37 protein-coding genes and 3 pseudogenes are annotated in these 45,075 nt (G+C 64.8%); 19 read left to right on the forward strand and 21 right to left on the reverse strand.

The window, feature by feature from the left end:
• Positions 1-218 precede the first annotated feature (218 nt).
• Positions 219-440, forward strand: coding sequence for a hypothetical protein (locus AKN84_RS35885; protein ID WP_244485685.1), 222 nt, complete (start codon positions 219-221; stop codon positions 438-440).
• On the opposite strand, the gene AKN84_RS35890 is transcribed toward AKN84_RS35885, so the two are convergent.
• Entirely contained in the window at positions 388-1,359 is a 972-nt protein-coding gene (locus AKN84_RS35890; RefSeq protein WP_050425162.1) for a LysR family transcriptional regulator, read from the reverse strand. The genes AKN84_RS35885 and AKN84_RS35890 overlap by 53 nt on opposite strands.
• A gap of 86 nt (positions 1,360-1,445) precedes the next feature.
• Between AKN84_RS35890 and AKN84_RS35895 the strand changes: the two genes are divergently transcribed.
• Positions 1,446-2,528 (forward strand): YeiH family protein, encoded by a 1,083-nt coding sequence (locus tag AKN84_RS35895; protein WP_050425163.1) that lies wholly within the window; start codon positions 1,446-1,448, stop codon positions 2,526-2,528.
• 12 nt (positions 2,529-2,540) lie between these two features.
• On the opposite strand, the gene AKN84_RS35900 is transcribed toward AKN84_RS35895, so the two are convergent.
• Complete coding sequence (locus AKN84_RS35900; RefSeq protein WP_050425164.1) at positions 2,541-3,554, reverse strand: formamidase; 1,014 nt, start codon at positions 3,552-3,554, stop codon at positions 2,541-2,543.
• Positions 3,555-3,745: 191 nt separating this feature from the next.
• Between AKN84_RS35900 and AKN84_RS35905 the strand changes: the two genes are divergently transcribed.
• Positions 3,746-4,420 carry a cysteine hydrolase family protein gene (locus AKN84_RS35905; RefSeq protein WP_050425165.1) on the forward strand — a complete coding sequence of 225 codons (675 nt, stop codon included), beginning with the start codon at positions 3,746-3,748 and terminating at the stop codon, positions 4,418-4,420.
• 147 nt (positions 4,421-4,567) lie between these two features.
• Here the strand turns inward: AKN84_RS35905 and AKN84_RS35910 are convergent, their stop codons facing one another.
• Together AKN84_RS35910 and AKN84_RS47860 are read right to left on the reverse strand one after the other, a co-directional pair.
• Positions 4,568-5,557, reverse strand: a complete 990-nt coding sequence (locus AKN84_RS35910) for an AraC family transcriptional regulator (protein WP_050425166.1) — start codon at positions 5,555-5,557, stop codon at positions 4,568-4,570.
• A 595-nt stretch (positions 5,558-6,152) separates the two neighbouring features.
• The gene (locus AKN84_RS47860; RefSeq protein ID WP_162240926.1) at positions 6,153-6,704 is read right to left on the reverse strand and encodes a hypothetical protein; all 552 of its coding nucleotides are present in this window, start codon (positions 6,702-6,704) and stop codon (positions 6,153-6,155) included.
• Between the two features lie 88 nt (positions 6,705-6,792).
• On the opposite strand from AKN84_RS47860, the gene AKN84_RS35915 reads away from it, so the two are divergent.
• Positions 6,793-8,655 carry an autotransporter family protein gene (locus tag AKN84_RS35915; RefSeq protein ID WP_162240927.1) on the forward strand — a complete coding sequence of 621 codons (1,863 nt, stop codon included), beginning with the start codon at positions 6,793-6,795 and terminating at the stop codon, positions 8,653-8,655.
• A 224-nt stretch (positions 8,656-8,879) separates the two neighbouring features.
• Here the strand turns inward: AKN84_RS35915 and AKN84_RS35920 are convergent, their stop codons facing one another.
• The 3 genes from AKN84_RS35920 to AKN84_RS35930 all read right to left on the reverse strand — a co-directional run bounded on the left by AKN84_RS35920 (position 8,880) and on the right by AKN84_RS35930 (position 11,707).
• Complete coding sequence (locus tag AKN84_RS35920) at positions 8,880-10,049, reverse strand: tetratricopeptide repeat protein (RefSeq protein ID WP_050425168.1); 1,170 nt, start codon at positions 10,047-10,049, stop codon at positions 8,880-8,882.
• A 286-nt stretch (positions 10,050-10,335) separates the two neighbouring features.
• Entirely contained in the window at positions 10,336-10,863 is a 528-nt protein-coding gene (locus tag AKN84_RS35925) for a hypothetical protein (protein WP_050425169.1), read from the reverse strand.
• 73 nt (positions 10,864-10,936) lie between these two features.
• Positions 10,937-11,707, reverse strand: a complete 771-nt coding sequence (locus AKN84_RS35930) for an alpha/beta fold hydrolase (protein WP_050425170.1) — start codon at positions 11,705-11,707, stop codon at positions 10,937-10,939.
• Positions 11,708-11,922: 215 nt separating this feature from the next.
• On the opposite strand from AKN84_RS35930, the gene AKN84_RS35935 reads away from it, so the two are divergent.
• Positions 11,923-12,885, forward strand: coding sequence for an AraC family transcriptional regulator (locus AKN84_RS35935; RefSeq protein ID WP_050425171.1), 963 nt, complete (start codon positions 11,923-11,925; stop codon positions 12,883-12,885).
• A 189-nt stretch (positions 12,886-13,074) separates the two neighbouring features.
• Here AKN84_RS35935 and AKN84_RS35940 read toward each other — a convergent pair whose 3' ends face one another.
• From AKN84_RS35940 to AKN84_RS35955, 4 genes are all read right to left on the reverse strand, one after another.
• Entirely contained in the window at positions 13,075-13,899 is an 825-nt protein-coding gene (locus tag AKN84_RS35940) for a carbohydrate ABC transporter permease (protein ID WP_050425172.1), read from the reverse strand.
• On the reverse strand, positions 13,896-14,747 hold the full coding sequence (locus AKN84_RS35945; RefSeq protein ID WP_244485686.1) for a carbohydrate ABC transporter permease: 852 nt from the start codon (positions 14,745-14,747) through the stop codon (positions 13,896-13,898). Before AKN84_RS35945 ends, AKN84_RS35940 begins: the two co-directional genes overlap by 4 nt.
• 164 nt (positions 14,748-14,911) lie before the next feature.
• The gene (locus AKN84_RS35950; protein WP_050425174.1) at positions 14,912-16,234 is read right to left on the reverse strand and encodes an ABC transporter substrate-binding protein; all 1,323 of its coding nucleotides are present in this window, start codon (positions 16,232-16,234) and stop codon (positions 14,912-14,914) included.
• A gap of 231 nt (positions 16,235-16,465) precedes the next feature.
• Positions 16,466-17,320, reverse strand: coding sequence for a VOC family protein (locus tag AKN84_RS35955; RefSeq protein WP_050425175.1), 855 nt, complete (start codon positions 17,318-17,320; stop codon positions 16,466-16,468).
• Between the two features lie 130 nt (positions 17,321-17,450).
• Here AKN84_RS35955 and AKN84_RS35960 point away from each other — a divergent pair, with 130 nt between their 5' ends.
• Together AKN84_RS35960 and AKN84_RS35965 are read left to right on the forward strand one after the other, a co-directional pair.
• The gene (locus tag AKN84_RS35960; protein WP_050425176.1) at positions 17,451-18,818 is read left to right on the forward strand and encodes an NAD(P)/FAD-dependent oxidoreductase; all 1,368 of its coding nucleotides are present in this window, start codon (positions 17,451-17,453) and stop codon (positions 18,816-18,818) included.
• Between the two features lie 154 nt (positions 18,819-18,972).
• The gene (locus AKN84_RS35965; protein ID WP_050425177.1) at positions 18,973-20,160 is read left to right on the forward strand and encodes a 6-phosphofructokinase; all 1,188 of its coding nucleotides are present in this window, start codon (positions 18,973-18,975) and stop codon (positions 20,158-20,160) included.
• Positions 20,161-20,218: 58 nt separating this feature from the next.
• Here AKN84_RS35965 and AKN84_RS35970 read toward each other — a convergent pair whose 3' ends face one another.
• The 4 genes from AKN84_RS35970 to AKN84_RS35985 form a co-directional block, all read right to left on the reverse strand.
• Positions 20,219-21,844 (reverse strand): ABC transporter ATP-binding protein, encoded by a 1,626-nt coding sequence (locus AKN84_RS35970; protein WP_050425178.1) that lies wholly within the window; start codon positions 21,842-21,844, stop codon positions 20,219-20,221.
• On the reverse strand, positions 21,841-22,671 hold the full coding sequence (locus AKN84_RS35975; protein WP_050425179.1) for an ABC transporter permease: 831 nt from the start codon (positions 22,669-22,671) through the stop codon (positions 21,841-21,843). The genes AKN84_RS35970 and AKN84_RS35975 overlap by 4 nt, the downstream gene beginning before the upstream one ends.
• Positions 22,672-22,673: 2 nt before the next feature.
• Positions 22,674-23,651 carry an ABC transporter permease gene (locus AKN84_RS35980; protein ID WP_050425180.1) on the reverse strand — a complete coding sequence of 326 codons (978 nt, stop codon included), beginning with the start codon at positions 23,649-23,651 and terminating at the stop codon, positions 22,674-22,676.
• A gap of 223 nt (positions 23,652-23,874) precedes the next feature.
• A complete protein-coding gene (locus tag AKN84_RS35985; protein WP_050425181.1) occupies positions 23,875-25,488 on the reverse strand; it encodes an ABC transporter substrate-binding protein in 1,614 nt (537 codons plus the stop codon).
• A 432-nt stretch (positions 25,489-25,920) separates the two neighbouring features.
• On the opposite strand from AKN84_RS35985, the gene AKN84_RS35990 reads away from it, so the two are divergent.
• Complete coding sequence (locus AKN84_RS35990) at positions 25,921-26,220, forward strand: HU family DNA-binding protein (RefSeq protein ID WP_021077434.1); 300 nt, start codon at positions 25,921-25,923, stop codon at positions 26,218-26,220.
• Positions 26,221-26,405: 185 nt separating this feature from the next.
• On the opposite strand, the gene AKN84_RS35995 is transcribed toward AKN84_RS35990, so the two are convergent.
• Together AKN84_RS35995 and AKN84_RS36000 are read right to left on the reverse strand one after the other, a co-directional pair.
• Positions 26,406-27,185 carry an SDR family oxidoreductase gene (locus tag AKN84_RS35995; RefSeq protein WP_050425182.1) on the reverse strand — a complete coding sequence of 260 codons (780 nt, stop codon included), beginning with the start codon at positions 27,183-27,185 and terminating at the stop codon, positions 26,406-26,408.
• A gap of 371 nt (positions 27,186-27,556) precedes the next feature.
• Entirely contained in the window at positions 27,557-28,543 is a 987-nt protein-coding gene (locus AKN84_RS36000) for an ABC transporter substrate-binding protein (protein WP_050425183.1), read from the reverse strand.
• 475 nt (positions 28,544-29,018) lie between these two features.
• Between AKN84_RS36000 and AKN84_RS36005 the strand changes: the two genes are divergently transcribed.
• The 8 genes and pseudogenes from AKN84_RS36005 to AKN84_RS36040 all read left to right on the forward strand — a co-directional run bounded on the left by AKN84_RS36005 (position 29,019) and on the right by AKN84_RS36040 (position 37,726).
• Positions 29,019-30,110, forward strand: a complete 1,092-nt coding sequence (locus AKN84_RS36005; RefSeq protein ID WP_050425184.1) for an ABC transporter substrate-binding protein — start codon at positions 29,019-29,021, stop codon at positions 30,108-30,110.
• Entirely contained in the window at positions 30,088-31,104 is a 1,017-nt protein-coding gene (locus AKN84_RS36010) for an ABC transporter permease (RefSeq protein WP_050425185.1), read from the forward strand. The genes AKN84_RS36005 and AKN84_RS36010 overlap by 23 nt, the downstream gene beginning before the upstream one ends.
• Positions 31,098-31,895: an ABC transporter ATP-binding protein gene (locus tag AKN84_RS36015; protein ID WP_050425186.1), complete on the forward strand. Its 798-nt coding sequence runs from the start codon at positions 31,098-31,100 to the stop codon at positions 31,893-31,895. The genes AKN84_RS36010 and AKN84_RS36015 overlap by 7 nt, the downstream gene beginning before the upstream one ends.
• Complete coding sequence (locus AKN84_RS36020) at positions 31,889-33,061, forward strand: acyl-CoA dehydrogenase family protein (RefSeq protein ID WP_050425187.1); 1,173 nt, start codon at positions 31,889-31,891, stop codon at positions 33,059-33,061. Before AKN84_RS36015 ends, AKN84_RS36020 begins: the two co-directional genes overlap by 7 nt.
• A 33-nt stretch (positions 33,062-33,094) precedes the next feature.
• Positions 33,095-34,189 carry an LLM class flavin-dependent oxidoreductase gene (locus AKN84_RS36025; protein ID WP_050425188.1) on the forward strand — a complete coding sequence of 365 codons (1,095 nt, stop codon included), beginning with the start codon at positions 33,095-33,097 and terminating at the stop codon, positions 34,187-34,189.
• Positions 34,186-35,126, forward strand: a pseudogene (locus AKN84_RS36030) (ABC transporter substrate-binding protein). Before AKN84_RS36025 ends, AKN84_RS36030 begins: the two are co-directional and overlap by 4 nt.
• 378 nt (positions 35,127-35,504) lie before the next feature.
• Positions 35,505-36,350, forward strand: coding sequence for a CmcJ/NvfI family oxidoreductase (locus AKN84_RS36035; protein WP_050425189.1), 846 nt, complete (start codon positions 35,505-35,507; stop codon positions 36,348-36,350).
• A 131-nt stretch (positions 36,351-36,481) separates the two neighbouring features.
• Positions 36,482-37,726: an MFS transporter gene (locus AKN84_RS36040; protein WP_050425190.1), complete on the forward strand. Its 1,245-nt coding sequence runs from the start codon at positions 36,482-36,484 to the stop codon at positions 37,724-37,726.
• Positions 37,727-37,739: 13 nt separating this feature from the next.
• On the opposite strand, the gene AKN84_RS36045 is transcribed toward AKN84_RS36040, so the two are convergent.
• The 4 genes and pseudogenes from AKN84_RS36045 to AKN84_RS36060 all read right to left on the reverse strand — a co-directional run bounded on the left by AKN84_RS36045 (position 37,740) and on the right by AKN84_RS36060 (position 40,979).
• Positions 37,740-38,510 carry an anti-sigma factor family protein gene (locus tag AKN84_RS36045; RefSeq protein ID WP_050425191.1) on the reverse strand — a complete coding sequence of 257 codons (771 nt, stop codon included), beginning with the start codon at positions 38,508-38,510 and terminating at the stop codon, positions 37,740-37,742.
• Entirely contained in the window at positions 38,507-39,037 is a 531-nt protein-coding gene (locus AKN84_RS36050; RefSeq protein WP_050425192.1) for an RNA polymerase sigma factor, read from the reverse strand. Before AKN84_RS36050 ends, AKN84_RS36045 begins: the two co-directional genes overlap by 4 nt.
• A pseudogene (locus tag AKN84_RS36055) lies at positions 39,034-40,490 on the reverse strand (YncE family protein). Before AKN84_RS36055 ends, AKN84_RS36050 begins: the two are co-directional and overlap by 4 nt.
• Positions 40,491-40,502: 12 nt before the next feature.
• Positions 40,503-40,979 carry a DUF305 domain-containing protein gene (locus AKN84_RS36060; RefSeq protein ID WP_050425193.1) on the reverse strand — a complete coding sequence of 159 codons (477 nt, stop codon included), beginning with the start codon at positions 40,977-40,979 and terminating at the stop codon, positions 40,503-40,505.
• A gap of 385 nt (positions 40,980-41,364) precedes the next feature.
• Here AKN84_RS36060 and AKN84_RS36065 point away from each other — a divergent pair.
• The 3 genes and pseudogenes from AKN84_RS36065 to AKN84_RS36070 all read left to right on the forward strand — a co-directional run.
• Positions 41,365-42,471, forward strand: a pseudogene (locus AKN84_RS36065) (hydantoinase B/oxoprolinase family protein); the annotation flags it as partial.
• Between the two features lie 41 nt (positions 42,472-42,512).
• Positions 42,513-42,947 (forward strand): hydantoinase B/oxoprolinase family protein, encoded by a 435-nt coding sequence (locus AKN84_RS50125; RefSeq protein ID WP_283805564.1) that lies wholly within the window; start codon positions 42,513-42,515, stop codon positions 42,945-42,947.
• A gap of 6 nt (positions 42,948-42,953) precedes the next feature.
• Complete coding sequence (locus AKN84_RS36070; protein ID WP_050425194.1) at positions 42,954-44,993, forward strand: hydantoinase/oxoprolinase family protein; 2,040 nt, start codon at positions 42,954-42,956, stop codon at positions 44,991-44,993.
• Positions 44,994-45,075 lie beyond the last annotated feature (82 nt).

A 45,075-nucleotide genomic window follows, 5' to 3' on the forward strand; every position in this document is an offset into this window, starting at 1 on the left:
AATCCGACCTCTCCCCGGACGGGGAGAGGTGAACCAAGACCGCGCCAAACCGATTCAACCCAAACTCATCCCGCCTTAGGCGCCGAGAAGGAAATACTCCCCGGCCGGGGGGGCCGGAAAACGTCCTTCCAAGGTGCGGGTGCAAAAGGCATTCCACGACCCTTGCATCCACCCCCGTCGTCGCGACATTGTTACGGTATTCCCTGATGGTTACGACAATGAGCCAATCCGCATTCGACCCCTTCGGTGAGCCGGTTCCCGCGGTCGATCCTTCGGCTGCGAGCGAGGGCGTATCGAAATGGCTGAAGACCGCGGGCACCAGCGTGTTCTGGGTGCTGGTGGTCGGCATCGTACTGGCACGCGCGGTCTATTTCGAGCCCGGCGTATTCAGCTTCGAGCGTGCCGTTGCCTGGGCGCAGGGTCTGTTCGCCGCGCTTTAGCTGACGGCATCCGCGGCGCCGTTTTCGCGGCCCGCGTCTCCCGAATGATCCCCTCGAACGCCACCGCCGCCGGCACGTCCAGCCGGCCGGGCGATTTCAGCTGCCACAGCGTGCGTTCGATATGGACGCCCTTGATCGGGATCACCTTGAGCTTTCCGAGCTTCACCTGATCGTCGATCGTCGCGATCGACACGATGGCGACGCCGACACCTGACGCCACCGCCTGCTTGATCGCCTCGGTGCTGCCGATCTCGAGCGTGCGTTGCGGCTCGACGCGATGGGCGGCCAGCGCCTGCGCGACCACCTCGCGCGTGCCGGAGCCGGGCTCGCGCACGATCAGGATCTCGTCGTTGAGCAGGCGGACGTCGATCGGGCCCGCGGCAGCCGCGAAGCGGTGATCGGGGCCTGCGATCAGGACCATCACGTCGGTGCGCCAGGCATCGCTGCTCAGGTTCTCGTCCTCGACCGGCCCCTCGACCAGCGCGATCTCGATCTCGTGTCCCAGCATCAGCGCCGCGATATCGCTGGTGTTGGCGCTCACCACATGCAGGTCGATGCCGGGGAAGGCGCGGTGGAACACGCCGAGATATTCCGGGATCATGTAGGTTGCGATCGTCGTGCTGGCGCCGATCCGCAGCGAGCCGCTGTCGAGGTTGCGCAGCGCCTGCAACTTGTCCTCGGCGGCGCGCTCGGCCGCGAACAGCGTCTCGGCATGGCGGGCCAGCGCCGCGCCCTCCCGGGTCGGCCGCACCCCCTTTGGCGTACGGTCGAGCAGCCGGCAGCCGACCTGCAGCTCGAAATCCCGCACCCCCTTGGAGATCGCCGGCTGGCTGATGTGCAGGAGGTCGGCGGCGCGGGAGAAACTTCCAGTCCTCGCCACGGCCGCGAACAGGCGGAGCAGATGCAGGTTAAGGGACATAACTTCTCTCTATCGGGGCAGTCCGAAAAGATATTAGCCAAGAGGCCCGCCCTGGCGCATAAAATCTTCTCCGAAAAGAGGATTTCGTGCCGGAACAACAACAAGATCAGGGGCAGAAGAAGGGGGTGCTGAAGGGCATCATCCTGCTCATTCCGGGCATTCTGCTGTGTGGCGTGGTCACGGTCATCTCGCTCGGCGTCCAGGCCGCCGAGGAGCGGGTTTTCGACCACCCCTATATCGAGGCTCTGGTCGTCGCGATCCTGCTCGGGATGGCGGTGCGCACCGCCTGGAAACCAGCGGAGCGCTGGCGCTCGGGCATTGCCTTCAGCGCCAAGCAGCTGCTCGAGGTCGCGGTGATGCTGCTCGGCGCGTCCATCAGCTTCGCCGCGATCCTGGCGTCGGGCTGGCTCCTGATCGGCGCCATCGCGGCGACCGTCGTGATCATGCTGGCGGTGAGCTATGGCCTCGCCCGCCTGCTCGGGCTCAAGACCAAGCTCGCGATCCTGATCGCCTGCGGCAATTCGATCTGCGGCAATTCCGCGATCGCGGCGGTGGCGCCCGTGATCGAGGCCGATGGCGACGACATCGCCTCCTCGATCTCGTTCACCGCCATTCTCGGCGTACTGATGGTGCTCGGCCTGCCGCTGCTGATTCCGCTCTTGAAGCTGACGGCGACGCAATACGGCATCCTCGCCGGGCTCACGGTCTACGCCGTGCCGCAGGTGCTGGCGGCGACCGTGCCGGCCGGCATTGTCTCGACCCAGATCGGCACGCTGGTGAAGCTGGTGCGCGTCCTGATGCTGGGCCCGATCGTGGTCGGCCTCTCGCTGTTCGTGGCGCGGCGGCGCAAGGCAAGCACCAAGGCCGGGCCGGCCAAGGAAGGCGCTGCAAAGGCCGCCTCGATCAGCCCGTTCAAGCTGGTGCCCTGGTTCATCATCGGCTTCCTGGTGCTGGCCGCGCTGCGCTCGTTCCAACTGGTGCCCGACGTCGCGATCGCGCCGGTGACCAAGACGGCGGCGATCCTCACCGTCGTGTCGATGGCGGCGCTCGGGCTCGGCGTCGACGTGCGCGTGCTCTCGACCGTCGGCGGCCGGGTGACGGCCGCGGTCACGCTGTCGCTGATGCTGCTGCTCGGCTTGAGCATCGGTCTGGTGCATTTCTTCAAGTAGCCGCCGGGGCGGCTACTCGGCGGCCTTCGCGGTGTTGCCGAACATCCGCGTCGGTGCGGCAAAGCCGCAGGACGTGCCGTCGGTGATCTTGACCTGATCTTCCCAGGGCAGGCGGAAGCGGCCGGACACCATGTCCTGCATGAAGGTGTAGGGGCAATCCATCGCGCCGCCTTTCACCGCGACATAGCCGCGGTGCCACAGCTGATAGATGTTGTTCTCGACGCCCCAGTTGATCCGCGCCTCGCGCACGAGATCGGGCCGCACCTCGGCGGTGATGATCTCGTCGGCCCGTCCGGTGGTCCCGTGCGCGATGATGCTGCCGTCGAAATTGACGATCATGCCTTCGCCCATCGAGTCGAACGACCCGTCCGAGCCGCACATGCAGACATTGGCCGTCACCATCAGGTTCTGGAACGCGTTGGCCTGGTTGGTGAAGCGCCAGCTGTCGCGGATCGGCGCGGTGTAGCCCGCGGTGCGGATCATGATCTCGGCGCCCTTGTAGGCGCATTCGCGCGCCATCTCCGGGAACATGCCGTCATGACAGATGATCAGTGCGATCCTGGCGCCCTTCGGTCCATCGATCACGGGAATGCCGATGTCGCCCGGCTCCCACGGCTCGACCGGGATCCAGGGATGGAATTTGCGGTAATACAGCTTGATCTCGCCGTGATCGTCGATGATCAGGCCTGAATTGTAGGGATTGCCGTGCGGGTTGAACTCCATGATGGAGAAGCAGCCCCAGATATTGTTGTCGATGCAGGCCTGCCTGAAGGCCGCGACTTCGGGCCCGTCGAGCCGGCACATGATCTCCGGATTGGTATCCATCGAGAGGCCGTGCAGCGAATATTCGGGAAACACGACCAGGTCCATGGTGGCGAGATTGCGCCGCGCCTTGCCGACCATCCAGACGATGCGCTCGGTCTGTCGTGCCAGATCGGCCTTGGTCGCAACCACCGGCAGCTGCAGCTGCACCAGTCCGATCACGACGCCATTGGGTGACTTGTTGAGGCCGCCAAGTCCATTCATGCCTGTCCTCCCGCCTATCTTGAAATGGGCTGTCATTTCGCGAACGACGATCGTCGTTCGGTCGGGCTCCCAGCTAGCAACGATCATGCCAGCAGTATCGGACGATCGGCAAATCAGCTGCCGGTGATTGCGCAATGGCACGCGGTTTGCTTAATCAAGCGCGGATCTTCTCGCATTCGGGGGCGTGCGCCATGGCGAATTCAGGCGGGACAATCGCGGCGGAGCCGGCGCCGATCACGCTCGACTGGAGCAAGACCGCGCTCGTCATCATCGACATGCAGCGCGATTTCATGGAGCCTGGCGGCTTCGGCGAGACGCTCGGCAATGACGTCAGCCAGCTCGCCCGCGCGGTGCAGCCGATCGCCGCGGTGCTCGCGGCGGTGCGCGACGCAGGCCTGCTCGTGGTCCATACCCGCGAGGGCCATCTGCCCGATCTCTCCGACGCGCCGCCGGCGAAAGTCGAGCGCGGCGCGCCGAGCTTGCGGATCGGCGATCCCGGGCCGATGGGGCGGATCCTGATCCGTGGCGAGGCGGGGCACGACATCATCCCCGAGCTCTATCCGCTCGAGAGCGAGATCGTGATCGACAAGCCCGGCAAGGGCGCGTTCTACGCCACCGAGCTCAGTGACATCCTCAGCAAATACGGCATCGAGAATCTGCTGGTCTGCGGCGTCACCACCGAAGTCTGCGTCAACACCACTGTGCGCGAGGCCAACGACCGCGGCTATCGCTGCGTCGTGATCTCGGACGGCTGCGCGTCCTATTTCCCTGAATTCCACGAGATGGGCATGAAGATGATCAAGGCCCAGGGCGGCATCTTCGGCTGGGTCACCGATTCAACCGCGGTGCTTGAGGCGCTCGCGTAGTTAGTGCTCCTCGATTCCGAAGTTCGTATAAGAGTGAGCCGCATGTGCTTGCGAACTTCGGAATCGGTGCGCCATCCACTACGCAACGAAAACGAAGAGCCTAGGCGCGATAACGATTCGATCCGTATCCATCGCGACCTAACGCGCTCAACGCCGCATCGTGGCGCGGACGTCGGAGGGCGTCGCGCCGTAGCGGCGGCGGAACGCGCGGTTGAAATAGGACAGATCGCCGAAGCCGGCTTCGAACGCGATGTTGCTGATGTTGCTATCGCCCCGGCGCGGGTCGGTCAGCAGCCGATGGCTCTGCGTCAGGCGGGCGTCGAGGACGAATTCGGTGAAGCTCGTTCCCTCGTCGGCGAACAGGCGCTGAAGACTGCGCGGCGAGAGACTTCGACGCGCCGCGACGGTGTCCAGCGTGAGGTCGGGATCAGAGCAATGCGCATGGATGTCGGCTTTGGCGGCGGCAAGCCGCGCGGCGCGTAGGCCCCGGTCCCTCGCCAAAGCCGTCCCGTCGCGGGTGGCGCCGATCACCAACGCCGCGAGGTCGTAGATGTGGGTGACGACGACTTGCCGTAGTTCGGGTGTCGACATCGGACTCATGCGGATCAGTTTTTGGAGATAGAAGGTAAGCAGTTTAACGGCTTCGGTATCGCGCGGCACCGGGCGCATGAGCGCATCTTCTGGATACGACACGAGCTGCGTAAGCGCGTTGCGCCGCAGCCGCAGACTGAGGAAGCGCGCGAATGACGGACAGATGCTCACCCACGGCTCCGCGGTCGACATCAGGATGGCATCGCCGGCAACGCCGGTGACCTCGCGGCCCCGGTGCGATAAGACGAGCGCGCCGCTCAGCGAGATGCGGAGCACGAGGTGGTCGGTGCCGTCGAGCAGTTCGTGCGTCACGGCAGTGCGTAGATTGCCGAGGGTCCAGGATCCAAAGCACAGCTCGGGCAGGGCCTGCGCCGTCGTCTCGGCGTGGAACGGCCCGTCATGCAACGGCATTGTGTCGAATTGAAAGACGCGGCGTCCGATCGCTTCGCGCCATATCGCGAGCCGGTTCTGCGCCGGCCATTCGGCGGTCGAGAATCGGAGCGTGGTGGGCTCTGGGGACTCTGACATCATGGGCTCGTGGCGCATCTATTCTGATCTGTGTTGCCGCATTGTGGCGCGAGTGTCCCGCTCCCGACGCTTGTATCACCTTGCAGCGAATACTTTTACAGCCATCGGGACACTTGTGTGACTTTGGATTTGACGTTCTTGCGAATGACCCGCTGCGATCCTGTCCAATCCGCCACACCGGGGTTCAAAAAGTCGGGGCTGTCGTCTCCGTCCAAGTCCGTGTCGCTCCAACCCAAGCAGGCTCAATCGGCCATCCCTACACGTCGTATCCCTAGGAGTCGACGAGGGAGTTTGGGGTGCAGGTCTCAGAACAGGACAGGACGCCGGCCGGCGCGATTGTTCCATGCCGGATCGGCGTGCGCGCGGGTTCGATGGCCCGCGTCATGCTCTGGCCGTTGCTGCTCGGCGCAATCCTGATGCCGCGGCTGGGCGAGGCGCAGGACGCGACATGGAGCGCCCATCCTGTCTCGAACGACTGGACCGATTCCGCCAACTGGAGTTCCAACTTCCCGCCGACGGGGACGGCGACTTTCGGCGCCTCCAGCCAAACCGCGATCACGCATCCGGGAATAGTCTCGGTCGGGACGATTGTGTTGAACAGCGATGCGCCGGCCTACAGGTTCAGTGTGGGCCTGACGTTTACCGGCCGGGGAATCGTCAACAAATCAGGCTCTGCTCCGGTTTTCGACAATGGAGTTGGCTTTAGTAACGCCAGTTCGGCCGGTAACGCCATCATCAACACGACTTCTGGCGGGGCCTTTTTCAACAACACCAGCACCGCGGCCAATGCCACGATCAACAACGCCGGCACCGTTCTCTTTGCGGACAGCAGCTCGGCCGGCAACGCCACTATCAACAGTCTCAATTCTATTATTGCCGAGATACATTTTTCCAACACCAGCTCGGCTGGCAACGCCCATATCAGTAACGGCTTCTCTCTGACCTTTGACGACCACAGCACGGCGGCCAACGCCATCATTGCCAACCCTCGCGGCGGTGACGTGATTTTCGCCGCCAGCAGCACGGCTGCTAACGCAAGCATCACCAACAACGAAATTGTGAATTTTGAATTTTCCAGTACCGCCGCCAATGCCAGCATCACGAACTTCGGCAACGGCAGGCTCTTTTTTGGTGATGCCAGCAGCGCCGGCAATGCGACGATCATCAACAACGCCGGTGGGCTGACATTCTTTAGTGCTCAAGCCACTGGCGGTAATGCGCGTTTCATCAACAACGCGGGCGGCGTGTTCGACATGTCGAACTTGGCAAGCGCCGGCATGACGGCGGGCTCGATCGAGGGGGCGGGATCGTTTGTCCTTGGCGGCAAGACGCTCACTGTCGGCTCCAACAATCTCTCCACGGAGGTGTCCGGCGTCATCAGCGGCACCGGCGGCGGCCTTACCAAGGTCGGCACCGGCGCGCTGACGCTGTCAGGTATCAACACCTACACGGGCGCAACGGTGGTCAGTGCCGGAACGCTCGCGGTCAATGGCTCGATCGCGCAATCCGCGGTAAGCGTCAACGGCGGCGGCACGCTCGCCGGCGCCGGCACCGTCGGCGCGACCACGATCGCCGGCGGTGGTACGGTCTCGCCTGGCGGTGGCGCGGGTGGCGCGATCGGCACGCTCCATATTGCCGGCAACATGGCTATGCTGCCGGGTGCCATCTACGCCCTCGACCTCAACGCGGCCGGACGGAGCGGCAGGATCGTTGCGAGTGGAGCAGCCAATCTTTCCGGCGGAACCGTGCGGCTGGCGTCGGTGAACGGTTTCCTCCTCAACGCGCCCTACACGATTCTGACCGCAGCGGGAGGAAGGACCGGCACGTTCTCGGGCTTAATGTCCGGCACCAGCAGCTTCGCCTTCATCTCGCCCAGCCTGACCTACGATGCAAACGACGTGTTCCTGACGTTTGCGCGCAACAATGTGCGCTTTGCGAGCGCAGCGCAAACGCGCAACCAGATCGCGACGGGGGCCGGGTTAGACGGCCTCGGCCGCGGGCCGGCGTTCAACGCGCTCGCCTTCAGCACGACGCCGGCGCAGGCGCGCTTTGCGTTCGACCAGCTCTCCGGCGAGCTGCACGCGAGCGCGGCGGGCGCAATGCTCGATGAGTCGCGAGACGTCCGTGACGCCGTGATCGGCCGGCTGCGGCACCTTTCGGCAGCGCGGACGGACCGTCTGCGGCGCTCGCCGGCATCGGTCCTCAGCGTCGCGATCGACGGCAGCGGCGCCTTGGCCTACGCGGCCGAACCGGCCTTCAAGGCCGCGCCGAAATTTTTGCCGCAGGAGAGCGTGATGACCGCCTGGGCGCAAGCCGTCGGCGATTGGGGGCACACGGGCAGCGACGGCAATGCCGCCGCGCTCAGGCGTGAGACCGGCGGCGTCATCTCCGGTGTCGACGCCACTTTCGACGCGCGCTGGCGGGCCGGCTTTGCCGGCGGCTACACCCAGTCCTTGCTGCATGTCGATGACCGCCGCTCCGCCGCCACCATCAACAATTATCACCTCGCGCTCTATGGCGGTGGCCAGCTCGACGCCTGGGCTCTGCGTGGCGGCGCCGCCTTCACCGCGCACAGCATCGATACCGATCGCGCGATCATGTTTCCCGGCTTCTTCGACGCCGCCAAGGCGAGCTACGACGCCCACACCGCCCAGGTGTTCGGCGAGATCGGCCGCGGCTTCGCACTTGGCCGTGTCGCGCTCGAGCCGTTCGCGGGGCTGGCTTATGTGCATCTCGACACCGGCCATTTTACCGAGACCGGCAGCGCGGCGCTGAGCGGCGGCGGCGGCGCCTTGGCCACCGCCTTCACCACGCTCGGGCTGCGCGGCGAGGGCGCGGTAGCGCTGGCTGACGGCAAGCCGCTGACGGTGCGCGGCACGTTCGGCTGGCGGCACGCGTTCGGCGATGTGAGGCCGGAAACGCTGCTGGCGTTTTCCGGCGGCGGCACACCGTTCACGGTTGCCGGCGTGCCGATCGCGCGCGATGCGTTGCTGGTCGAAGCGGGTCTCGGCTTCAACCTAGCGCACAATGCCAGCGTTGGCCTCATCTATTCGGGACAGCTTGCGCGTGATTCGCACGATCACACCGCCAAGGGCGAGATCAACTGGAAATTCTAATGCTCACACGAACGGGCGAGAGGACGTTTGTACAATTTCTGAATATTAGAACAATATCCTAGAGCTGACCCACGTGCCCGGCCAGCACGATGCCGAACACGAAGTTATTGCCGCTCAACCGTAGCGATCATATACGCGATCTCCTTGTCAGCAATTCGGAAACGCTGCGCTCAAAGGCTCAGCATACCGTTGCACGTCAAGTGGACCACCGTCTTTCAAGCAATTTAGGGGCTGTTCCCCGACCCATTTGACGCACGAAACGTGGCTTGGGAGCCAAGCTGCGGCTTCAAGACCAGGTCGAAGCTGGAGCGCGTTTTTCCGTCCTGGAACACCACGCCGTTCGGGCTGAAGGCGACCTTGTCCGGGTGCTTGTTCAACGTCTGCCATTTGCACGATATGGCGACGATACCATAAGCTGAAACCGGCTTGACCTCTCCGGGGTCCGCCACGCCATTGCCATTGGCATCGCGCCAAAGCGCGAGGCCGGCCAGTTCTTTGCCCGTCAAAATGCCGTCGCGGTCGTCATCGAGTGCGGCCAGCGGCGCGTATCCGTTGTTCCAAAACATCCAGAACGTGACGTTGCCGAACAACTGCCGGCCGCTGGTGATTTTGCCATCGAGCTTCGGGTCGCTCACCAGCCAGGCAGCTTTGGGCGTAATCCAGCTCCATTCGCGATCCAACCCGCTGCCGTCGACGTCGAATGTCACCCGCGCGTCGGGTGCTTCGAGGTCGGTGGTAGTGAGCCCATCGGCCAGCGGCACTGCGATGGGAGTGACCGGGTATGGCAGCTTTCCCATGGTGGCGGCGTGGTCCTTCAGCGTCTCGATCTCGCGCTTGTCCTTCTCGGCGTCGAGAAGCGGGACGAGGTAAGAGACGACTTCGCCGGTCAGAGTCCACCCGCCCATTTTACTGTCCGTCAGGCTCTTTTCCTCCTCCCAGGCGGCGCTTGCGATCGTTCGATATTGCTTCACCGCATCGTCTTTCCTGCCGGCCTGCTCGGTCAGCCAGGCGAGGCCGAGCCGGATGACAAGGTTATCCTTGTCCAGTTCCAATGCCTGCTTGTACGCTTTCAAAGCGGCTTCCAGATGCGCCTGCGAGGCGGCATTCAAAGTGGGGTCAGAGGCAGTCGTTACCGTACCGAAAGGAACGGCCGGCGGCTGAATGCCATGGTAGGCCTTCGGTACAGTCAGCGGGTCGGACTTCTGAGCGTAAGCCATGCCATGCGCACGACCAAGGTTCAGCAACGCCTCGACGCTGGTAGGATCGTCCTTGGCGATCTTCTCTAGGTTCTCGATAAGCCTTGCGACCGGGATCCGCTCCTCTTCCACGCCCATCCACCTGCCGAGCGCCGGCGACGTCGCGGCAAAGAAAACCACCAGCAAGAGCAAGCGCACGGCGACTCCGACTTGTAAGGGAGATTGTGGTCAATTTATCCGGTGCACACTGACGTTGCTAGGGTCTGGATGGAGCTTGTGGCGCATACACGGACTAGTCGCTGCTAGGAAAAGTGTTTGTCGCCTGCCATTGTCGGTTCATGGGCCCTTAGCCGACATGACCAAACGCGCCTCTCTTGTCGGCTTCTGACGATAATGCAGACGCCGTTCGGCAGGCGGACTTATGGGTACGGCCTAGTTGCGGACCCGGCCTCATTGGCGCGCAGCCATCGCCGGATCAAAATGCCTACCCCTTCGCGGCGGGGACGGGCGGCACCGGCAGAATGATTTCGGAAGCGACCTTCCAGTCCTTTCCGACGCGAAGCCAATCGATGATCATTAGAAACGGCCTGGCTGTTCCATCCTGCCCCGCATAAGACACCGTGATGTTCATCGGCACGTAGGATTCGGCGACGTCGCGCGTCAGGCCGACAATTTTGAGCTTCGAATAATCTGGCTCGAGTACGACCAGGCCGGAGCTGCCGATATCATGCAGCTTTTGATCAATCGCCTCGTTGCCCCAAAAGCCGGCCCAGTTGCCCTCGGACTGGACCGCGCTCTTGGCCACCAACAGGGTCGAGGGTGATTGCCAGAACATCCCGTGCAGAGCCTTGAAATCGTGCTTGTTGGCTAATTCCAGCAGCTTGCCGAACTTGGATTTTATCGCGCTGAGGCTAGCAGCATCCAGCGGCTCTTTCCCGACGGCGGAAGCAGACGCGACAGGGCCGGTGGCAAGAGCTGAGGCAGCGATAGCGACAAGCAATGTCTTGTGCATGCAGGAAATTCCCTTCGAACGTCTGGCTCGCGTCGAGACCGCTCCCGGCATGAACGTGTCGGGAGCGGCGCTGTCACTTCGCGAGTGCGGCCTTTTCAATCACCTCGGCGACTTCCTTGGCATGAACGACGAGCGAGGCATGGCTGCCGGCGACTTCCGTCGTCTGAGCCTTCATCCTGGCTGCGAACGACTTCTGGGCCTCCGGCGCGATGACTTTGTCCTTGGTGCTGATGGCGTAGAACGTCGGCTTGTCATGCCAGGCCGCAGTGTCGACGGGGGCTTCGAACGCAACGTGGTTCAACGGAAGCTGCGAATTGGCCAGGTGCGCAGCGATTTCCGGCGGTAGGTCGGCCGCGACAGCCGACGGAAACACCTTGGGATCGATGTACAGATTGCCCTTCGCGTCGGGATGGATCGCATTGCCGCCTTCCGTCGGCGGGCCGGCCTTTGCCAGTGACGCCAGGGATTCGCCGACCTCCGGCGCGAAGGCGGAAACATAGACCAGCGCCGAGACCTTGGGATCGTTGCCGGCTTGCGTGATCACCACGCCACCCCAGGAGTGGCCGACCAGAACGGTCTTGCCGTTCTGCTTCGCGAGCGCTTGTTTGGTGGCATCGACGTCGGCGGCAAGCGAAGTGAGCGGATTTTCCACGAGCGTGACGTTGTAGCCTTTCCTCGTGAGAATATCGGCAACGGGTTGCCAACTGGTCTGGTCCACGAAAGCGCCGTGCACCAGCACGATGTTGTGGGCTGCGCCCTTGGGCAGTTCGGCGGAATTGGCCGAGCCGACCAACGTCGATCCGGCCAGGAGTATGGTGGCGGCTGAGAGCAGGAGATTTCGCATCGAGTGTTCCTGTTGACGTATCGGACGAACATAGTCCGAGGGAATGGGCAGGCGTTTCCAGCGAGGTCGCGGTTCTTCCATCTGCCGTCGGCGAAATAGTTGCCGCACGTCACGTCGGCCCGCGGCGGTATGACGTATTCCACGGCCCCTACGGACGATAGAGATCAATCGTCCGGATGTTGTGTCGGATCGTCCGCAGGCCTAATCTCGGCGGCATGGATATACTCGCCCAGGTGCTCGATCGCGTTCGTCTCAGCGGGACGCTGCTCTTTCACTTCGAGCTGGGCCATCCCTGGCGTCTTGAGTTGCCGGCACGTCCCTACGCTCTGTTTCACTATCTCAGCCAGGGCTCCGCGACCCTTGCGGTCGGACAGGGGAAGAAAATCCAGATGACTGGGGGCGACTTTGTCGTCATCACGCGCGGAGAGCCCCACGTGTTTTATTCGGATCGCCGGGCCGAGCCTCTGCGGATTATGGATATCGATCGATCGTCGCCGCGTCTTGGCTTCATTCGTCACGGCGGCCGTGCAAAGCCGCTCTCGGCCATGCTCTGCGGCAATTTCACGGTGTCGCGGCCGCTGTTTGGCAACGTGCTGGAGTTACTTCCACGCGTGCTCTTGCTGAAGCCAACGGCGGACAGTGGTTGGCTTGAAGCAATCCTGCGCCGCTTGATGAGCGAGTCTGCGACCGAGCGTCCCGGTCAACGCGTCGCGCTTTCGCGATTGACGGAAGTGCTCTTTGTCGAGGTGCTCCGAAGCTGGATCGCGTCTCTCGGTCCCGGAGAAGGCGGGTGGCTCGGAGCGATATCGGACCCGCACATCGGGCCCGCACTGAAGCTGATCCACGAAAACCCGGAGCGGCCCTGGGCCCTGAGCGACCTCGGCCGCCGCGTGGGGCTCGGCCGTTCGGCATTTTCGGCCCGTTTCACCAGACTCGTCGGCCAGTCCATGCATCGTTACGTCATCGAGCGACGGATGGCAGAAGCCGCGTTCCTGCTCGAAACCAGCGACGAGCCGATCGCACGAATTGCGAGCCGGGTCGGTTACGAGACAGCGGCGGCGTTTTCGAAGCTGTTCCACCGGCATCACGGCCTGTCGCCCGGCCGGTATCGAGCGGCTCGACGATCCGACGGCGGAAGAAGGCAAGGGGACGCTCAGGAAGCAGAAGTTGCCGAATGAGCTTGGTTCAGCTGCCTTGGTGCGGGCGGATGTTTGCACAATTTCTGAATATTAGAAATATATCCCTGAGTTGCCCGACGCGTCAAGTTGCCTCGCTGAACGCGGGGGTGCCGCCGGCCCCTTTGCATGGGGTTGTTTTTCGATATTTTGGCCGAGCCTCCCGCGACGGCCCGATAACTTCATCTTGCCCTAGCCGCCCTTCACCGCACCGGCCGTCAGCCCGGCAACAATCTGCCGCTGCGCCAGCACCGTGAGCAGCAGCACCGGCGCGGTCACGATCAGCGCGGCGGCGGCGAGCGGGCCCCAGCTCAGCTGGTCGAACGAGATCATGTTGTAGACCGCGACCGGCAGCGTGCGGGTCTCGCGTCCGGCCAGCACGATGCCGAAGACGAAGTTGTTCCAGGAGAAGATCACCGCGAGGATGAAGGCGACCGCAAGCCCGGGCCTCGCGATCGGCAGCGCGACATGGCGGAACACCTGCCAGCGCGTGGCGCCGTCGATCAGCGCGGCTTCCTCCAGCTCCAGCGGCGTGGTCTCGAAATAGCCGATCATGATCCAGATCACGATCGGCACCGTGACCACGAGGTGGATGATGATCTGCGGCACCAGCGTGCCGAGCAGGCCGAGCCACTGGAACAGCAGGAACAGCGGGATCAGATATGACAGGCCCGGCGTGATGCGCGCGATCAGGATCACGATCGCCGATTTATGCGCCGCCATGCGCGCAATGCCGTAGCCGGCGGGCACGCCGACCAGCATCGCTAGGGCCGTGGCGCAACCGGTGACGACGAGGCTGTTGGTGAAGTAGGTCAGGAAGCGGTTGGAGGCGAACACGTCGGCATAGTTCTTCCAGGCGATATGCTCGGGGAAGAACACCGGCGGATAGGAGGCGTTGTCGATCTCGAATTTGAGCGACAGCGAGGCCATCCAGAGGAAGAACAGGATCGCCGGCGAGACGATGACGAACACCGACAGCCACAGCCCGATCCGTCCGAGGATATAGCGCGGGTTCATGCCTCGCTCCCGAGCTGGGACGTCCACAGCAGGTGCTTGCGCAAGTAGAGCAGCAGCGCCGCCAGAGCCACGATCAAGAGGAAGAACACCACCGCGATCGCCGAGCCGTAGCCGAGGTCGTAATAGACGAAGGCGACGCTGTAGAGATAGACGTTGATGGTCTCCGACGCCGAGCCCGGTCCGCCCTGGGTGATTGCGAAGATGATGTCGAAGCTTTTCACCGCGTCGATCATGCGGATCATGCCGGCGATGAACAGGAACGGCATGATCAAGGGGAGCGTGATGAAGCGGAATACCTGCCAGAAATTGGCGCCGTCGATCTGCGCGCTCTCATAGGGCTCGGTCGGGATCGCGGCGAGGCCGCCGAGCACGATCAGCATCACCAGCGGCGTCCACTGCCAGGTTTCGACCAGCACCAGCGAGGGGATCACCGTCGTCGGGTTGAACACCCAGAGCTGCGGCGGCAGGCCGACCAGCGACAGCAGATAGTTCAAGACGCCGAGCTGCGGGTGGAACATCATGGTCCACACCAGCGCGATCGCCACCGGCGTTGCCATCATCGGCATGATGAAGATGCCGCGGAGGAAACCGCGCGCAGCGAATTTCTGGTGAAAGACGACAGCCGCCAAGGTGCCGAACACCAGCGGCAGCAGCACCGACAGCGCGGTGTAGGACAGCGTGTGCCCGACCGCCTCGACGAAGCGCGGATCGGTCGGCAGCCGCAAATAGTTGGCGAGCCCGACGAAGACCGTGGGCGAGCCGACCTTCCATTCCTGCAGGCTCATCCAGATCGTGAACACCCAGGGAAAGATGATCACCGCGAGCACCACGACGAGCGCCGGGATCACGAACGGCCAGTAGGACGGCGGACGCCATTCACGCGCCGGGGCGGCCTCTCCAGAGCCTACGGCTCTGGACTCTTGCTTTGACGCGTTTTCTTCACGCGAACCGGTACCCACTTCGCTTGAAAACGCTTTGCTGGCCGCCGCCGGCTCAGTCTGTGTCACCACGCTCACGCTTTTTCGCTACGCTCCAGGATGGGGCGGAATTGCTCGTGCGCCTTCTTCAGCTCGGTGGCGGGATCGGCGCCCGACAGCGTTGCGGTCAGCGCCGCACCGACGATGTCGCGGAATTCGGCGACGGGGATGATGACGGGCAGGCCGAGCTTGGAGATCTTGGCGGAATCGACCACCGACTGCAGCCATTCCTTGGTCTTGACGCCCTTGGCGACCTCGGCATCGTCGACGATGGAGTTGCGGAACGGCACGCCGCCGCCGGCCTGCAGCAGGCGCGCACCCTGTCCGCGCGAGACCACCCATTGGCAGAGCAGATAGGCGGCTTCCTTGTTCTTGCTCGCGGCGGCGATGCCGACGCCGTCGCCATAGGTCGACGAGAATTTCCCCTTCGGGCCGGCGGGCACCAGCGTGTAGCCGACCTTGCCGACGACGCGCGAGGCGGCCGGGTCCTCCAGCGGCGGCGCCCAGCCGTCGGCGTCGATCCACATCGCCGATCGGCCTTGCGTGAAGGAGGCCATCGACTCCATCCAGTTGAAGCCGGCGACGCCGGGCGGCGCGCATTTGGTCAGCAGCCGCTGATAGAGTTTTGTGGCCTCGATCGCCTCGGGGCCGTCGGTCAGGATATTGCCCTTCGCATCGAGGAATTCGCCGCCATAGTTCAGATAGAAGTTGCTCCACATCGCCATGTTGGCGTTGCGCAGGCCGCGGCCGACGAAGCCGTAGATGCCTTCCTTCGGATCGGTGAGCTTCTCGGCGGCGACCGCCATCTCGTCCAGCGTCTTGGGGACTTCGACGCCCTTCTTCTGGAACAGCTCCTTGTTGTAGTAGAGGATGAAATAGTCGACCGACCACGGCAGCGACAGCATCTGGCCCTTGTCGTTGCGCGCATATTGCAGGCCGGCCGCCGAGAAATCGCTCTCGACGAGATCCGGCAGCGTCATGCTCGGATCCTTGAGGAAGCCGGACATGTCGGCGAGCCAGCCGGCCTTCTCGAACTGCCGCTTCTGCACGTGATAGCTGAGGTGAACGACGTCGAAGCTCGGCTTGCCCGAGGACAGCTCGATCACGCATTTCTGACGCTGCTGCTGCTCGGGGACCTGCTCCGACTCGACCTTGATGCCGGTGAGCTCGGTGAATTCCTTGATGTATTTTTGCAGATTGTCGCCGCGCGGTCCCTTGGCGAGGCTGACCTCGAGCGTGGTGCCGGAATATTTCTTCCAGTTGACCTCGGCGCGGGCAGGAAATCCGGTCAATCCAACCGCGCCGGCGGCAGCGGTGCCGGCCAGCATCTGCCGGCGCGAGATCAGGTGATGCGACATGTTTCTCTCCCTGGACGGTTCTTGTTTGGGAGAGATACTAGCGTCTCAACGTTCCCTGCCTAGCCCCCACTTGCGCGGCGCCGCTGCATAAAGCCGCGCCGCGCATCCTCCTAAACCCGTCACCCTGAGGAGCGCGAAGCGCGTCTCGAAGGGTCGACGGCCACCAGCTGGGCCGTGCATCCTTCGAGACGCGCGCAAGGGCGCGCTCCTCAGGATGACGGGAAATGGTAGCTATGCCTTGACGAAGGCGAGCAGAGTGCCGTTCGCGGCAGCCGGCGGCACGGTGATGCCGCCACCGCTCTTCACGCCGGTTGCGCCAAGCGCCTTCTCGGCGGCGGCAAGGTCGGCCGCGATCACGAGGCCGGCGCCGCCGCGATCGGACAGGCCATCCAGCGACACGCCGGGATAGCGCTTGCCGAGCTGGCCGATGGTCAGGAACACGAAGTCGGCGCGATCGCCGCCGGACGGCACCGCAACCGCACCGTCGGGATCGTTCCTGACCGCGATATCGATCATCTTCGACAGATGCGCGGCATCGGTCGCGGGATCGGGCGAGACGATCAGCACCTGCTTGAGGCGTTTTGCCCCATTGGCATGCGTCATCAATTCGGGAATCCACACCGTCTCGCGGGTCTTGTGCTGGCAGGCGAAGATGCGAACGCCGCCGGGCGCCTCAGCGGTCGGCCACTGGAAGGTGCGGAATTTCGCCGCCGAGACCGTGCCGTCAGGCAACGTCACCGGGCGTTCGAAATCGGTCGGCCCGATCGGAGGATAGCCGCGTGCGCGGATCTCCTCGGCGCCGGCGGCGGAATCCACCGCGGTGAACGCGATCCGTTCGATGCCTTCGCCGCGCTTCTCCAGGAAGGCGCGCGCCGGAGCGTTATGTTCCGTCGGCGTCAGCACACCGAGCAATTCCATGTAGTCGGGGTCGAACATGATGGTGTAGTTGCCCGATCCCATATGCGCGCTGTGGGTGCCGCGCGGCGACACGGTGAAGCCGAGCCGCTTGTAATTTTCGGCGGCCTTGTCGAGGTCCTTGACCATGACCACGGCGTGATCGATTCCGATGACGTTCTTGAGTGCCACTTGTTGTCTTCCCGGCTGGAATAAGAGACCTTGCTTGATCATGATCTTTTTCGGAAAACCGCTCCGCACTTTTCCGGATCATGCTTTAAAGCTAACCAGAATGCCCGGGCACCCGCAAGAAAGGATCACGATGAGCAGCAATGCCGTGCGCTGGCCCAACTCGCTCTGGGCCGCAGTGACGCCGTCAGGCCCCGAATGCCCCGAGCTGACCGGCGCGCAGCAGGCCGATGTCGTCATCATCGGCGGCGGCTTCACGGGTCTGTCGACCGCGCTGCATCTGCGCGAGGCCAATATCGACGTCGCGATCGTCGAGGCCGCCGAGCCGGGCTGGGGCGCTTCGGGCCGCAACAATGGTCAGGTGATCCCGACGCTGTCGCGTCCCGATCCGGATGACATCATCAAGCGGCACGGCGCAGCCGGCGAGCGCTTCGTCGCGATGCTGCGCGACAGCGCGGCCATGCTGTTCGACGTCGTCAAGCGCTACGACATCGCGGCCGAGCACGAGCAGGCCGGCTGGGTGCAGCCGGTGCATTCGCCGGGCCGCATCAAGATCGCGGAGCGACGGGTGCAGCAATGGTCCAAATTCGGCGCGCCGGTGGAATTGCTGTCGCGCGAGCAGACGAGGGACATGCTCGGCTCGGACGCCTGGTACGGCGGCTTCTGGAACAGGACCGGCGGTCACGTCAATCCGCTGGCGCTGGCGCGCGGCCTTGCGCGCACCGTGCTCGGCCTCGGCGGACGGATCTATGCCCGTTCGCCTGCGCTCGCCTTCGAGCGCCGCGGCGATCGCTGGGTGGTGAAGACCGAGAAGGGTGAAATTTCCGGCCGTGCGCTGGTCGTCGCGACCAATGCCTATAGCGGCGAGTTCGCGAAATCGCTGGTGCCTGAAATCGCGACCGAGGTGATGCCGGTGCTGTCGTGGCAGATGGCGACGCAGCCGCTGTCCGACAACGTTCGCAAGACCATCATTCCCGGCCGGCAGGCGATGTCGGATACCCATGGCGAGCTGTATTTTGCGCGCTACGACGCGCGCAATCGCCTGGTCACCGGCGGCGCCGTGCTCGGGCCCGGTGACAAGACCGGGCGGTTGAAAGCGCGGGTGACCGAGCGGTTGCAACGGCTGTGGCCGCAGATCGGCGACGTCTCCTTCGACTATGTCTGGAATGGCTATGTCGGGATGACCGCCGATTTCCTGCCGCGCATGCACAAGCTGGGACCGAACGCCTATGGTTGGACCGGCTGCAACGGCCGCGCCGTCGCGCTGACGATCCCACTCGGCCGCGAATTGGCGAAGGCTGTCCAGGGCGTGCCGGAGAGCGAGCTGGCGCTGCCGTTCACCGAGCCGGTGCAGTACGTGGCGCACGGATTGCTGCGCAAGCTCGCGCCCTGGATGCTGGTGCTGTACCGGCAGCGCGATGCACAGGAGCTGGTCAGGGGCGATCGCTTCGAGCTGCTGCGCTGGGCCGAGTATTTCCTCGCCTCCCGCCGGTCAAGGTGAAGCGCGGACCAACGTTGCGCTTCGAAGAATGGGAGCCCAAACTGGTCCGGTGGAGCGCCGCGATCACGAGGATTCCGCCGTTGGCGGATCGTGTAGTGGAAACCCCGACGCGACGCAGGCGTTATTGCCACATACCGAGTCCTGGGAGGTGGGCATGGCGAGGAAGCGCATTGGTATTCTCACGGGCGGCGGTGATGTCCCCGGCCTCAACGCGGTGATCAAGAGCGTGACATATCGCGGCAGCGAGGACGACATCGAAGTTGTCGGTCTCCGCCGCGGCTGGGAGGCCCTCACACACCTGAACCTCGACGACCCGGCGAGCAAGTCCCATTACATCATCCCGCTGAACCGCGAAAATACGCGCGTCATCGACCGGCGTGGCGGCACCGTGCTGCACTCGAGCCGCACCAATCCATCCAAGATGAAAAAGCTACCCGATCATCTCGCGGGCCAGGACCTGCCATTCTCGGCAAGTAGCAAGGACGGTACCGCAACCGGGACATGGGACCTCACCAAGCAGGTGCTGACGAACCTCTCGGGGCTTGGTATCGAGCACCTGATCGCGATCGGCGGCGATGATACGCTGAGCTACGCGGACAAGCTGAACGGACTCGGCGTCAAGATCATCGCCATTCCGAAGACGATGGACAACGACGTCCGCAACACCGAGTATTGCATCGGATTTTCGACCGCGATCACCCGCGCCAGCGATGCCATCCAGCGACAACGCACCACGGTCGGGTCGCACGAACGGATCGGCATTTTCCGGATCTTCGGCCGCGATGCCGGATTTACCGCGCTCTACACCGCGTACGCGACCTCGATCCGATGCGCCATACCCGAATTCAAGGTCAATCTCGATAGACTGATCCAGTTGCTGATTGAGGACAAGCGCGGCAACCCGAGCAATTATGCGCTGATCGTCCTCAGCGAGGGTGCCGAGTGGGAAGGTTACAAGGTGCAGGAATACGGCGAGCCTGACGCCTACGGTCACCGCAAGAAGGCCAGCGTGGCCGAAGCGCTTGCCGACGAGATCAAGCGTCGCGCGGGCGAGGAGACCATCGTTTCCGACCTCACCTACGATCTGCGATCGGGTGACCCCGACTTCATCGACAAGCTTGTCGCTCTGACGTTCGGCAACATGGCCTACGATGCCATCCTGGAAGGCAAGTCCGGCCTCATGTCGGCGCTGGTCGATGGCCGCTACGACCTCGTGCCCATCCCCGACGCCAGGCTTGGGCCGCGCAAACTGGACGTCGCCAGCACATACAACACGACGCGCTACCGGCCGAGCTACGGCAACAAGCGGGGATTGCCGATTTTTCTCACCCGCGCGTCCTAGCACGGGACCCGGGAAAAGGACCGTGGCATGACCCGCTGCTGGGACCGCGCGTGGCCAACTAGTCGGCGGCTGTGGAGTGCTCGCGCGCGAACTTGCCGCCGGGAATCGCGGACAGCAGCGCCTGCGTGTAGGGATGTTGCGGCTTGCCGAACACGTCGGCGGTCAGCCCTTGCTCGACCACGGCGCCATCCTTCATCACGGCGACGAGATCGCAGATCTGCGCGGCGACGCGCAGATCGTGGGTGATGAAGATGATGGAGAGGCCGAGCTGCTGGCGCAGCCCGGCGAGCAACTTCAGCACCTGCGCCTGCACCGAGACGTCGAGCGCCGAGACCGGCTCGTCGGCGACCAGCACGTCCGGCTTCAGCGCCAGCGCCCGCGCCAGCCCGATGCGCTGGCGCTGGCCGCCGGAAAATTCGTGCGGGTAGCGGTCGCCGGCGGACGGGTCGAGGCCGACCAGCTCGAACAGCTTTCGCGCTTCGGCGATCGCGGTGGTGCGGTCGGTGCCGTGCACGATCGGTCCCTGCGCCACCAGCTCGGCCGCCTTGCGGCGCGGGTTGAGCGAGGCAAAGGGATCCTGGAACACCATCTGGATGTGGCGGGTCTCGCGCCTGACATCGTCGCGGCCGAGCTTCGCCCAATCCTTGCCGTCGAGCACGATCGAGCCGGTGTCGGGATCGATCAGCCGGACGATGCATCGCGCGAGCGTCGATTTGCCCGATCCGGACTCGCCGACGATGCCGAGCGTCGCGCCACGCGGCAGGCGCAGCGAGACGTTCTTGACGGCTTCCGTGATCCGCGCGCCGCGGCCGAGAAAGCCGTCGGTGCGGTAAGTTTTTGAGACCCCGTCGATCGTCAGGATGTCCTTGCCGGAGAGGATGCGCGGTGGCGGCGCCGTCAGCGGCGGGACCGCTGCGATCAGCTGTTTGGTGTAGGCATGCTGCGGGTCGTTCAGCACCTCGTCGGCGGTGCCTTGCTCGATGATCGCGCCGTGCTGCATCACGACGACGCGGTCGGCGATCTCGGCGACCACGCCGAAATCATGGGTGATGAACAGCACCGCCGTCTTCTTGCGCTGCTGCAAATCACGGATCAGCTTCAGGATCTGCGCCTGCGTCGTGACGTCGAGCGCGGTGGTCGGCTCGTCCGCGATCAACAGCTTCGGGTCGAGCGCGAGCGCCATCGCGATCATGGCGCGCTGGCGCTGGCCGCCGGACAGCTCGTGCGGATAGGCCTTTGCGGCCGCCCTGGGATCGGGGATGCGCACGTCCTCGAGCAGTGACTGCACCCGCGCATTGATCTCGGCCTTGGACAGGCCGGTGTGGATCGCGAACATCTCGCCGATCTGGTCGCCGATGGTGCGCAGTGGATTGAGCGCCGTCATCGGCTCCTGGAAGATCATCGCGATGCCGGCGCCGCGCACCTGGCGCATCTCGGCCGGGTCGGCGGCGCAGAGGTCGCGGCCGTCGAACATCATCCGGCCGCGTTCGATCGTCACCTCGTTCGGCAGCAGCCGCATGATGGCGTTCGCCATCATCGACTTGCCGGAGCCGGATTCGCCGACCACGCAGAGGATTTCGTTCGACGCAACTGAAAGCGAAACGTCGGACAGCGCATGCGGCCGGTCGGCGCCCTTGGGCAGGCGCACCGTCAAGCCGTCGAGCGAAAGGACCCTCTCGCTCATCGGCTCTTCAGCCTCGGATTGAGCGCATCGTTGAGGCCCTGGCCGACCAGCGACACCGCGAGCACCGTGACGAGGATCGCAATGCCGGGGATCGCCGAGACGTACCACTGCACCCGCAGCACATCGCGGCCGAGCCCGATCAGATTGCCCCAGGAGGCGACGTTGGGATCGGACAGCCTTAAGAAAGCGAGCGCGCTCTCCAGCAGGATCGCGACCGCCATCACCACGCTCGCGTAGACGATCACGGGCGGCAGCGCGTTGGGCAGGATCTCGCCGAGGATCAACTGGACGTCCTTCATGCCGAGCGTCTTGCCGGCCTGCACGAATTCGCGGTTGCGCAGCGACAGGAACTCGGCGCGGGTCAGCCGCGCCGGCGCCGGCCACGACACCACGCCGACCGCAATCGTCACCGTGGTCAGCGTCGAGCCGAACACCGCGACCAGCACCAGCAGCAGCACGAAGTTCGGCAGGGTCTGGAATGCCTCGGTGATCCGCATCAGGACATTGTCGACCCAGCCGCCGTAATAGCCGGCGAAGGCACCGACCAGGATGCCGATCAGGATCGCGATCACGGTGGCGACCCCGCCGATCAGGAGCGAGATCCGCGCGCCGTAGAAGATCTGCGCGGCGATGTCGCGGCCGGAATTATCGGTCCCGAGCAGGAAGCGCGGATTGGAGAACGGCCAGATCAGCGGCCGGCCCGCCAATGCCAGCGGATCGCGCGGATAGAGGAAACCCGCACTGACCGCCATCGCGATGACAAGCAGCAGCAGGATCAGGCCGATCACCGCGGCCGGGCTGCGGAAGTAGCGTTTCATTGCCTCCATCGTCAGCTCTCCGCCGCAATGCGTGGATCGAGCCGCGCGTAGAGCAGGTCGACGACGAAGTTCACCGAGATGACCAGCAGCGCCGAGACGAACACGATGCCGAGCAGGGTGTTGAGGTCGCGCTGCACCACGGACTCATAAGCGAGGCGGCCGAGGCCGGGCAGCGAGAACACGCTCTCCACCACGACCGAGCCGCCGAGCATGGTGCCGGCCTGTAGTCCGATCAGCGTCACCATCGGCAGCAGTGCGTTGCGCAGCACATGGCGGGTGATGACATGGGTTTCGTCCAGCCCCTTGGCGCGGGCGGTACGGACGAAATCGAGGTTCAAGACCTCCAGCATCGAGGCGCGCATGATGCGGAGATAGATCGCAAGGAAGATCAGCCCGAGCGTCAGCGTCGGCAGCACCAGATGCGCGGCGATATCGAGCACGCGCCAGATTCCGGTCTGCACGGTGCCGATATCCTCGAAGCCGCCCGGCGGCAGCCATTGCAGATAGACCGAGAACACCACGATCGCCATCAGCCCGAACCAGAACGAGGGCGTGGCGTAGAAGATCAGGCCGAACGTCGAGATCAGCGTGTCCGGCCAGCGGTTGACGCCGCGCGAGGCGATCACGCCGAACACGAGGCCAAAGAAGAACGCGAACGACAGCGACGCGGTCATCAGCAGGATGGTCGGCGGCAGCCGTTCCAGGATCACGGTCGCGACCGGCTTGCCGTAGATCGAGGAGAAGCCGAGGTCGAGCCGCACCAGGTGCCACAGATAATTGCCGAGCTGCGCCGGAACCGAGAGGTCGAGCCCGTAGAACTTGCGCAGCGCCTCGGCGGTCGCGGCATCGCCGCCGCCCATCTGCGCCATCAGCGCATCGACGGTGTCGCCCGGCGCGAGCTGCAACAGCAGGAACACGCCGATCAGGATCAGGAACAGGGTCGGAATCGAGGCGGCAAGCCGCCGCCCCGCAAGGCTCAGGATACGCATGCGTTATCTATAGCGGTTTCGACGGATGTGGACACTGGTGCGTGTCGAGAAGTCCTGGCGCTGGCCACACGTCACCTCGCCCCGCTTGCGGGGAGAGGTCGGATCGCATCGTAAGATGCGATCCGGGTGAGGGGGTACAGGTCTATTGATGAAGCACCACGGCGGAGAGAGCCCCTCACCCCAACCCTCTCCCCGCAAGAGCGGGGCGAGGGAGAGGACGACCTCATGCGGTCAGCCAAAGATCGTGCCAGCTCGCCGAGCCCCAGCGCGGCGTGTTGGAATGGTTGCGCGCCTTGGCCGTGATCACGGTGACGAAGATCTGCTCGATCGGCATCCAGACCGGCAGCTCGGTGTTCACCTCCTTGACGAAATCGGCATAGAGCGCCTTGCGCTTGAGCGGATCGACCTCGGTCGCGGCGTTGTCGATGGTGGCATCGACGGTCTTGTCCTCCCAGCCCCATTGGTTGGTCCAGGGCGCGCCCTTGGGCTGGCCGGAGCGGTACCACACCGTGGTCGAGACCGCGGGGTCGTTGCGATACTGGTGCCAGCCGGTCGCGAGATCGAAGGCGTGGTCGTCATAGACCTGCTTGAGGAAGCCGCCGCCGTCGTTGCGCACGATGTCGACCTGGATGCCGACTTCGCCGAGCGACTGCTGGATGAAGGTCGACCACAGCGAGATGTCCTCGCCCCACGGCGCCGGCAACAGCTTCAGCGCGAAGCGGTTGCCGCCTGACGCCTTGAAGCCGGCCTCGTCGAGCAGCGCGATCGCCTTGGCCTTGTCGTAAGGGTATTGCGGCGTATTCGGGCCGGGATAGAAGTCGGTCGAGGTCGAGGGGATCGGGCCGGTGCCGAGCTTGGCGAAATCGCCGAGGAAATTCTCGATGAAGAACGGCACGTTGATCGCATGCGCGATGGCGCGGCGGACGCGGATGTCGGACAATTCCTTGCGGCGGAAGTTGAACTCGATGGTGTTGGTGCGGGCGTTGCCCTCATTGCCCTTGGTCGAGACGATGAAGCGCTTGTCCTTGCCGAGCCGCGCCATGTCCGAGATCGTCAGCCCCGAGAACGGGCTGTAGTGCAATTCGCCAGCCTCCATCTGCGCGGCCGCGGCGGCGCGGTCGGTGATCACCTTCCAGACGATGCGGTCGAGATAGGGCGCGTTCGGCCGCCAGTAATCCGGGTTGCGGTCGGCGATGATGTATTGCCCGCGCTCATATTTGACGAATTTGAACGGGCCCGTGCCGACCGGCGCCAGATTGGTCGGGTTCTGCCTGATGTCGCCGCTCTCGTAGAGATGTTTTGCGGAGACATAGCCGAGGTCGGGCAGGGCCCGCAGCAGCAGGTTCAGCGGCATCGGCCGCTCGTAGCGGAAGATCGCGGTCTGCGGATCGGGCGTATCGACCGATGTCAGGAACAGCTGCAGCGTCGATCCGTAGTTGAGGATCTTCTTCCACATGTTCATCGCGGTGAAGGCGACGTCCTCCGAGGTGAACGGCTTGCCGTCGTGCCAGGTGATGCCCTTGCGCAGCTTGAAGGTGACGGTCTTGCCGTCCGGCGTCGCCTCCCAGCTCTCGGCCAGCACGCCGACCGGCTGTCCCTGGGCGTCGAGGTCGACCAGATTCTCCTGGATCTTGCCGCCGATGATGTAGACGCCGGTCGAGGCCTGGATGCTGGGGTTGAGCTGGCGCTGCTCGGCGCCGTAATGGACGTTGAACACGCCGCCCTTGCGCGGGGTCTCCTGCGCGAAGGCCCGCATCGGATTGATGACATTGGCTGCAATCGCGGCCGAGGTCAGAAGGGCCGTGCGGCGGTTGATCTCAAGGCGGCTCAAATCCATACGCGGGTCTCCAGCACTTACATAGAGGCTTGCATCGGGCGCCAGCCGATCGGCGTAGCACCCCTTCGCCAATGTTACCTTGGAAAGGGAACCCAAGTCATTTTCTAATGCCTCGGCCTTTTGGAGGATCATTTCCGAAACCTGAAGTGGCGCTTGGCAGCAGATCGCAACCCGAATTGTGCGCCGCGTTGTCGCGCCTCGGCGGTTGCGAGATGCGCAGGGTGATTCTCTAAGGGGGCCGTTTCGGGAGCCCCGAAGCCGCGCAAACCCTGTAATTTTAGGGGTCGGAAGGGCCTTGACTGGAAAAAACACTGGAAAAATCCCTGATTCGGGGGCTGTCCACAGCGATATTGCTGTGGGGAGTGCAGAAAACACTGTTTTTCTCGGCGTTTTCCGCCATATCGTGCCCACTCCAGAATCAATGGAGCAACCATGGCTACCCAACTGTCGAAGTCGCAAGTGATCGAGAAGATCGCGACCACCACCGAACTCTCCAAGCGCGACGTCAAGAACGTTTTGGACTCGCTCGTCGATGTCGGCCACAAGGAGCTGAAGAAGGCCGGGGTGTTCCTCGTCCCCGGCTTCGCGAAGTTCGTTGTGGTCAAGAAGCCTGCGACCAAGGCGCGCAAGGGCACCAACCCCTTCACCGGCGAAGAGATGATGTTCAAGGCCAAGCCGGCCCGCAAGATCGTCCGCGCTCGGCCGGTCAAGGCCGCCAAGGACGCGGTCTAAGAATAGAAGGCCTCCGGTGACGGAGGCCTTTTGCTTTTGGGCCGTTAGCCAGCCGCAGTAGGTTGCCTGCCCGCGAGAGTGTTCGAGCGAAATGGACACCGGCTCGCATGTGGAAACGCGCCGAAGCAAGCATCCGGAGCTCCGGTCCTGGTTGAGCCAGACCGGAGTTCTGGATCGCCGGTGTTCTAGACCACCGGCGATCGGCCACCATCGACATTGATGGCGGTGCCGGTGATGTAGGAGCCTTGCTCCGAGGCCAGGAAGCAGGCGAGGTTGGCGAATTCCTCCGCCGTGCCGATACGGCCGAGCGGCGTGCCCTTGGCAAGGCCCTTGGCGAATTCCTCGAAATCCCTGTTCGGCGCCTGGGCAGCATGCCGCTTGACCCATTGATCGCTCATGATCAGGCCGACCAGCAGCGCATTCACAAGGATATTGTGCTCGCCGCCTTCATTGGCCATCACCTTGGTCAGCGCCATGCCGGCCGCGCGCGACACCGAGGTCGGCGCCGAGTTGCCGGCCGGCGCCTTGGCGAAGGTGTTGAGCACGTTGATGATGCGGCCCCATTTGCGCTGCTTCATGCCCGGCCAGACCAGCCGGCTGAAGCGGATCGCGGCGAACAGTTTGAGGTCGAGATCGTCCTGCCAGGCCTCGTCGCTGATGCTCTCGAAGGCCAGCGTACGCGCCGTGCCGGCGTTGTTGACCAGCACGTCGATCCCGCCGAGGTCGGCGACGATCCGGTCATGGGCCTTGGCGATGTCCGCGGCCTTCGCGACGTCGCAGACGTAATCCCGCACCACGAGGCCGTCCTTGGCGAGCGCCTCGCGCGCCGCTGCGAGGTCGGCTGCGCCGCGGGCGAGGATCGCGACCTTGGCGCCGGATTCGGCAAACCGCCGCGCCACGGCGATCCCGATGCCCTTGCTGCCGCCGGTGACCACCGCGACGCGGTCTTTCATCGATATGTTCATTGTTGTTCTCTCCGATGGATCAAGGTCCCGGAGAGACGCTATCAAACCGACAGCGCGACCAACAAGGTCATGCAGAGCAGGTGTGCCGTGACGATTAATGCGAGATGGAGCGGGCCGGACATCGGAGGTCTCCAGAGTGGTGCGGTGTGAGGCACTTTGTTAGGTGAGCACGTCGCTCGGCTCCCTCTCCCGCTTGCGGGGGAGGGTTGGGGTGAGGGGCTCTCTCCGCGAGTCATATCGTCGAGAGAGCCCCCACCCGCCGCGCGCTAAGCGCGCGTCGGCCTCCCCCGCAAGCGGGAGAGGCGAAGGGAGTCTGTGGACACCGACGTCATACGCGTCCTGTTTTTCAAAGGGAGGTGTGCGCGCGCTGCCTAGTTCAAACTCGCGCTTGCCGTAAAGCTGCGGTCGACGGCCTTGCCGACATCCAGTGTCTTGCCGAGGATGCCGTAGCGGGTGGCGCGGTCGGAGGCGGCCTGCACTTCCTTCACCACGGCCTCGTCGATCGCGATCGGTGAGGTCTTCTGCGCGGTGTAGGCGGCGAGCAGCACGTCCTCCGGCAGCTTGGTGAGCTCGGCGGTGCTCCTGGCATATTCCGCGAGATGGTCGAGCGACCACAGCCGCGCCTTGTTGAGCCGCTGCACCAGGTCCTGCACCGCCGCGCGCTTGGTCGCGATCGCATTGTCGGAGGCGACGATGAAGGTGACGGTCGGCGTCAGGCCCTCGCCGTCGGCGACGACTCGCGCCTTGTCCTTCAGCGTCGCGAAGGAGACGTAAGGCTCCCACACCGCCCAGGCGTCGATCGAGCCGGCCACGAGCGCGATCTTGGCGTCGACCGGGCCGAGCGGCGCGAAGGTCGCGTCCTCGATCTTGTTGCCGGCCTTCTCCAGCGTCGCGTCGATCAGGAACTGGCCCCAGCCGCCGCGGGTGCCCGCGAGACGCTTGCCCTTCAGGTCGGCCGCGGTCCTGATCGGCGAATCCGCGCGCACCAGGATTGCCTGCGTCTTCGGATCGGCGCGCGTGCCGCCGATCGCCTTGATCGGTGCGCCCGCGGCGTAGACCGACAGAAAGGCGAGGTCGCCGGTGTAGCCGACATCGAGTGCGCCGGCGTTGAGCGCCTCGAGGATCGGCGCCGCGGCCGGGAATTCCGACCATTCGATCTTGTAGGGCAGGTCTTTCGCGAAGCCGGAGATCTCGAGCAACGAGCGGTTACCGCCCTTCTGGTCGCCGACGCGCAGCACGATCGCATCAGCCGCGAACGCCGCCGCCGATGTCGAGAGTGTGATCGCAGCCGCAATCAGCGCAGCCGCGGTGCGGCGGGTGAAGCGATGGAGAGAGCCCGAGCGGGCGAGTTTGCGCATATGCATTTTCTTTCTGATTCATTCGCTGCCCGGCGGAAGGCGCGGCAGCGTTCGATCAAGTCTATGAGCAAGCCGTTCGCCGTCAACGAAACGGAAAACTGAAATCAGTCTGCGCGCAGCAAGGATGATCTCGCCGAACCGTCGTGCGTAGAAGACATCGCGCGAGCGGCCGGCATTCGCTTAAATTTGGTGCAATCGATGCCGCGACGTTGCGCGTCTGCGTCGCAACGCCAGCAAAAATCCTTTCATCGTCGCGTGCTGCGATCGTGGAGAGATCAGCTGTCGCGTCGACAACATTCGAAATTCCATTTCATTGACGGTGAACCTGCCGCGCCGCATCATTTGCGTGTTGCTTTGAACGCAATAGCGCCGGAGAAATCCGCTTTTTTCTGAACCATGAGCTTCGAACGACGGGGCGTGCAGACGGTGAGGTTTTGCACGCGGGGCGGAGCCTTGCCGAAATGCAGGAGTGAAAATGTCGACCAACAAGAAGACGGTGATGGATCGCCGCACCTTGCTGCGCGCGGGTGCCGCCGCGGCGTTTGCCGCGCCGATCGGGGCCTACAGCGCGCAGGCCTTCGCGCCGAAAGCGATCACGCCAGCGATCGACTTCTCCGAATTCCCGGTCTGCAAGACCGCCTCCGACGCGCCGCCGCTGACGGGCGCGCCGCGCAAGCTGAAACTGTCCTGGAATGCCGGCGCGGTCTGTCTCGCGCCGCTGCCGGTCGCGATCGACCATGGCTTCTTCCAGAAGCAGAACCTCGACGTCGAGCTCGTCAACTATTCCGGCTCGACCGACCAGCTGCTGGAGGCGATCGCCACCGGCAAGAGCGACGCCGGACTCGGCATGGCGCTGCGCTGGCTGAAGCCACTCGAGCAGGGCTTTGACGTCAAGATCGCGGCCGGCACCCATGGCGGCTGCATGCGGGTGTTGACCCGCACCAACTCCGGCATAGGCAAGCTCGCCGACCTCAAGGGCAAGATCGTCGCGGTCGGCGATCTCGCAGGGCCCGACAAGAACTTCTTCTCGATCCAGCTCTCCAAGCTCGGCATCGACCCGGTCAAGGATGTCGACTGGCGCGCCTATCCCGGCAATCTGCTCAACGTCGCGGTCGAGAAGGGCGAGGTGCAGGCCTTTCTGTCGTCGGATCCGCTGGCCTATCTCTGGCTGAAGGACGCGCAGTACAGGGAGGTCGCCTCCAATCTCGATGGCGAGTACCGCGACAAGAGCTGCTGCATCGTCGGCCTGCGCGGCAGCCTGGTGCGCGAAGAACCGCACGTCGCGCGCGCCATCACCCAGGCGCTGCTCGACGCCGCGATGTTCACCTCGCAGAACCCGGACAAGGCGGCAAGATCGTTCCAGCCCTATGCGCCGAAGGCGGCGAGCCTCGCCGATCTCGAGGCGATGGCGCGCTACCACACCCATCACCATCATCCGACCGGCGAGGTGCTTAAGCGCGAGCTGAAGGGCTACGCCGACGACCTGAAATCGGTGCAGGTGTTCAAGCAGAGCACGGATACTACCAAATTCGCGGAGCGGATCTATGTCGACGTATTCAGTGTCTGACGCGACGGCGGCCGCCGCGCCGCGCGCCGCGATCACGTTCGCGGACCTTTCCGGCAGCTATGGTGTCGGGCTCGCGGCGAGCCTCGCCTGGCTCGCGTTCGGGCTGTCATGCCTCTATTGGCCCGATGTCGGCGACTGGTCGCGGACCGGATCGCTCGGCATCGGCGCCATCGTCATCGCGGCCTTCATCCTGTTCGGCACCTTCAGCGCGGACTATCTCGGCAACGCCGGGCAGGCGCTGCGCAAGCGCGCGCCGTGGCTGGTGGCGTTCGGCGCCTTCGTGACGCTGTGGGAAGTCGCCACCGCGAAGTTCGCCTGGCTGCCGCTGCCGTTCTTCCCGCCGCCGCAGGCGATCCTCGAGGTCTACACCGACGATCTGCCGAAACTGCTCGACAGCGTGTTCGCCTCGATCAAGCTGCAGCTCGGCGGCTACGTCATCGGCGCGACGGTCGGCTTCATCACCGGCGTCTCGATCGGCTGGTCGCAGAAGATCGGCTACTGGGTGCATCCGGTGCTGCGCTTCATCGGCCCGCTGCCGGCCACCGCCTGGCTGCCGATCGCCTTCTTCACCTTCCCGTCGAGCTGGAGCGCCTCGACCTTCCTGATCGCGCTCGCCACCGGCTTCCCGGTGACCGTGCTGACTTGGTCGGGCGTCGCGAGCGTCAGCAGCGCCTATTACGACGTCGCGCGTACGCTCGGCGCCAGGCCGTCATTCCTGGTGCTGAAGGTCGCGATCCCCGCGGCGCTGCCGCATGTGTTCGTCGGCCTATTCATGGGGCTCGGTTCGTCGTTTGCCGTGCTCGTGGTCGCCGAGATGATCGGCGTCAAGGCCGGGCTCGGCTGGTACCTGCAATGGGCGCAGGGCTGGGCCGCCTATGCCAACATGTACGCGGCGCTGATCGTGATGTCGCTGCTCTGCTCCGGCGCGATCACGCTGCTGTTCCGCACCCGCGACCGCCTGCTGGTCTGGCAGAAGGGTGTCGTCAAATGGTAGTGCAATCCACGGCCGAGGCGATCACCTATCCGGCGGTCGGCGCCGAACTCGACATCGAAGGCGTCAGCCATGCCTTCGACATCGATGGCGCCACGCTGCCTGTGCTCGACAATGTGAACCTTTCGATCGCGCCGGGCGAGTTCGTCGCGCTGCTCGGCCCGTCCGGCTGCGGCAAGTCGACCCTGCTGCGGCTGGTCGCGGGGCTGGAGAAGCCGCGCGCCGGCTCGCTACGCGAGGACGAAGCCCGCATCACCGGCCCGCATCCGTCGCGCGTCGTCGTGTTCCAGGATCCGACGCTGTTTCCCTGGCGCACGGTCTGGGACAATGTCGCGCTCGGACTGGAGGCGCAGGGCATCCTGAAGGCGCAGCGGCATCGGGTCGATGCCGTGATCGAGCTGGTCGGCCTGTCCTCGTTCCGCAATGCCTATCCGCATCAGCTTTCCGGCGGTATGGCGCAGCGCGTGGCGCTGGCGCGCGCACTGGTCAACGATCCGAAGATCCTGGTGCTCGACGAGCCGCTCGGCAAGCTTGACTCGCTGACGCGGATCGCGATGCAATCCGAGCTCGTGGCGCTGTGGCAGCGCAAGGGTTTTACCACGCTGCTCGTCACCCACGATGTCGAGGAGGCGCTGGTGCTTGCCAACCGCGTCATCGTGCTGTCCGATCGGCCGGCGCGGATCAAGGCCGACATTGCGGTCGGGCGGCCATACCCGCGGCATCGCGGCGATCCTTATCTCGCCGAGCTGCGCAAGCAGATCCTCGGCCTGCTTGGGCTGGAGGCGACGTGGTGACATCTGCGGCCAAGGAGCTGCCACCGGCTAACGAGCCGGAGCACATCGCGCGCGCCCTGCGGCTCGCCGAGGTGTTTGCGGCGCGTGCACCTGCACATGATCGCGACGCCAGCTTTCCCTTTGAGAATTTCGCCGATCTGTCGCGCGACGGCCTGCTGGCGCTGACCGTGCCCGCTGCGCTCGGCGGCGGCGGGGCGGGTGCCCGCGAGGCGACGCGCGTGCTCGGCATCATCGGCAAGGCCGACCCATCGACCGCGCTGGTGCTGTCAATGCATTATATCCAGCACCTTGTGATGGCACGCAGCACCCGTTGGCCGGCACGTCTTTCGCGCAAGCTTGCGAAGGAGACGGTCGAGGGCGTGGCACTGATCAATGCGCTGCGTGTCGAGCCTGAGCTTGGTTCGCCCGCGCGCGGCGGCCTGCCGGCGACGACAGCGCGCCGCACCGAGACCGGCTGGCGGCTGACCGGCCGCAAGATCTATTCGACCGGGGCGCCGATCCTGAAATGGTACGCGGTCTGGGCGAAGACCGACGAGCAGGACGCCCGTGTCGGACAATTTCTGGTTCCGGCCGGATTACCGGGCACGCGGATCGAGGAAACCTGGGATCATCTCGGCCTGCGCGCCAGCGGCAGCCACACCGTGGTCTTCGACGACGTGGTGTTTCCGCTGGACTACGAGATCGACGTCCGCAGGCCCGACGACTGGAAGGTTCCTGACGTCACCCAGGCGACCGTGCATGCGGTGTTCGTCGCCGCGATCTATGACGGCATCGCACGCGCCGCCCGCGACTGGCTGGTCAAATTCCTGAAGGAGAGGGTGCCCGCCAATCTCGGCGCACCGCTGGCGACGTTGCCACGGATGCAGGAGGTCGTCGGCGGGATCGAGGCGCGCCTTGCCGTCAATGCCCGCCTGATCGACAGTTTCGCCGCCGATTTCGATAACGGCTTCCCGCCCTCCGCGATCGAGTCTAACATCATCAAGCTGACGGTGACCAATAACGCCGCGGCAGTGGTGGAGGATGCCTTGTCGCTGACCAGCAATCACGGCCTGTCGCGAACCAATCCGCTGGAGCGGCATTACCGCGACGTGCTGTGCGGCCGCGTCCATACCCCGCAAGACGATGCCACCCGAGTCTCCGCCGGACGCTTCGCGCTGGGCGTCTGAAAACAACAGCCAACAACAACGGAGTTCCCAATCATGCCGGTCGAGTTCATCGGCTTCATCACCAACAACAATGCCTCCGAGACCATCGTCCGCACAGGGCCGGTGCTCGATCCGCCCTATATCGAGACGGTCGCCAAGGCGCATGAGCTCGCCGGCTTCGATCGCGCGCTGCTCGCGTTCCACTCGACGACGCCGGATGCATTGCAGGTCGCACAGCATGTGCTCACGATTACCAAGCAGCTGAAAGTGATGATCGCGCAGCGGCCGGGCTTCACCGCGCCGACGCTGCTGGCGCGCCAGCTCGCGACGCTGGATCAGTTCTATGGCGGCCGGGTCTCGCTGCACGTCATCACCGGCGGCAACGCCATCGAGCTACGCCAGGACGGCAACACGCTCGACGACAAGGACGAGCGCTACGCCCGCACCAGCGAATTCCTCGACGTGGTGCGGCTGGAATGGACCAGCGAGAAGCCGTTCAACTACACCGGCAAGTATTACAACGTCGAGAACGGCTTCTCGCAGGTGAAGCCGTTGCAGAAGGGCGGCATCTACACCTTCGTCGGCGGCGGCTCGGACGCCGCGGTCGAGGTCGCGGGCAAGCACGCCGATACTTTTGCGCTGTGGGGGGAATCCTACGCCCAGGTGCGCGACGTCACTGCGCGGGTGCGCGCCGCTGCGGCGAAGCACGGCCGGCCGACGCCGCGCTTCAGCTTGTCGGTGCGGCCGATCCTGGCCGACACCGAGGAGAAGGCGTGGGCGAAGGCTGAGCATATCCTCGAGCGCGCCACGGCTTTGCAGGACCAGACCGGTTACCGCCGGCCCAATCACGCGACCGATGGCGCCAAGCGGCTCCTCGCGCTGGCGGATCAAGGCACCCGGATCGACAAGCGGCTGTGGACCGAGATCGCAAAACTCACCGGTGCCAACAGCAACACCACGGCGCTGGTCGGCACGCCCGAGCAGGTCGCCGAGGTGTTTGCCGATTATTACAACCTCGGCGTCAGCCACTTCCTGATCCGCGGCTTTGATCCGCTGGTCGATGCGATCGACTATGGCCGTGAGCTGATCCCGTTGACGCGCAAGCTGATCGCCGCGCGCGATCAGCAGCGGGGGATCGCCGCCGAATGATCCGTCTCATTGTCGCGGCAGCGTTTGCGCTCGCCGCCATCGACGCGCCTTCGCGCAGCCCACGCTGCGCGTCGGCGACCAGAAGGGCAATTCGCAGGCCGTGATGGAAGCGGCCGGCGTGCTCAAGGACGTTCCATACAAGATCGAATGGAAGGAGTTCGCCGCGGCGGCGCCGCTGCTGGAGGCGCTCGGGGCGGGTGCGATCGACACCGGCCTGGTCGGCGACGCGCCGTTCACCTTCGCGGCCGCGGCGAAAATTCCGGTCAAGGCGATCGCGGCCGTGCGGCAGTCACGCGACGGGCTTGCGGTCGTGGTGCCGGAAAATTCCGCGATCAAAAGCTTCGACGATTTGCGCGGCAAGAAGATCGCAACCGGCCGCGGCTCGATCGGCCATCAGCTGATCCTGGCGGCGCTGGAATCCAGGGGTTGGCAGGCCAGCGACGTGCAGATCGTGTTCCTCGCGCCGTCGGACGCGAAGGTCGCCTACACGCAAGGTGCTGTCGACGCCTGGTCGACCTGGGAGCCTTATGTGAGCCAGGAAGAGGTGCTGTTCAAGTCGCGCCGCGTCATCACGGCCGACGGCATCACGCCCGGCCTCGGCTTCCAGGTTGCGACGCCGGACGCGATCAAGGCCAAGCGCGCCGAACTGGAGGATTTCGTGCGGCGGCTGGCGGCCGCGCGCGCGTGGTCGCAGAACAATGTCGAGGGTTATGCTGCGACCTGGGGCAAATTGATGAACATCCCGCCCGCGGTGCCGCTGAACTGGCTGACGCGGGCAAAAATCCGCATCGCGCCGATCGACGACGGCGTGGTCGCCGACGAGCAGAAGACCATCGATCTCTACGACCGCTGGGGCTTGATCCGCCAGAAGATCAACGCCGCCGATATCGTCGACCGCTCGTTCGCGGCGGCCGTAGAGAAGGGCGCGGGGTTGTAGAGCGCGACGGCATAGGCGGCCGGCGCTGCAATTGCACCAAACATCAGCGTCGTCCTGGCGAAAGCCAGGACCCATTACCCCAATCGTCTGCTTCTTGGACGACGCTGGGGCCGCTATCCCGCTCATCATCAAATTCGGTGGTTATGGGTCCTGGCTTTCGCCAGGACGACGGGCGTGGAGAGGACGCGCCAATTTTCATCACGCTAACGAATCCGTGATCACCAAAACATCCATTTGTCCCACGGCAGCCGCGCGGCAAGGATTTTCCTCACGTCGTGCATTCTGGAATGGCAACATTGCTATTTTCGTCATCCCCTTGCCGTGCCCTCCCGCGCCGCCAAAATCAAAAGCACGAACAATCGAGTCCGGGAGATCACCATGGGCCTTCAAGAAACTCGCATCGAGTCGCTGCCGTTTGTGACTGCTGAGCTGAACTACCTCGCGCCGACGCCGGGTAAGCCCCGGACCTACGCTTTCGACCCCCCGCCCGGCGAACCCAAATCCACCGCGCTGCCCGAACCCCACAACGTTCCGATCTTTGACGGGCGCCTGATCGCCGACAGCTTCTCGCTCGACCGCGAGGGCTTTGCGCTGGTCAAGCATCCGACCGTCGTGAAGGACTATTACGACGACAACGAAGTCCGCAACGTCTACTACCCGGCCGTCGAAGCCTTCCTCAAGGCGACGCTGAAGGCCGATCGCGTCTTCATCTTCGACCACACCGTGCGCAGGCGCGTCGAGGGTGCGGCTGACATCCGCGGCGGCGGTCCGCGCCAGCCCGCGACCCGCGTCCATGTCGACCAGACCGCTGCCTCCGGCCATAACCGTGTGTTCGAGCATCTGCCCGACGAGGCCGAGCAGCTCGTCAAGGGCCGCGTCCAGGTGATCAATCTGTGGCGCCCGATCCGCGGTCCGCTGCGCGATTCACCGCTCGCGATGGCCGACGGCACCACGATCGCGCCGGAGGATCTGATCGCTTCGGATCTGATCTATCCGAACCGCAGCGGCGAGACCTATTCGGTGAAGTACAATCCGAACCATCGCTGGTTCTACATTCCCGAGATGACGCCGGACGAGGCGATCCTGCTGAAATGCTACGACTCGGCGACCGACGGCCGGACGCGGTTTGGGCCGCACACGGCGTTCGTCGATCCGACCACGCCGGCCGATGCCGCGCCGCGCGAGAGCATCGAGCTGCGGACGCTGGTGTTCCATAAGCAGTAGTCGCGAAACAGGTGCGCTCCCTCTCCCGCTTGCGGTAGAGGGAAGTACCGAAATTGCTGTGCCTCAAATCTTGGCACCATCAGCCCAATAATGTTACGCCCTCCCCAAGATGCTTGGGGAATAGGCGATTCATGGACGGCGTGGTGACGAAAGGAGAGGCGGGGATCGGGTTCCGCGCCCTGGTTCTTGCACTTCTGGCATTGGCCTCGGGCCACATGCTGTCGACGCTGCTGCGGACTATCCCGGCGATCAGCCTCGACCTGATGGCGCGTGACTTCGGCACCTCGCCGCAGGCGCTGGCGAGCCTCACCTCGATCTATCATTTCTCCTTTGCCGCTTCGCAAATCCCGGTCGGCGCCGCGATGGACCGGTTTGGCGTGCGGCCAGTGTCGCTGAGCCTGCTCGCCGGTACCGTGGTCGGGACGCTGGTCTCGGCGGTTGCGACGGGGCCTGCGAGCTTCGTGCTCGGACAATTGATGCTCGGTGTCGCCACCTCGGGCATGCTGATGTGCCCGATGACGCTCGCCGCCAAGCAGATGTCGGCGGCGAAGTTCGGCCTGTGGTCCGGCCTGATCCTCTCGATCGGCAATATCGGCATGCTGTTGTCGGCGAGCCCGCTGGCCTTCGTGGTCGATCAGTTCGGCTGGCGCGCCGGTTTCTGGGTCTCGGCCGGCTTCGGTATTGCGGTGCTGATCGCGGTGTTCGCGCTGGTGCCGCGGCAGCCGGCGGCGCATGCGGATGATTCCTCGCCGCTGCACCAGATGGCCGAGGTGCTGCGGCTCGGCCTGTCGCGCGGCCTGCGCGGGCTGATCGCGCTGTCGCTGGTGTCGCTCGGCGCATCGCTGACCTTGCGCGGCTTGTGGGGCGGGCCGTGGCTGATGGATGTGAAGGGGCTCAGCCGCATCGAGGCCGGCAACGTGCTCGGCCTGTTCACGCTGGCGATGATCGTCGGCCCGGCCTGCATCGGCGCCTTCGATCGCAAGTTCGGGCATCGTCGCACCATGGTGGCGGCAACCCATGCCATCGCCGCACTGCTGCTGGTAGCGATGGCGGCCGGCGCGCCGCACTTCCCGGTCTCGAACCTGTTCGGCGTTGCCGTGATGCCGACGCAATATGACCTGGTGCTGCTGATCCTGATCGGGCTCGCGACGTCGGCGCAGCCGCTGATCTACGGCATGACGCGGCAGCTCGTCGACGCGCAGAATACCGGCAAGGCGCTGTCGTCGGTCAATCTCGCGTTCTTCCTCGGCGCGGCGCTGCTGCAATCCAGCACCGCCGGCGTCGCGGCGCTGTTCGGGCTGCCCGCAGTGCTGTTGTTCATCGCCGCCGCGCTGGCGATCGGGATCGTGCTGTTCTGGGCTTACACCAAGCCTTAGTGCGTGGCTCCGATCAGATCGTCTGCGCCTGCTTGCGGATCTCGTTGGCGAGCGGCTTGAGCTGCTCGGCTGCGCCCGGTCCCACGACGCTATAGCCCATTCCGCCATCGGCCCAGGAAAAGCCGGCGAAGTCGCTGCCCGAATGCGGCGCCATCGGCGCATTTTGATCCGTGGTCATCGGACGCGTGAGGACCACGAGTCGCTCGCCGTGATCGTCGTCATACATGAACATCGCCGCCGGACCATGCGCGGTCGGCACCACGCGTCCGCCCATCAAACGATACCCCGACTTCGTCAGATCCGGCAGCTTGACCGGCTGTCGCAACCTGTTCGAGACCCACTGCACAAGCTCGTTGCTGTCGCGCAGCTCGACCGGCCGGGTCCGATCGGAGGCGTACACGTGATAGGAATCGCTTGCCTCCTGGGCCAGTGCTGCAAGCCCGCCTGCCGGCGCCTCGCTCGCGCCACGGATTGACCAGCCACTGATACCGCCGATTGCAAGCATCAGCATCGCCGCGATCGCCCAGCGGAACGACGATGCCGACGAGCGGCGGCGTTTGCTCTCGATGATCCTGGACAGATTGAGCTGCGGCGGCAGCGGCTCCTCCGCAATCGGTGCCAGCGCCGAGCGCAGCAGGCTGCGCTGATCCGAAAAGGACGCGACGCGCTTTGCCACATCCGGATGGCTCTCCAGATAGGCGGCGACCTCGGCCTGACGCTCCGGCTCGAGCGCGTGATCGACATAGGCGTGCAGATCGTCTTCCGAGATCGGACGATTGCTCATGGCTTGCTCCGCAACTGCACGACATTCCTCTGCTGGTGATCCGCGGGCCTTTCGAGCTCTTGCTGTAATCTCTCACGTGCCCGCGACAGGCGCGACATCACGGTGCCGACGGGAATGTTGAGCACCTTGGCGGCCTCCGCATAGCTCAGGTCCTCGACGGCGACGAGCAGCAGCACGGCGCGCTGCTCGTCGGGAAGTCTTGCCAGTTTCGCGAGCACGTCCTGATACATCAATTTCTGTTCCTGATCGGCATTTTGTCCGATCTCGTGCTCGCCTGCCTCATCGATGGCGACGTGCTGGATGCGCGCGGACACGCTGCGGAACTGGTTGACGGCAAGGTTGTGCAGGATGGCAAACAGCCACGACTTCGGGCTGCCGGTGTCGCGCCGCTGGTCCCAATGACTGACGGCGCGCTCCAGGCAGTCCTGCACCAGATCGTCGGCGGCCGCGCGGTTGCGGACCAGCGAGCGCGCGTAGCGGCGCAGCGCTGGAATCATCGGCTCGATCTGGTGCAGCATGTCGCTCATGGCGTCTGGACCTGCACGGCCGTGCCGAGTTTCGACGGCTCACCGGGCGCAATCACCAAACAGCGCCGTTCGGCCTTTGCCGAGCTTTGCACGATCTGCCGGATCGGGCCAGTCACGTTGACGATCGCGGAGCCCGCGGGGTTGGTCGTGAAAGCGGCGAGGGGCTGTGCCGTGCCGGTGCCATCGGCCCTGTCGGTCAATGCCAGCACATAATGCTGCTTCGGCTCGAGGCCGGTGACGGAGGCCTGCAGAACCTGGATCAATCCCTGGTCGAACAGCGAGACGCTGGTCGGCGGCTTGTCGCCCTTGGTTTCCTTCTTCGGCGCAAGCGCGAGATGGGCGACCTGGCCGGCAACGCCGAGCGCTTGCAGGTTCTGGCGATCATCGGGATTCGGGGCTGCGTTCGGCACATAGGCGATCGCCTGCGGCGCCTGGCCGATCGGGATGTTGGCGATCACCTTGTTGGTCGCGGTGTCGATCGCGGCCAGCGCGTCGGCATTCTCGAGACCGACATAGATCCGCGTGCCGTCGCCCGACGGCCAGACGCCGTGCGGCAGGTTGCCGACCGGAATGGTCGCGACTTGCGAGAAGTCGTCGGTGCGGAACACCTTGACCTCGTTGGTCCCACCAATCGTGATGTAGGCGAAAGTGCCCTTCGCCGTCCTGGCGAAATTGACATGGTTGGTGATCGGGCCGGTGTCGATGGTCTTGATCGGATTGAACGGCGGCTTGGCGTTGAACACCTGGGTCTTGCCGGTGTCCTTCAGCGTGAACCACACCTGCTCGCCATCAGGCGAGGCCGCGATGTTCGGGCAGAACGGGCTCTCCTGCTTCACCTTGGCGACGATCTGGCGATCGGCCACCGAGACCACGTCGGTCTCCGGATTGAACGACGAGCAGATGTAGCCGTATTTGCCATCGGGCGAGAAGATCTGCATGCCCGGCCCCGGCGGCACCTCGATGCGCGTGGTTTCCTTGAAGCTCTGCGCATCGATGACAGAGATGTAGTTCTCGCCGCGCACCGTGACCCAGACCTCCTTGCCGTCGGGCGTGAAGAAGGCTCGTGCGGCGACCGTCCGACATAGGTGACGTGCTTGACCGCGCTGGTCGCGGTGTCGATGAAGGTCACCGAGTTCGAGCCGATCGAGACCACCGCGAGGGTGTGGCGATCGGGCGAATAGCCCATGCCGTGGACCAGCACCTGGCCCTTGTAGAGCGGGCTGAAATTGCCGGGCTGCGGGTCGCCGAGCCTGATCACGCCGAGCAGCTTGTTGTCGACGGGATCGGTGACCGACACGGTGTTCGAGAACTGCTCGGCCGCATAGACGCGATCATGATGGCTGACCGGAATATCGGGTGATGCGGCGGTGCCCGGCGCCTGGCCGGCGAAGGCGGAAGTCGACAGCACGATCATGCTGGTGGCCAGCAGGGTTGTCAGGAATTGGCGGTTCATCGCGTCGTGCTCCTACTTCTTCATCTCGTGGGACATGTTCATGTGGTCGTGCGTGGTTGGTGCCGCTGGAGCGGGCTGCGTCGGCGCCGGCGCGGATGGCGTGACCGGCTGGCCGATCGCGAGTTTCATCGCGTCGATCTCCTGCTGCTGCTCGACGATGATCTCCTGCGCGATGCGGCGCAGCTGTTCGTTCTTGCCGTAGCGGAGCTCGATCACGGCCATGTCGATCGCGCCCTGGTGATGCGGCGTCATCATCGCGACGAAATCGCGGTCGATGTCGCCGCTCGGCTTGGCCGCCATGTCGGCCATCATCTTGTTCATCGCGGCATCGTTCTCGGCGAGGAACGCGCTTTCCTCCGCCGTCGGCGCATTCTGGGCCGGCTGATGGGCCTCGTGCGCGAGCACAACCGGAGAGGCGGCAAGAGCAACCAGGACGCGCACGCCGAGCAGCGCGGCGCCAAGGCCAGGTTTGAAGAAACGCAGGATCATCGGTTCACCCCGGAGGCTGTCGGAACGGGTTGTCGGAGAAGGTCTCCGCGAACCGGCCGTGACCGGTCCACGCATGCTATTCCGTTGGAAAATTCAGTTGGCTTGCGTGGGTGGGACGCAATGGCGCGTCTTCTATTCCGCGGCGAAACCAAGAATCCTTGCCGATCACGACTTGCTGATCGATGGAATCATCGGACGCAATGGGAGGGCCGGTTTGCGATCACGACACCTCTGGCTATAGGATGGAACCCGACGTTTCCCGCTGTCCAGTACAACATCACCAATCAGCGCAACCCCCTGCGCCAACAAGGCAAAGATGTCCGCCAAGATCGATCCGATCACCCGTTCCGTCGTCCAGCACCGCCTGTCGTCGATCGTCAAGGAGATGGGCGAAGCCATGCTTCGCACCTCCTATTCGCAGATCCTCAATTCCAGCCGCGATTTTTCGCTGGCGATCTGCGACACCAGCGGGCGGCTGATCGCGCAGGCCGATCACATTCCGGTGCATGTCGGCGCCCTGCCATGGGCGACGCTGGCGGTCGAGGAACGCTTCAAGGATGTCGCGCCCGGCGACGTCATCCTGCTCAACGATCCCTACCAGGGCGGCAGCCACCTGCCTGACCTCACCGCCTTCGTGCCGGTGTTCGACGGGGGCAAGCGATTGCTCTGGACCATCGTGCGCGCGCATCAGAGCGACATCGGCGGCGCCACCCACGGCGCCTACAATCCTGCCGCCACCGAGATCTATCAGGAAGGCATCCGGATTCCGCCGATCAAGCTTTATGAGGCCGGCAAGCCGCGCGAGGATTTGCTCGACCTGCTGGCCTTGAACATCCGCAACCCCCGCGAATTCCGCGGCGACCTCGCCGCGATGCTCGGCGCCGCGCATCTAGGCGAGCGCCGCGTCGCAAAGCTGTTCAGTGAGTTCGGTGCGGAAACAGTCGAGGCTGCGATCGAGGCGATTCTCGATGCCACCGAGCAGCAGACTCGCGCTGTGGTGTCCTCCTGGAAGGACGGCGTGTTCTACGGCGAAGCGTTGCTCGACGACGACGGCCACGGCCGCACCGACATCAAGATCGCCGCCAAGGTGACCAAGAAGGGCAGCGACATCGAGGTCGATCTCACCGGCTCGGATCCGCAGTCCACCAGCTTCGTCAACTCGTCGCATGCCAACATGCAGGCCGCGGTGGCGATGGCGTTTGCCTATCTGATCGACGCCGACATCCCGAAGAACACCGGCGCGCTGCGGCCGCTCAAGGTGGTGGCGAAGCAGGGCACCATCGTGTGGGCCGATCCCGGCCGCCCCGTCACGCTGTGCACCAGCCATCCCTCGAACGAGATCGTCGAAGCCATCATCAAGGCGATGTCGGCGTCGTGCCCGGATCGCGTGATGGGCGGTTGGGGCCGCAGATTCCGCATCGCGATCCAGGGCGAGGATCCGCGCAACGGGCGCAATTTCATCTGGCACATGTTCCAGGCGCGGCCGGGTGGCGGCGCCTCGATCGGTGGCGACGGCTATTCCTCGATCGGGGAATGGCACACCGTCGGCGGCCTCAAGTTCGGCAGCATCGAGGTCGCGAGGTGCGCTTTCCGCTGCATTTCCGCCAGCACGAGTTCCGGCCGGATTCCGGCGGCGACGGCCAGCATCGGGGCGGCCTCGGCGTGGCACTCGACATGGTGCTGGAGACGCAAAAGCCCGCCAAGGGCAACACCGCCGGCGACGGCGCGCGGCACGGCCCGTGCGGCATGCTCGGCGGCATGGACGGCGAGCCGCATCACTATCGCCTCTTGTCGGAAGGCCGCGATCCGCGCGTGCTCAAGACCAAGGAGGTCGGCATCGAGCTGCGCCCCGGCGACTGCCTCGAGATCCGCTCGTCCGGTGGCGGCGGCTGGGGTCCGCCCGAGAAGCGGTCGGCGGAAGCGCGGGCGCGCGACGCTGAGCAGGGTCTGGTTTCGAAGGCGGTGTAGGCAAGCATGTACACGATTGGAGTCGACGTCGGCGGCACCTACACCGACCTGGTTGCAACTGACAAAACCGGGCGCACGGTTTTCGCGAAATCACCGTCCACGCCGGCCGATCAGTCGGTCGGGGTGATGGCGGGACTGGAAGAGCTGGCGCGGCGTCTCGGCGTCACGCGCGCGGCGATGCTGGCTGCGACCGATCGGCTGGTGCACGGCACGACGGTTGCGACCAATGCGCTGCTGGAGCGCAAGGGCGCCAAAGTCGCTCTGCTCACCACCGAGGGGCATCGCGACGTCGTCGAGATGCGCGAAGGGCTGAAGCCGGATCGCTACGATCTGCGCACGCCGCCGCCCGAGCCGCTGGTGCCGCGCGAGCGCCGCTTCGGCGTGCGCGAGCGGCTGAAGGCCGACGGCAGCGCCGCGGTGGCGCTGGATGCCACAGCGCTCGGCGAGGTCATCGCCGAGGTGAAACGGTCAGGCGCGAACTCCATCGCGGTCTGCTTCCTGCACGCCTATCTCAACCCGGTGCATGAGCTCGCGGCGGTCGAGCAGCTCGCCAAGGAGCTGCCCGATGTCAGCGTGTCGCGCTCCAGCGACGTGCTGCCGCAGATCAAGGAATATGAGCGCGTCTCGACCACGATCGTGAACGCCTATGTCGAGCCGACGGTGCGGCGCTATCTGACCAATCTGGAGCGCAGCCTCACCGAGGCCGGCTTCAAAGGCTCGCTGTTCGTCGTGCTGTCGCATGGCGGCATGGCGCCGGTGGAGGAAGCCTCGCGGCTCGCCGCGGGCACCGTGCTGTCGGGCCCGGCGGGCGGCATCTCCGGCAGCCGCCGTTGCGCCGAGATGCTCGGGATTCCCGATCTTGTGCCGTTCGACATGGGCGGCACCTCGACCGACATCTCGCTGATCGCGGATGGCGAGGCGTCGCTGTCGGCCGACGGCATGCTCGCCGGCCAGCGCATCGCGCTGCGCAGCCTCGATATCGCGAGCATCGCCGCCGGCGGCGGCTCGATCGCAAGCGTCGATGGCAGCCGCACGCTTCGGGTTGGGCCGGAGAGCGCGGGCTCGGTGCCGGGCCCGGCCTGCTACGGCAATGGCGGCACCGCGGCCACCGTCACCGACGCCAATGTCGTGCTCGGCTATCTCGATGCCGCGGCCTTCATGGGGGGCGCACGGCCGCTCGATCGTGCGGCGTCGGACGCGGCCGTCGACCGCATCGCCAAAGCACTCGAGCTGTCGCGGATCGAGGCTGCCGCGGGCATCTACAAGATGATCAATCTGAAGATGGCCGACGGCATCCGCCTGATGACGCTGCGCCGCGGCGTCGATCCCAGAAAATTCGCGCTGCTCAGCTTCGGCGGCGCTGCCGGCATGCATGCGGCCGAGGTGGCGCGCGAGCTCGAGATCAAGCGCATCATCGTGCCGACGGTGGCCTCCGTGCTGTCGGCCTGGGGCATGCTCACCAGCGATCTGCGCTACGAGGTCAGCCGCACCCATTACGGCACCGGCCGGATCTCCGCCGACGAGGTGCGGGCATTGTTCGCAGCGCTGGAAGAGCAGGCCGCCGGCCGGTTGCGCGACTGGTTCAAGGGTGACATCGCGATCGAGCGCTCGGCCGAGATGCGCTATGGCGAGCAGGTGTTCGAGATCGACGTGCCGCTCGGCGACCTCGATCTCGGCGCTGCTGATCTCGTCGCGCGGATCGAGGAGCGCTTCCATCGCCGCCACGAGGAGCTCTACACCTATGCCTCGCGCGGGCAGGAGGTCGTGTTCGTCAACGCCCGTGTCGCCGCGGTCGGCAAGATTGCGCGCGGCAGCAGCGATGCCGGAATGGCCGGCTCGGCTGCGCCCTGCGCACCGTGCGGCAAGCGGCAGGCCTGGCTCGGGGCCTGGCGCGAGGTGCCGGTCTATGCCCTCGACGATCTCAAGCCGGGGCAATCTCTGGTCGGTCCGGCTGTGATCGAGGCCGAAACCACCACGGTTCTGGTCGATGACGGCGACCGCGTCACGGTCAATCCGCTGGGCTGGCTCGACATAACATTGCGCTGATCGCCGCGTGGGACCTGCGCTCCCTCTCCCGCTTGCGGGGGAGGGTTGGGGTGGGGGCTTCTCCACAATGGTAAGCTCGTGG

The sequence above is a fragment of the Bradyrhizobium tropiciagri genome (assembly GCF_001189845.1).
GTDB lineage: Bacteria > Pseudomonadota > Alphaproteobacteria > Rhizobiales > Xanthobacteraceae > Bradyrhizobium > Bradyrhizobium tropiciagri.

Bases quoted from the DNA above. Each gene is read 5' to 3' on its own strand.
- AKN84_RS35885 (WP_244485685.1), top strand. From the start codon at position 219: ATGAGCCAATCCGCATTCGACCCCTTCGGTGAGCCGGTTCCCGCGGTC.
- AKN84_RS35890 (WP_050425162.1), bottom strand. From the start codon at position 1,359: ATGTCCCTTAACCTGCATCTGCTCCGCCTGTTCGCGGCCGTGGCGAGG.
- AKN84_RS35900 (WP_050425164.1), bottom strand. From the start codon at position 3,554: ATGAATGGACTTGGCGGCCTCAACAAGTCACCCAATGGCGTCGTGATC.
- AKN84_RS35905 (WP_050425165.1), top strand. From the start codon at position 3,746: ATGGCGAATTCAGGCGGGACAATCGCGGCGGAGCCGGCGCCGATCACG.
- AKN84_RS35910 (WP_050425166.1), bottom strand. From the start codon at position 5,557: ATGCGCCACGAGCCCATGATGTCAGAGTCCCCAGAGCCCACCACGCTC.
- AKN84_RS47860 (WP_162240926.1), bottom strand. From the start codon at position 6,704: ATGATCGTCGCATTGCCGGCGCTGCTGGCATCACCAAAAAAGAGCCTG.
- AKN84_RS35915 (WP_162240927.1), top strand. From the start codon at position 6,793: ATGTCGAACTTGGCAAGCGCCGGCATGACGGCGGGCTCGATCGAGGGG.
- AKN84_RS35925 (WP_050425169.1), bottom strand. From the start codon at position 10,863: ATGCACAAGACATTGCTTGTCGCTATCGCTGCCTCAGCTCTTGCCACC.
- AKN84_RS35930 (WP_050425170.1), bottom strand. From the start codon at position 11,707: ATGCGAAATCTCCTGCTCTCAGCCGCCACCATACTCCTGGCCGGATCG.
- AKN84_RS35935 (WP_050425171.1), top strand. From the start codon at position 11,923: ATGGATATACTCGCCCAGGTGCTCGATCGCGTTCGTCTCAGCGGGACG.
- AKN84_RS35940 (WP_050425172.1), bottom strand. From the start codon at position 13,899: ATGAACCCGCGCTATATCCTCGGACGGATCGGGCTGTGGCTGTCGGTG.
- AKN84_RS35950 (WP_050425174.1), bottom strand. From the start codon at position 16,234: ATGTCGCATCACCTGATCTCGCGCCGGCAGATGCTGGCCGGCACCGCT.
- AKN84_RS35960 (WP_050425176.1), top strand. From the start codon at position 17,451: ATGAGCAGCAATGCCGTGCGCTGGCCCAACTCGCTCTGGGCCGCAGTG.
- AKN84_RS35965 (WP_050425177.1), top strand. From the start codon at position 18,973: ATGGCGAGGAAGCGCATTGGTATTCTCACGGGCGGCGGTGATGTCCCC.
- AKN84_RS35970 (WP_050425178.1), bottom strand. From the start codon at position 21,844: ATGAGCGAGAGGGTCCTTTCGCTCGACGGCTTGACGGTGCGCCTGCCC.
- AKN84_RS35975 (WP_050425179.1), bottom strand. From the start codon at position 22,671: ATGGAGGCAATGAAACGCTACTTCCGCAGCCCGGCCGCGGTGATCGGC.
- AKN84_RS35980 (WP_050425180.1), bottom strand. From the start codon at position 23,651: ATGCGTATCCTGAGCCTTGCGGGGCGGCGGCTTGCCGCCTCGATTCCG.
- AKN84_RS35985 (WP_050425181.1), bottom strand. From the start codon at position 25,488: ATGGATTTGAGCCGCCTTGAGATCAACCGCCGCACGGCCCTTCTGACC.
- AKN84_RS35990 (WP_021077434.1), top strand. From the start codon at position 25,921: ATGGCTACCCAACTGTCGAAGTCGCAAGTGATCGAGAAGATCGCGACC.
- AKN84_RS35995 (WP_050425182.1), bottom strand. From the start codon at position 27,185: ATGAACATATCGATGAAAGACCGCGTCGCGGTGGTCACCGGCGGCAGC.
- AKN84_RS36000 (WP_050425183.1), bottom strand. From the start codon at position 28,543: ATGCGCAAACTCGCCCGCTCGGGCTCTCTCCATCGCTTCACCCGCCGC.
- AKN84_RS36005 (WP_050425184.1), top strand. From the start codon at position 29,019: ATGTCGACCAACAAGAAGACGGTGATGGATCGCCGCACCTTGCTGCGC.
- AKN84_RS36010 (WP_050425185.1), top strand. From the start codon at position 30,088: ATGTCGACGTATTCAGTGTCTGACGCGACGGCGGCCGCCGCGCCGCGC.
- AKN84_RS36015 (WP_050425186.1), top strand. From the start codon at position 31,098: ATGGTAGTGCAATCCACGGCCGAGGCGATCACCTATCCGGCGGTCGGC.
- AKN84_RS36025 (WP_050425188.1), top strand. From the start codon at position 33,095: ATGCCGGTCGAGTTCATCGGCTTCATCACCAACAACAATGCCTCCGAG.
- AKN84_RS36035 (WP_050425189.1), top strand. From the start codon at position 35,505: ATGGGCCTTCAAGAAACTCGCATCGAGTCGCTGCCGTTTGTGACTGCT.
- AKN84_RS36040 (WP_050425190.1), top strand. From the start codon at position 36,482: ATGGACGGCGTGGTGACGAAAGGAGAGGCGGGGATCGGGTTCCGCGCC.
- AKN84_RS36045 (WP_050425191.1), bottom strand. From the start codon at position 38,510: ATGAGCAATCGTCCGATCTCGGAAGACGATCTGCACGCCTATGTCGAT.
- AKN84_RS36050 (WP_050425192.1), bottom strand. From the start codon at position 39,037: ATGAGCGACATGCTGCACCAGATCGAGCCGATGATTCCAGCGCTGCGC.
- AKN84_RS36060 (WP_050425193.1), bottom strand. From the start codon at position 40,979: ATGATCCTGCGTTTCTTCAAACCTGGCCTTGGCGCCGCGCTGCTCGGC.
- AKN84_RS50125 (WP_283805564.1), top strand. From the start codon at position 42,513: ATGGCACACCGTCGGCGGCCTCAAGTTCGGCAGCATCGAGGTCGCGAG.
- AKN84_RS36070 (WP_050425194.1), top strand. From the start codon at position 42,954: ATGTACACGATTGGAGTCGACGTCGGCGGCACCTACACCGACCTGGTT.